57 protein-coding genes and 1 tRNA gene (2 of these 58 cut by a window edge) are annotated in these 54,426 nt (G+C 63.4%); 27 read left to right on the top strand and 31 right to left on the bottom strand.

Annotated features, from left to right (window positions below):
• Both grxC and JVX98_RS26110 read right to left on the bottom strand, forming a co-directional pair.
• Window positions 1-145 carry the 5' portion of a glutaredoxin 3 gene (gene grxC / locus JVX98_RS26115; RefSeq protein ID WP_043622990.1) on the bottom strand. It extends 113 nt beyond the left edge of the window, so 145 of the gene's 258 nt are visible here — the first part of the coding sequence; the start codon lies at window positions 143-145; its stop codon lies beyond the left edge, outside the window.
• Window positions 146-192: 47 nt separating this feature from the next.
• Entirely contained in the window at window positions 193-969 is a 777-nt protein-coding gene (locus tag JVX98_RS26110; protein ID WP_205237938.1) for a ComF family protein, read from the bottom strand.
• A gap of 56 nt (window positions 970-1,025) precedes the next feature.
• Here JVX98_RS26110 and JVX98_RS26105 point away from each other — a divergent pair, with 56 nt between their 5' ends.
• Window positions 1,026-1,904 (top strand): methyltransferase domain-containing protein, encoded by an 879-nt coding sequence (locus JVX98_RS26105; RefSeq protein ID WP_205237936.1) that lies wholly within the window; start codon window positions 1,026-1,028, stop codon window positions 1,902-1,904.
• A gap of 33 nt (window positions 1,905-1,937) precedes the next feature.
• Here the strand turns inward: JVX98_RS26105 and JVX98_RS26100 are convergent, their stop codons facing one another.
• From JVX98_RS26100 to JVX98_RS26075, 6 genes are all read right to left on the bottom strand, one after another.
• Complete coding sequence (locus JVX98_RS26100; protein WP_082006159.1) at window positions 1,938-2,105, bottom strand: Flp family type IVb pilin; 168 nt, start codon at window positions 2,103-2,105, stop codon at window positions 1,938-1,940.
• Between the two features lie 68 nt (window positions 2,106-2,173).
• Window positions 2,174-2,494, bottom strand: coding sequence for a hypothetical protein (locus JVX98_RS26095; protein ID WP_043622998.1), 321 nt, complete (start codon window positions 2,492-2,494; stop codon window positions 2,174-2,176).
• Window positions 2,495-2,673: 179 nt separating this feature from the next.
• Entirely contained in the window at window positions 2,674-3,087 is a 414-nt protein-coding gene (gene mutT, locus JVX98_RS26090; RefSeq protein WP_192450574.1) for an 8-oxo-dGTP diphosphatase MutT, read from the bottom strand.
• A 4-nt stretch (window positions 3,088-3,091) separates the two neighbouring features.
• Window positions 3,092-3,910 (bottom strand): GNAT family N-acetyltransferase, encoded by an 819-nt coding sequence (locus tag JVX98_RS26085; RefSeq protein ID WP_371826536.1) that lies wholly within the window; start codon window positions 3,908-3,910, stop codon window positions 3,092-3,094.
• Between the two features lie 58 nt (window positions 3,911-3,968).
• Window positions 3,969-5,210 carry a bifunctional glutamate N-acetyltransferase/amino-acid acetyltransferase ArgJ gene (gene argJ, locus JVX98_RS26080; RefSeq protein WP_205237934.1) on the bottom strand — a complete coding sequence of 414 codons (1,242 nt, stop codon included), beginning with the start codon at window positions 5,208-5,210 and terminating at the stop codon, window positions 3,969-3,971.
• A gap of 212 nt (window positions 5,211-5,422) precedes the next feature.
• Entirely contained in the window at window positions 5,423-6,289 is an 867-nt protein-coding gene (locus JVX98_RS26075) for a peptidylprolyl isomerase (protein WP_205237932.1), read from the bottom strand.
• A gap of 243 nt (window positions 6,290-6,532) precedes the next feature.
• Between JVX98_RS26075 and secA the strand changes: the two genes are divergently transcribed.
• Window positions 6,533-9,241, top strand: coding sequence for a preprotein translocase subunit SecA (secA, locus tag JVX98_RS26070; protein WP_192450577.1), 2,709 nt, complete (start codon window positions 6,533-6,535; stop codon window positions 9,239-9,241).
• Between the two features lie 89 nt (window positions 9,242-9,330).
• Here the strand turns inward: secA and JVX98_RS26065 are convergent, their stop codons facing one another.
• On the bottom strand, window positions 9,331-9,564 hold the full coding sequence (locus JVX98_RS26065) for a helix-hairpin-helix domain-containing protein (RefSeq protein WP_205237930.1): 234 nt from the start codon (window positions 9,562-9,564) through the stop codon (window positions 9,331-9,333).
• Window positions 9,565-9,691: 127 nt separating this feature from the next.
• Here JVX98_RS26065 and JVX98_RS26060 point away from each other — a divergent pair, with 127 nt between their 5' ends.
• Window positions 9,692-11,083 (top strand): oligosaccharide flippase family protein, encoded by a 1,392-nt coding sequence (locus JVX98_RS26060; RefSeq protein WP_205237929.1) that lies wholly within the window; start codon window positions 9,692-9,694, stop codon window positions 11,081-11,083.
• The gene (locus JVX98_RS26055; protein ID WP_205237928.1) at window positions 11,080-12,354 is read left to right on the top strand and encodes a GNAT family N-acetyltransferase; all 1,275 of its coding nucleotides are present in this window, start codon (window positions 11,080-11,082) and stop codon (window positions 12,352-12,354) included. Before JVX98_RS26060 ends, JVX98_RS26055 begins: the two co-directional genes overlap by 4 nt.
• 185 nt (window positions 12,355-12,539) lie before the next feature.
• Here the strand turns inward: JVX98_RS26055 and JVX98_RS26050 are convergent, their stop codons facing one another.
• Together JVX98_RS26050 and JVX98_RS26045 are read right to left on the bottom strand one after the other, a co-directional pair.
• A complete protein-coding gene (locus tag JVX98_RS26050) occupies window positions 12,540-14,201 on the bottom strand; it encodes an AMP-binding protein (RefSeq protein ID WP_205237927.1) in 1,662 nt (553 codons plus the stop codon).
• 118 nt (window positions 14,202-14,319) lie between these two features.
• Window positions 14,320-14,404, bottom strand: a tRNA-Leu gene (locus tag JVX98_RS26045).
• 212 nt (window positions 14,405-14,616) lie between these two features.
• Here JVX98_RS26045 and JVX98_RS26040 point away from each other — a divergent pair.
• Window positions 14,617-15,129, top strand: coding sequence for a disulfide bond formation protein B (locus tag JVX98_RS26040; RefSeq protein ID WP_205237926.1), 513 nt, complete (start codon window positions 14,617-14,619; stop codon window positions 15,127-15,129).
• A gap of 123 nt (window positions 15,130-15,252) precedes the next feature.
• Here JVX98_RS26040 and JVX98_RS26035 read toward each other — a convergent pair whose 3' ends face one another.
• Together JVX98_RS26035 and JVX98_RS26030 are read right to left on the bottom strand one after the other, a co-directional pair.
• Window positions 15,253-15,810, bottom strand: coding sequence for an HNH endonuclease (locus JVX98_RS26035; protein ID WP_043623031.1), 558 nt, complete (start codon window positions 15,808-15,810; stop codon window positions 15,253-15,255).
• Window positions 15,811-15,917: 107 nt separating this feature from the next.
• A complete protein-coding gene (locus JVX98_RS26030) occupies window positions 15,918-16,565 on the bottom strand; it encodes a DNA-3-methyladenine glycosylase (protein WP_043623033.1) in 648 nt (215 codons plus the stop codon).
• A gap of 45 nt (window positions 16,566-16,610) precedes the next feature.
• Between JVX98_RS26030 and gluQRS the strand changes: the two genes are divergently transcribed.
• Window positions 16,611-17,501 (top strand): tRNA glutamyl-Q(34) synthetase GluQRS, encoded by an 891-nt coding sequence (gene gluQRS, locus JVX98_RS26025; RefSeq protein ID WP_205237925.1) that lies wholly within the window; start codon window positions 16,611-16,613, stop codon window positions 17,499-17,501.
• Here gluQRS and JVX98_RS26020 read toward each other — a convergent pair.
• Entirely contained in the window at window positions 17,490-18,398 is a 909-nt protein-coding gene (locus JVX98_RS26020) for a YihY/virulence factor BrkB family protein (RefSeq protein ID WP_205237924.1), read from the bottom strand. The two genes, gluQRS and JVX98_RS26020, sit on opposite strands and share 12 nt — an antisense overlap.
• A gap of 174 nt (window positions 18,399-18,572) precedes the next feature.
• Here JVX98_RS26020 and JVX98_RS26015 point away from each other — a divergent pair, with 174 nt between their 5' ends.
• The 7 genes from JVX98_RS26015 (at window position 18,573) to JVX98_RS25985 (ending at window position 24,165) form a co-directional block, all read left to right on the top strand.
• Window positions 18,573-19,406 carry an SDR family oxidoreductase gene (locus JVX98_RS26015; RefSeq protein WP_192450635.1) on the top strand — a complete coding sequence of 278 codons (834 nt, stop codon included), beginning with the start codon at window positions 18,573-18,575 and terminating at the stop codon, window positions 19,404-19,406.
• Window positions 19,407-19,431: 25 nt separating this feature from the next.
• Window positions 19,432-19,635 carry a twin transmembrane helix small protein gene (locus JVX98_RS26010; protein ID WP_043623043.1) on the top strand — a complete coding sequence of 68 codons (204 nt, stop codon included), beginning with the start codon at window positions 19,432-19,434 and terminating at the stop codon, window positions 19,633-19,635.
• A 66-nt stretch (window positions 19,636-19,701) separates the two neighbouring features.
• Window positions 19,702-20,280 carry a cob(I)yrinic acid a,c-diamide adenosyltransferase gene (locus JVX98_RS26005; protein ID WP_205237923.1) on the top strand — a complete coding sequence of 193 codons (579 nt, stop codon included), beginning with the start codon at window positions 19,702-19,704 and terminating at the stop codon, window positions 20,278-20,280.
• A gap of 75 nt (window positions 20,281-20,355) precedes the next feature.
• Window positions 20,356-21,153 carry a rhomboid family intramembrane serine protease gene (locus JVX98_RS26000; RefSeq protein WP_205237922.1) on the top strand — a complete coding sequence of 266 codons (798 nt, stop codon included), beginning with the start codon at window positions 20,356-20,358 and terminating at the stop codon, window positions 21,151-21,153.
• 285 nt (window positions 21,154-21,438) lie between these two features.
• A complete protein-coding gene (locus JVX98_RS25995; protein WP_043623052.1) occupies window positions 21,439-22,188 on the top strand; it encodes an electron transfer flavoprotein subunit beta/FixA family protein in 750 nt (249 codons plus the stop codon).
• Between the two features lie 23 nt (window positions 22,189-22,211).
• Window positions 22,212-23,141 (top strand): electron transfer flavoprotein subunit alpha/FixB family protein, encoded by a 930-nt coding sequence (locus JVX98_RS25990; protein ID WP_205237920.1) that lies wholly within the window; start codon window positions 22,212-22,214, stop codon window positions 23,139-23,141.
• 151 nt (window positions 23,142-23,292) lie between these two features.
• Window positions 23,293-24,165 carry a 3-hydroxybutyryl-CoA dehydrogenase gene (locus JVX98_RS25985; RefSeq protein ID WP_034806743.1) on the top strand — a complete coding sequence of 291 codons (873 nt, stop codon included), beginning with the start codon at window positions 23,293-23,295 and terminating at the stop codon, window positions 24,163-24,165.
• Between the two features lie 69 nt (window positions 24,166-24,234).
• On the opposite strand, the gene JVX98_RS25980 is transcribed toward JVX98_RS25985, so the two are convergent.
• Window positions 24,235-24,906, bottom strand: a complete 672-nt coding sequence (locus JVX98_RS25980) for a TlpA disulfide reductase family protein (protein ID WP_205237918.1) — start codon at window positions 24,904-24,906, stop codon at window positions 24,235-24,237.
• A 26-nt stretch (window positions 24,907-24,932) separates the two neighbouring features.
• On the opposite strand from JVX98_RS25980, the gene argH reads away from it, so the two are divergent.
• The 4 genes from argH to JVX98_RS25960 all read left to right on the top strand — a co-directional run bounded on the left by argH (window position 24,933) and on the right by JVX98_RS25960 (window position 30,856).
• On the top strand, window positions 24,933-26,336 hold the full coding sequence (gene argH / locus JVX98_RS25975) for an argininosuccinate lyase (RefSeq protein ID WP_192450640.1): 1,404 nt from the start codon (window positions 24,933-24,935) through the stop codon (window positions 26,334-26,336).
• Between the two features lie 117 nt (window positions 26,337-26,453).
• The gene (locus JVX98_RS25970) at window positions 26,454-26,648 is read left to right on the top strand and encodes a lipoprotein (protein WP_034806616.1); all 195 of its coding nucleotides are present in this window, start codon (window positions 26,454-26,456) and stop codon (window positions 26,646-26,648) included.
• 72 nt (window positions 26,649-26,720) lie between these two features.
• Entirely contained in the window at window positions 26,721-27,989 is a 1,269-nt protein-coding gene (gene lysA, locus JVX98_RS25965) for a diaminopimelate decarboxylase (protein WP_192450641.1), read from the top strand.
• 206 nt (window positions 27,990-28,195) lie between these two features.
• Window positions 28,196-30,856: a TIGR02302 family protein gene (locus tag JVX98_RS25960; RefSeq protein ID WP_205237916.1), complete on the top strand. Its 2,661-nt coding sequence runs from the start codon at window positions 28,196-28,198 to the stop codon at window positions 30,854-30,856.
• Between the two features lie 129 nt (window positions 30,857-30,985).
• On the opposite strand, the gene JVX98_RS25955 is transcribed toward JVX98_RS25960, so the two are convergent.
• The 3 genes from JVX98_RS25955 to JVX98_RS25945 all read right to left on the bottom strand — a co-directional run bounded on the left by JVX98_RS25955 (window position 30,986) and on the right by JVX98_RS25945 (window position 32,845).
• Window positions 30,986-31,345: a response regulator gene (locus JVX98_RS25955; RefSeq protein WP_043623067.1), complete on the bottom strand. Its 360-nt coding sequence runs from the start codon at window positions 31,343-31,345 to the stop codon at window positions 30,986-30,988.
• A gap of 222 nt (window positions 31,346-31,567) precedes the next feature.
• Window positions 31,568-32,113, bottom strand: a complete 546-nt coding sequence (hpt, locus tag JVX98_RS25950; protein ID WP_034806612.1) for a hypoxanthine phosphoribosyltransferase — start codon at window positions 32,111-32,113, stop codon at window positions 31,568-31,570.
• A 63-nt stretch (window positions 32,114-32,176) separates the two neighbouring features.
• Complete coding sequence (locus JVX98_RS25945) at window positions 32,177-32,845, bottom strand: hypothetical protein (protein ID WP_205237915.1); 669 nt, start codon at window positions 32,843-32,845, stop codon at window positions 32,177-32,179.
• Window positions 32,846-33,152: 307 nt separating this feature from the next.
• Between JVX98_RS25945 and ftsE the strand changes: the two genes are divergently transcribed.
• The 4 genes from ftsE (at window position 33,153) to JVX98_RS25925 (ending at window position 36,545) form a co-directional block, all read left to right on the top strand.
• Complete coding sequence (ftsE, locus tag JVX98_RS25940) at window positions 33,153-33,812, top strand: cell division ATP-binding protein FtsE (protein WP_043623069.1); 660 nt, start codon at window positions 33,153-33,155, stop codon at window positions 33,810-33,812.
• Window positions 33,805-34,824, top strand: a complete 1,020-nt coding sequence (locus JVX98_RS25935) for an ABC transporter permease (protein WP_205237913.1) — start codon at window positions 33,805-33,807, stop codon at window positions 34,822-34,824. The genes ftsE and JVX98_RS25935 overlap by 8 nt, the downstream gene beginning before the upstream one ends.
• Window positions 34,825-34,921: 97 nt before the next feature.
• Window positions 34,922-35,620, top strand: coding sequence for a YdcF family protein (locus tag JVX98_RS25930; RefSeq protein WP_043623073.1), 699 nt, complete (start codon window positions 34,922-34,924; stop codon window positions 35,618-35,620).
• A 133-nt stretch (window positions 35,621-35,753) separates the two neighbouring features.
• Window positions 35,754-36,545 carry a 1-acyl-sn-glycerol-3-phosphate acyltransferase gene (locus tag JVX98_RS25925; protein ID WP_043623076.1) on the top strand — a complete coding sequence of 264 codons (792 nt, stop codon included), beginning with the start codon at window positions 35,754-35,756 and terminating at the stop codon, window positions 36,543-36,545.
• Between the two features lie 4 nt (window positions 36,546-36,549).
• On the opposite strand, the gene JVX98_RS25920 is transcribed toward JVX98_RS25925, so the two are convergent.
• Window positions 36,550-37,101: a gamma-glutamylcyclotransferase gene (locus JVX98_RS25920; protein WP_205237912.1), complete on the bottom strand. Its 552-nt coding sequence runs from the start codon at window positions 37,099-37,101 to the stop codon at window positions 36,550-36,552.
• Between the two features lie 201 nt (window positions 37,102-37,302).
• Between JVX98_RS25920 and JVX98_RS25915 the strand changes: the two genes are divergently transcribed.
• A complete protein-coding gene (locus tag JVX98_RS25915; protein ID WP_205237911.1) occupies window positions 37,303-38,313 on the top strand; it encodes a DUF2125 domain-containing protein in 1,011 nt (336 codons plus the stop codon).
• 63 nt (window positions 38,314-38,376) lie between these two features.
• Here JVX98_RS25915 and JVX98_RS25910 read toward each other — a convergent pair whose 3' ends face one another.
• From JVX98_RS25910 to JVX98_RS25900, 3 genes are all read right to left on the bottom strand, one after another.
• Window positions 38,377-39,300, bottom strand: a complete 924-nt coding sequence (locus JVX98_RS25910; RefSeq protein ID WP_043623081.1) for a prephenate/arogenate dehydrogenase family protein — start codon at window positions 39,298-39,300, stop codon at window positions 38,377-38,379.
• Window positions 39,300-40,406, bottom strand: a complete 1,107-nt coding sequence (gene hisC, locus JVX98_RS25905) for a histidinol-phosphate transaminase (RefSeq protein WP_043623083.1) — start codon at window positions 40,404-40,406, stop codon at window positions 39,300-39,302. The genes JVX98_RS25910 and hisC overlap by 1 nt, the downstream gene beginning before the upstream one ends.
• A gap of 143 nt (window positions 40,407-40,549) precedes the next feature.
• Window positions 40,550-41,314 (bottom strand): class I SAM-dependent methyltransferase, encoded by a 765-nt coding sequence (locus JVX98_RS25900; RefSeq protein ID WP_192450648.1) that lies wholly within the window; start codon window positions 41,312-41,314, stop codon window positions 40,550-40,552.
• 81 nt (window positions 41,315-41,395) lie between these two features.
• Between JVX98_RS25900 and gloB the strand changes: the two genes are divergently transcribed.
• The gene (gene gloB, locus JVX98_RS25895; RefSeq protein ID WP_205237910.1) at window positions 41,396-42,166 is read left to right on the top strand and encodes a hydroxyacylglutathione hydrolase; all 771 of its coding nucleotides are present in this window, start codon (window positions 41,396-41,398) and stop codon (window positions 42,164-42,166) included.
• On the top strand, window positions 42,166-42,603 hold the full coding sequence (locus JVX98_RS25890) for a cupin domain-containing protein (protein WP_192450650.1): 438 nt from the start codon (window positions 42,166-42,168) through the stop codon (window positions 42,601-42,603). Before gloB ends, JVX98_RS25890 begins: the two co-directional genes overlap by 1 nt.
• 12 nt (window positions 42,604-42,615) lie before the next feature.
• Here JVX98_RS25890 and JVX98_RS25885 read toward each other — a convergent pair whose 3' ends face one another.
• Window positions 42,616-43,506, bottom strand: a complete 891-nt coding sequence (locus JVX98_RS25885; protein ID WP_205237909.1) for a DMT family transporter — start codon at window positions 43,504-43,506, stop codon at window positions 42,616-42,618.
• 96 nt (window positions 43,507-43,602) lie between these two features.
• A complete protein-coding gene (locus tag JVX98_RS25880; RefSeq protein ID WP_205237908.1) occupies window positions 43,603-44,379 on the bottom strand; it encodes a DUF3108 domain-containing protein in 777 nt (258 codons plus the stop codon).
• Window positions 44,380-44,770: 391 nt separating this feature from the next.
• Here JVX98_RS25880 and rpmB point away from each other — a divergent pair, with 391 nt between their 5' ends.
• Complete coding sequence (rpmB, locus tag JVX98_RS25875; protein WP_034806568.1) at window positions 44,771-45,061, top strand: 50S ribosomal protein L28; 291 nt, start codon at window positions 44,771-44,773, stop codon at window positions 45,059-45,061.
• A 171-nt stretch (window positions 45,062-45,232) separates the two neighbouring features.
• On the top strand, window positions 45,233-45,874 hold the full coding sequence (locus tag JVX98_RS25870) for a VUT family protein (RefSeq protein ID WP_205237907.1): 642 nt from the start codon (window positions 45,233-45,235) through the stop codon (window positions 45,872-45,874).
• Window positions 45,875-45,977: 103 nt separating this feature from the next.
• Here JVX98_RS25870 and JVX98_RS25865 read toward each other — a convergent pair whose 3' ends face one another.
• The 5 genes from JVX98_RS25865 to JVX98_RS25845 all read right to left on the bottom strand — a co-directional run bounded on the left by JVX98_RS25865 (window position 45,978) and on the right by JVX98_RS25845 (window position 51,584).
• Window positions 45,978-46,430: a GNAT family N-acetyltransferase gene (locus JVX98_RS25865; RefSeq protein WP_205237906.1), complete on the bottom strand. Its 453-nt coding sequence runs from the start codon at window positions 46,428-46,430 to the stop codon at window positions 45,978-45,980.
• Window positions 46,431-46,687: 257 nt separating this feature from the next.
• Window positions 46,688-47,692 (bottom strand): esterase-like activity of phytase family protein, encoded by a 1,005-nt coding sequence (locus tag JVX98_RS25860; RefSeq protein ID WP_205239528.1) that lies wholly within the window; start codon window positions 47,690-47,692, stop codon window positions 46,688-46,690.
• Between the two features lie 185 nt (window positions 47,693-47,877).
• Window positions 47,878-49,773: a cobaltochelatase subunit CobT gene (gene cobT / locus JVX98_RS25855; protein WP_205237905.1), complete on the bottom strand. Its 1,896-nt coding sequence runs from the start codon at window positions 49,771-49,773 to the stop codon at window positions 47,878-47,880.
• Window positions 49,774-49,878: 105 nt separating this feature from the next.
• Window positions 49,879-50,874 carry a cobaltochelatase subunit CobS gene (gene cobS / locus JVX98_RS25850; RefSeq protein ID WP_043623109.1) on the bottom strand — a complete coding sequence of 332 codons (996 nt, stop codon included), beginning with the start codon at window positions 50,872-50,874 and terminating at the stop codon, window positions 49,879-49,881.
• Window positions 50,875-50,948: 74 nt separating this feature from the next.
• Window positions 50,949-51,584 (bottom strand): J domain-containing protein, encoded by a 636-nt coding sequence (locus JVX98_RS25845; protein WP_205237903.1) that lies wholly within the window; start codon window positions 51,582-51,584, stop codon window positions 50,949-50,951.
• A gap of 148 nt (window positions 51,585-51,732) precedes the next feature.
• On the opposite strand from JVX98_RS25845, the gene JVX98_RS25840 reads away from it, so the two are divergent.
• Window positions 51,733-52,014, top strand: coding sequence for a BolA family transcriptional regulator (locus JVX98_RS25840; RefSeq protein WP_192450655.1), 282 nt, complete (start codon window positions 51,733-51,735; stop codon window positions 52,012-52,014).
• 15 nt (window positions 52,015-52,029) lie between these two features.
• Here JVX98_RS25840 and JVX98_RS25835 read toward each other — a convergent pair whose 3' ends face one another.
• Together JVX98_RS25835 and aroB are read right to left on the bottom strand one after the other, a co-directional pair.
• The gene (locus JVX98_RS25835) at window positions 52,030-53,337 is read right to left on the bottom strand and encodes an HlyC/CorC family transporter (RefSeq protein ID WP_192450656.1); all 1,308 of its coding nucleotides are present in this window, start codon (window positions 53,335-53,337) and stop codon (window positions 52,030-52,032) included.
• Window positions 53,334-54,426, bottom strand: partial view of a 3-dehydroquinate synthase gene (gene aroB, locus JVX98_RS25830; protein WP_205237901.1) — the 3' portion only. Its footprint extends 41 nt past the window's final position; 1,093 of the gene's 1,134 nt are visible here — the last part of the coding sequence; the start codon falls outside the window, past its right edge; it ends in the stop codon at window positions 53,334-53,336. Before aroB ends, JVX98_RS25835 begins: the two co-directional genes overlap by 4 nt.

Genomic DNA, 54,426 nt, shown 5'->3' with positions numbered 1-54,426 from the left:
GCGACTTGTCGATCATCACCTTCCGAACACTCGGATCATAGGTGGCATCGTGCTCGAGGAAGGAAACGCCCTTGGTTTCCAGGAGTTTCTTTGCGGCCGAGCAATAGCCGCAGAACTGACGCGTATAAATGACCACCGAAGCCATGATCCTGAACCGCTCCTTTGCCGGCGACCGTGCCGGACATCTGATTGTCATATAAGACCGGATACGGCTCTTGCAAAGGTCAAAACCGTGACCGACCCCGCCCCCGCCCGCTTCAGCGCACGGGTCGCTGCGGCAACGGTTGCGCCGGTCGTATATACATCGTCGACGAGAACCACGCTTTTCCCACTGAGACCCGCCTTGCCGCTTTCCGAGACGGCGAAGGCGCCGCGCACGTTCTCCTCGCGGGCGCGCAGTCCCAAGCGAACCTGCGGGCTCGTGCGTCGGATGCGTTTCAAAAGATCAGGCTGATAGGGACGACCGGAGAGCTGCGCAATCGCCCGCGCCAGCTCCGCCGACTGGTTGAACCGCCGCTTCCACAGCCGGAAAGCATGCAGCGGCACGGGAATGATCGCATCGGCGGAAGCGACGGCACCGTCGCTCGCCCGGATCATCCATGCCGCCATCATCGGCGCGAGATCCGTGCGGTCGCGATACTTCAGCCCGTGGACCAGATCTCGGGCGACGCCTTCATGGATCGCCACCGACCTTAGCCGATCGAAGGCAGGCGGGTTGGCGATCGCCTCCGGTGACACCGATCCGGCGCCATGGTCGACCGAAAACGGGGTGCCGAGAATATCGCAATAGGGCCGTTCGATCAGCGGCAGCGTCGCCCAGCAGGAGGCGCAGACCGCACGATGATCGCCGACCAGCCGCCCGCAGCCGCAACAGACCGGCGGAAAAACGAGATCGACGAGCCCCAGGCCGAACCGTCTCAGTATGTCCGCACGCCACGCCTGCGGAATACGCAACCTCTCCCATGCCATGCGGTTGACTTTGTGCCTCCGAAGGTCTCTTTGCTGCCCATCGCGGAGAGACTATCGTGGAAAAAATCTTTGACCAGAGCCTCGTCGAGGCACACCGGGCAAGGGCGCTCAGAAACGCCGATCCAAAGGCCGGATTCCTTCTCGACATCGTGGCCGAGGAGCTCGCCGAGCGTGTCGGCGTCGTCGAGCGCCACTTCGACCGCGCACTCGAACTGCACGGCTACACCGGTGAAACGGCCCGCCAACTGATGGCGACCGGCAAGATCGACGCCATCGAGCGCGTCGAGACCGACGCCCGCTTCGGCTCGACCGAGGCGCCGGTGACGATCGCTTCGCTCGAAGAAGTTCCAGCCGAACCGGAAAGCGTCAACCTGATCGTCTCGCCGCTGTCCCTGCATCTGACCAATGATACGCCGGGCGCCTTCATCCAGGTGCGACGGGCGCTGAAGCCCGACGGGCTGTTCCTCGCCGCCATCCCCGGCAGCGGCACGTTGCAGGAACTGCGCGAAGCACTGCTGGCTGCGGAAGCCGAGCTGACGGGCGGCGCCAGCCCGCGCGTCATTCCCTTCGCCGATGTCCGTGACGTCGGCGCGCTCATGCAGCGCGCCGGTTTCGCCCTGCCGGTCACCGACACGGAAAACTACACGGTCCGCTACGATTCGCTGTTTGCGCTGATCCGCGACCTGCGCGCCATGGGCATGACCAGCCCGCTTTCGGCGCGCAGCCGCACGCCCGTTTCCAGGCGCTTTTTCCTCAGAGCTGCGGAAATCTATGCGGAGCGCTTCTCCGATCCGGACGGTCGCATTCGCGCAACCTTCTCGATCATCTACCTGTCCGGTTGGGCACCGCACGAGAGCCAGCAGAAGCCGTTGAAGCCGGGTTCGGCAAAACAGCGGCTTTCAACCGCTCTCGGTACGAAAGAGCAGCCGCTTTAGGGCGGCATCCACCCCCATATCCGGTTTTAATGTTTATGCGCTTGGGAACGCTGCGGCGAGCGAGTCGTAGACGTAGGTCAGGGCGCTGCCGATCTGGTTGGCTCCGAAGATCAGGCTGAGGGAGACGAGGGCGGCGATCAGCGCATACTCGATGGCGATGCCGCCATCCTTGCCGCGAAACAAGCGTCTAAGCGTTTCCATTCGTCCCCAGCCTGATTTCTGTTCAATCCGAAACGCAAGCCAGCACCAACGGGCCGATGGCGTTCGTTTCAGCAGCCGCTCTTGCGGCCGTCGGCATCGATAATGCAAACCGCTCCGGGCATTTCCTGAAGGACGCTGCGCCGAACCGTGTAGCGCTTGGTAGTCCCGTTCGAAGGGATGGAGCCGGTGGAAATGTTGTCGTAATCGACAGGCGTATTGGCCATGATGCGCTTGTCTGTCTTTGACGACAGCATGGGCGTCAGGATCAGCGTCAGTGCGATCACCGCTGTTCCGAACAACAGCGACAGATTGAGCACACCTGTCCGGCGGGACTGATTGTTCATCAGATCCTTTTCCTGAACCGTGTTCCAGAAATCGTCGTCCACCATCCCAGCCTCACAAACGCGCAAAATACGGCGAACGCAAGCGCCCTTCCCAAGCTTGGTTCTACCGCACTGCCTGAAATCGATACGCCGTTGCCAACGATACGTACCGAAACTGAATTGGAGCTATCTTTGCGCCAGGGAGATAAACGATCGATTAATAATCAATCAGATTTCGGGTAGGTTCAGAGCAAATCCATGAGAAACGGGATGAGCGGTTCGTCCGCCGGCGGCATCGGATAATCGCGCAGGGCCTTTGGCCGGACCCACTTGATCGCCTGGCCTTCCCGCCCGGTCGCAACCCCTTCGTAGCGGCGGCAGACATAGAGCGGCATCAAGAGATGGAACTCGTCATAGGTGTGGCTGGCGAAGGTGAGCGGCGCGAGGCACGCGACCTTGGTGCGGATGCCGAGCTCTTCCTCGAGCTCGCGGATCAGGGTTTCCTCCGGCGTCTCGCCGGCCTCAACCTTGCCGCCCGGAAACTCCCATAGGCCGGCAAGCGATTTTCCTTCCGGCCGCTGCGCAAGCAGGATGCGGCCATCGGAATCGACCAGCGCGCAGGCCGCGACAAGCACGATCTTCTTTCCGTTGGCGTCCATGGCCTCAAGCTCCCGGCGTTCTGTAGATGTAGCTGTAGACTTCGGAGAAACCGGCGCCGCGATAAAGCGCCATGGCCGCGCTGTTGTCCGCCTCCACCTGCAGCCAGGCCTTCTTGGCGCCGCGAAGGCGCGCCCAGCGCAGGCAGACGTCGAGCATTGCCTTGCCGACGCCCTGGCCACGGACACGCTCGTCGACGGCAAACTGCATGATGCCGGCAAGGTCGTTGTCCTGGACGACCAGCGCCACGGCCGTCGGCCCCGTTTCGGCATCCTCGAACAGGAAGAGGCCACTCTCCGGCTTGATCGCATTGATGATTTCCGCCAGCGCCGCCTTGCGCTTCGGATCGCCTTTCGCAATCCCGATGCAGGCGTCGACGAAGCGGCCGACATCCTTGATCGGCAGGTGATCGATGCCGTCGCCAAACTCGCGCTCGACGAGATCGACCGTCATCACCAAGCTGCGGCTGAACGCGGTCCAGCCCTCGGCGTCCATATGGGCGACAAGCTGCGGCGGTGTCAGCGGCGTCTGGCGCACGGTCAGCGGCCGGCCGTAGTCGGCAAAGCGCCGGGCGGCCTTTTCGAGACGGACCGGGATGTCGCGATAGTCGGACGGATCGAGCGGGTTGACGGAGTTCAGCCGCTTGGAATCATGGCCAGCATTGAGCCGGATCAGCCAGCTGCCATCATACTGCACGGACGCTGCCGGCCAGGCGCGGAAACCCACGGCCTCAAGACGGCGCACGTTCGGAAGATCCACCATTGCCACTTCCCCAGCTTCGGCCTGTGCCTTGCTCGCCACGGGCCGAATATCACTCGATGTCATCTTGCTACCTCTGTACGGCCTGGCACACCAGGCCGCTCACCATCCTGCAATCGGTGCCTCAGCTCCGGTAATCGCCGTTGATCTCGACATATTCCTTGGTCAGGTCGCAGGTATAGACGGTGGCGCGACCGGAACCGAGGCCGATCTCGACGCGGATCGGGATGTCCTCGGCCTTCATCACGGCGGTGGCCGCAGCTTCCGAATAGGTCGGATCACGCTCGCCCTCGACGGCGACGCGCACATCGCCGAACCAGATCGCCAGACGGTCGCGTTCGGCCAATTCGCCCGCCTTGCCGACAGCCATGACCACGCGGCCCCAGTTGGCGTCTTCGCCGGCAACGGCGGTCTTGACCAGCGGCGAATTGGCGATCGAAAGCGCAATGCGCTTGGCGGCGGCATCGCTTTCGGCGCCCTCGACGGTGACTTCGACCATCTTGCGCGCGCCTTCGCCGTCACGCACCACCTGGAGCGCCAGATCGCGCAGGAGATCGTTCAGTGCTGCGCGAAAGGCATCGAGCCGCGGGTCGGCCGCGTCGGTGATCGCCGGCTGGCCGTCAGCCGATGCAGCGCCCGTCGCAAAGAGCATCAGCGTGTCGGACGTCGAAGTGTCGCTGTCGACCGTGACCGAATTGAAGGTCGGGCCGACGCCGGCCGAAAGCAGGGCCTGCAGCGCGGCCGGCGCAATGTCGGCATCTGTGACCACGAAGGAGAGCATCGTCGCCATGTCGGGCGCGATCATGCCGGCGCCCTTGGCGATGCCGTTGATCGTCACCTTGACGCCGCCGATGTCGGCGCTGCGCGTCGCAACCTTCGGATAGGTATCCGTCGTCATGATCGCCTTGGCGGCTTCGAACCAGAAGTCCTCCTTGCCGGCAGCAGCCAGATCGTCGAGCACGCCGGCAAACTTTGTCGCGTCCAAGGGTTCGCCGATGACGCCGGTCGACGCCAGGAACACTTCGCTCTCCGCGCAGCCGACAGCCATTGCCGCCGACTTCGCCGTCAGTTCCGTCGCCTCGCGGCCCTTCTTGCCGGTGAAGGCATTGGCGTTGCCGGAGTTGACGACGACGGCGCGTGCGACACCGCCCGAAAGGTTCTTGCGGCAGAAGTCGACCGGGGCGGAGGGGCACTTGGAACGGGTGAAGACACCGGCCACGACAGCCGGCCGGTCGAACACCATCATCAGCACGTCGGTGCGGTTCTTGTACTTGATGCCGGCGGCTGCGGTCGCCATACGGACGCCGCGCACGGAGGGCATTTCGGCAAAGGTTTTCGGAGCGAGCGGGGAAACGGAGCCGGACATGGGAAACCTGCTGTGACGTGTTGAAACCAAAGCATCTCCAGGAAGAACCAGCGCGGCCTTCAGGAGTGCCTAAGAACAAAGATCCGGAGCGGTCTACAACCGAAACGGCTCCAGATCCATCTTGCGACAAATGCCCGAACGGTTTTCACCGCCGGGCATCGACAAAAAGCGGTGACGACAGGCCCCGCCGCTGGCAGGGCCCGCCGATCGAATTACTTGGCTTCTTGCGCTTCCTGCGCCTTGTTGGCCTCGTCATAGGCCTGCTTCAGCGCCGGGTCGGAAATTTCGACGCCTGCATCCTTCTTGGCAGCGGCAAGCAGCTCGACATACTTGTCACGCATGACAAGCTGGCGAACCTGCTGTTCGACCTGCTCGAGCGGCGGCGGCGCCTGCGGACGCTTGTCTTCGACCAGGATAACGTGGAAGCCGAACTGGGTCTTGACCGGGGTCTTGGTGTAGGTGCCCTTCTCGAGAGCGAAGGCAGCCGTTTCGAATTCCGGCACCATGCGGCCCTTGGTGAAGTAGCCGAGGTCGCCGCCGTCGTTCTTGTTCGGATCGGTGGACTTCGCCTTGGCAAGCTCGACGAAGCTCTTGCCGGCGTCGAGTTCCTTGATGATTTCCTTGGCTTCTTCTTCCGTCTTGACCAGGATATGGCGGGCCTTCACTTCTTCCTGAGCCGGAATGGCCGCGACTTCCTTGTCGTAGCGGGCCTTCACCTCGTCCTTGGTGATGGCGTCGACGACGTGCTTCTTGAAGTAGGCGTTGTGCAGTTCGCGCTCGGTGAGGTACGCGACGCGCTGCTTGAAGGTGGCGTCGTCCTGCAGGCCTTCCTTCTCGGCCGTGGCGGACAGAAGCTTGACGTCGATGATCGCCGACAGTGCTGCGGCGCGCTTCTGTTCTTCCGGCATCTGCTGCAGCTGCGGGTCGAGACCGCCCAGAGCAAGATTGAGTTCGGACTGGCGCACGTCCTCGCCGCCAACCTTGGCGACCACCGGATCGGCGTCTTCCGCCCGCGCGCCACCATGTACGGCCATCGCCGCAACCAGTGCCGCGGCGGCCAGGGTTTTCAACTTGGTCATGCTCACTAACCTTTCACATTGGCCTTCGGCGCAATTGCCTGCAGCTTGTAGCGGCTGCACAACACCAGAATGTGGCGGTTCTGTAGCCGTCCAGTAGTGCAATTGCGTTGACATAATTCGACCCCCCTCTTATCTGTCACGCAACCTCGCGTCCAGAACAGTTTCCGGGCGTTTCACGGCATTGCGCGGTTTTCGCGGCGCGGCCATGAGACCCAAGGCAACAAAAAAGAAAGGACCATTCATATGGTCAGTCTCGGCGGCCTAGCCCGCAAGTTGTTTGGCTCCTCCAACGATCGCCGCGTGCGCGGCTACAAAGCCCGGGTGGATGCCATCAACGCTCTCGAAGCCGACATGAAGGCCCTGTCGGACGAGGCGCTCGCCGGCAAGACGGTGGAATTCCGCAAGCAGCTGGAAGAAGGAAAGACGCTCGACGACCTGCTGGTTCCGGCCTTTGCAGTCGCCCGCGAGGCGGCCCGCCGCGTGCTGGGCCTGCGCCCGTTCGACGTCCAGCTCATCGGCGGCATGATCCTGCATGAGCGCGCCATCGCCGAAATGAAGACCGGTGAAGGCAAGACGCTCGTCGCGACGCTTCCGGTCTACCTGAACGCGCTTGCGGGCAAGGGCGTGCACGTCGTTACCGTCAACGACTACCTCGCCCAGCGCGACGCCGGCACCATGGACCGCATCTATAGCTTCCTCGGCATGACCACGGGCGTGATCGTCCACGGCCTGACCGACGAGCAGCGCAAAGCCGCCTATGCCTGCGACATCACCTACGCCACGAACAACGAGCTCGGCTTCGACTATCTGCGCGACAACATGAAGTACGAGCGCGGACAGATGGTCCAGCGCGGTCACTTCTTCGCCATCGTCGACGAAGTGGACTCGATCCTCGTCGACGAAGCGCGCACGCCGCTGATCATCTCCGGCCCGCTCGACGACCGTTCGGATCTCTACAACACGATCAACGAGTTCATTCCGCTGCTTTCGCCCGAAGATTACGAAATCGACGAAAAGCAGCGCTCGGCCAACTTCTCCGAAGAAGGCACCGAGAAGCTCGAAAACCTGTTGCGCGAAGCGGGCCTGCTCAAGGGTGAATCGCTCTACGACATCGAAAACGTCGCGATCGTCCACCACGTCAACAATGCGCTCAAGGCCCACAAGCTGTTCCAGCGCGACAAGGACTACATCGTTCGCAACGGCGAGATCGTCATCATCGACGAATTCACCGGCCGCATGATGCCGGGCCGCCGTTATTCGGAAGGCCAGCACCAGGCGCTCGAAGCCAAGGAAAAGGTGCAGATCCAGCCCGAGAACCAGACGCTCGCATCGATCACCTTTCAGAACTACTTCCGCATGTATTCCAAGCTCGGCGGCATGACCGGTACGGCGTCCACCGAAGCGGAAGAATTCGGCAACATCTACGGTCTGGAAGTCGTTGAAGTTCCGACCAACCTGCCGATCAAGCGTATCGACGAGGACGACGAGGTCTACCGGACCCAAGGCGAGAAGCTGAACGCCATCATCGAGGAGATCAAGTCGGCGCACGAGCGCGGCCAGCCGATGCTGGTCGGCACGACGTCGATCGAAAAGTCGGAACAGCTCGCCGACCTCCTGAAGAAGTCGGGCTTTGCCAACTTCCAGGTTCTGAACGCGCGCTACCACGAGCAGGAAGCCTTCATCGTCGCCCAGGCCGGCGTGCCGGGCGCCGTCACGATCGCCACCAACATGGCCGGTCGCGGTACCGACATCCAGCTCGGCGGCAACGTCGACATGCGCATTCAGCAGGAGCTCTCGGACGTCGAGCCCGGCCCCGAGCGCGAACAGCGCGAACAGGCGATCCGCGCCGAAGTGCAGCAGCTGAAGGAAAAGGCGCTGGCCGCCGGCGGGCTTTACGTTCTCGCAACCGAGCGCCACGAAAGCCGCCGCATCGACAACCAGCTGCGCGGCCGTTCCGGCCGTCAGGGCGACCCGGGTCGCTCCAAGTTCTACCTGTCGCTCCAGGACGACCTGATGCGCATCTTCGGCTCCGACCGCATGGACGGCATGCTGCAGAAGCTGGGCCTCAAGGAAGGCGAGTCGATCATCCATCCGTGGATCAACAAGGCGCTCGAACGCGCCCAGAAGAAGGTCGAAGCCCGCAACTTCGACATCCGCAAGAACCTTCTGAAGTACGACGACGTTCTCAACGATCAGCGCAAGGTGATCTTCGAGCAGCGCATCGAGCTGATGGATGCCGAAAGCGTCACCGAAACCGTGACCGACATGCGCACCGAAGTCGTCGAAGACATGGTCAGCAAGCGCATTCCCGAGAAGGCCTATGCCGAGCAGTGGGACGTCGCGGGCCTCAAGGCCGACGTGCAGCAATACCTCAACCTCGACCTGCCGATCACCGAATGGGCTGCCGAGGAAGGCATTGACGAGGCCGACATTCTCGAGCGCGTCATGGCCGCTGCCGAAAAGGAAGCCGCCGATCGTGCCGAACGCTTCGGTCCCGAGATCATGCAGTATGTCGAACGCTCGGTCGTGCTGCAGACGCTCGACCATCTGTGGCGCGAGCACATCGTCAACCTCGACCACCTGCGCTCGGTCATCGGCTTCCGCGGTTATGCCCAGCGCGACCCGCTGCAGGAATACAAGTCCGAAGCCTTCGAGCTGTTCCAGGCCCTGCTCGGCAACCTGCGCCAGGCCGTGACGGCACAACTCATGCGCGTCGAGCTGGTGCGCGAAGCGGCAGAAGCGCCGCAGCCGGTCCCGCCGGCCATGCACGGCCACCACATCGACCCGCTGACCGGCGAAGACGATTTCGGCGGCGAAACGCTTCTGGCAGCTCCGCCGGTACAGCGCGACGCGGCCAACCCACTGTCCTGGGGCAAGGTCTCGCGCAACGAGCTGTGCCCCTGCGGTTCGGGCAAGAAGTACAAGCACTGCCACGGCATCTACGAGGCATAAGCCGAATATGGAAAGCGGGTGCTGTCTGCACCCCTGCCCTTCAGAAATGCCGCCTCCGGGCGGCATTTTCGTTTCGCGGGGCCTGCTTGCTAGCGATCGGACGACCTGGCATGGGCAATCAGGCTTTCGAGTGCGCGAATGCCGGTGCGGTTGATGTGGCGGCGGCCCAGCGTGGCGTTGATGCGGAGTGCGAGGTCTTGCGCATCCGCCGTTTTGAGGTCGTCCAGCCGCTCGATGCCGATCTCCTGGAGATAGCCGACCATGCGCGGGCCGATCGATTTCGCCTGCATCATCCGCTGCCGCTCGCTGTCCTCAATCGGCATGGTTGCCCCCATTCCTTACAACCGCGCTGCACCCTTTGTTAACGCTGTTCTGGCAGTACTGAAACCCTGTATTGCGTAATCTCAGGGTGTTCTCGTGTTCATGGCGGTATGTCAAACGGCCGGACGAATGCTGCCGTCGGCACTGAGACACCGCCTGTCCGCAATATTCGCCGGGCTTCTCCCCATCCTCACCGGTTCGGACGCGAAGAACGCCGCGCGCCGCATGGCGCTCGTCGCCTTCGCGGTTCGTATCGTCAGCGCCGCCATCGCCTTCCTGTCGCAGATCATCCTTGCGCGGCTGATGGGCGAGTTCGAATACGGCATCTTCGTCTTCGTCTGGGTGCTGGTCATCCTGTTCGGCAGCCTCTCCTGCGTCGGCTTCCACTCGGTGGTCATCCGCTTCCTGCCGGAATACCAGGCATCGGCCGCCATGGACGAGATCCGCGGCGTGACGACGACGGTGCGCATCTTCGCACTTTCCTCCGCCACCACGGTCGCGGTCCTCGGCCTTGCCGGTCTCTGGTTCTTTTCCGGGCACATCGAGGCCTACTACCTCGTGCCCCTCTATCTCGGGCTCTTTACCCTGCCGATGATTTCGCTCGGCGACGTCATGGACGGAACGGCGCGTGCCCATGGCTGGCCGATTGCCGCCATGAGCCCCACCTTCATCATCCGGCCGCTGCTGGTGCTCGTTTTCATGGTGCTCGCCGTCACCGCCGGGGCGCCGCATACGGCGCAAACGGCCATGATGGCAGCCATGGCCGCGGCCTATGTCACCAGCGTCTCGCAGTTTCTCGCGCTCACCTATCGCCTTCGCTCGCGCTATGTTCCTGGACCGCGACGCATCGAGCTTCGCCGCTGGCTAAAGGTCTCGATCCCGGTCTTCCTGGTCGATGGCTTCGGCTTCCTCTTGACCAATTCCGATGTGGTGATCGTCGGCCTCTACCTTGAGCCGGACGACGTCGCGATCTACTTCGCCGCCGCCAAGACGATGGCGCTGGTGCATTTCGTGATGTTCGCGGTCAAGGCCGCTGCAGGCCCGCGCGTCTCCAACGCGATGGCGCGCGATCCCGGCCAGATCTCCGGCATCGCGATCGAAAGCGCCCGCTGGGCCTTCTGGCCGTCTCTTCTGGTCGGCGCGCTGGTGCTTCTGGCCGGACCGTTCCTGCTATCGCTTTTCGGGCCGGCCTTCGTCACCGGGCTGCCGCTGATGATGGTGCTTTTTGCAGGCATCCTCGCCAAGGCTTTCGTCGGCCCGGCCGAAACGCTGCTGACGATGGCAGGCCAGCAGACGCTATGCGTGGTCCTCTACGCCGGCGCGCTGGTGGTCAACATCGCACTCAACCTCAGCCTCATCCCTCTTTTCGGACTGAACGGTGCTGCTGTTGCAACCGCCGGTGCTATGTTCGTAGAGGCGATGCTGCTGCACATCGCCGTCCGGCGTACCTTCGGCTTCGCGCTCTTCGCCTTCGCAAGAGCACGGGCCGGCAATGATAACAACGGGGCTGTCCTTCCATGATCGGCAATACCAATCTTCCGAGCGATGCAAACAGCCGGGCCGCACGGGTTCTCGGCGGTCTGGCGCAGGCCGGCGACAGCGGGCCGACCGCAGAGCAGCTGATCGAGGTCGGTCGCCCCGGACGCCATCTTGCCATCTATCCGGCAAGGGCCGGCTACGAGTTGCAGCGCGAGCTCGACTTCCTGTCGAACCGGGCGCTGGAACCGAATGTCTTTTTCACCGGTCGCTTCCTTGCGCCGGCCATGCCGCGCCTCGAAGAGCGCGTCATCCGGCTTGCGATCATGCGCGACAACGATGAGCGCCGCAGCCGCCTGCGCTTCCTGATGCCATTCTCGATAGAAAAGCCGGGCTTCTCGATCGGCGCACCGATCATTCGCGCCTGGTCGAACCCATTCGGTCCGCTCGGCGTGCCGCTGCTCGACGCCGAGGATGCGGCCGAGACAATCGACAACTTGTTCGAAGCTTTTGCCGCGCCGGCAACCGGGCTGCCCTCGATCCTGGTGCTGCCCGACATGCGGCTCAACGGCAAGGTTGCCCGCCTCACCCGCGCGGTCGCGATCGGCCGCAACCTCCCTTTGACGGTGACCGACACCTTCAGCCGGCCGATGCTCGAAAGCCTGCTCGACGGCCCGACCTATCTGCGCCAGGCCATCAACCCGGCGCACTTCCGCGAATTGCGGCGGCAGTGGAGCAATCTCGAGAAGCAGGGCGAACTCGTTTACTCGGTCGCCCGCCAGCCGGCCGACGTCCGCCTGCGCATGGAGGAATTCCTGGCGCTGGAGGCCTCCGGCTGGAAGGGCAAGGCGCGCAGCGCCATGGTGCTCGACCGTTTCCGCGCCGCCTTTGCCCGCGAGGCGATCACCAATCTGGCGGACGGCGACAGCGTGCGCATCCACACGCTCGATCTCGACGGCAAGGCGATCGCCTCGATGGTCGTCTTCCTGATGTCGGGCGAGGCCTATACCTGGAAGACCGCCTATGACGAGCGCTATGCCAAGTTCTCGCCGGGCAAGCTGCTTCTCGCCGAACTGACGGAATGGCATCTCGACGACGCCAACATCGCGCGCTCGGATTCCTGTGCAGTGCCGGACCACCCGATCATGAGCCGCTTCTGGCAGGAGCGCGAAGACATGGGCACCATGGTGATCGGCCTGCAGCAGACCCGCGACCGCGAAGTGCGCCAGGTGGCAGCCCAGCTCCATCTCTATCGCAACACCCGCAACATGGCGCGGATCCTGCGCGACAAGATCAAGGCCCTTGCAGGACGTTAATGCACGTCGCGCAAAAGTGCGCAGCGGTTTTGCGGCAACGACATGTATCAAAACAAGAGCTTAAAGCCTGAGGTGTGAATCCTTTTTCACGCAACAGGCTTCAGAGCGGGACGAGAAACTGCGCGCTGTTTCCGCCCGTTTTCCCGCTCCAGCCTATCGGAATCGATCGCGCAACGGCCGCGGGACTACGAAGCTTCGGAAATCTCGATCGCCTCGTGCGCTTCCCCCGCCGCCTGCTCGCGCAGGAACCGTCTGATAACCTTGCCCGAGGTCGTCAGCGGTAGGCTGTCGACGAAGGCGATCTCGCGCGGATATTCGTGCATTGAAAGACGGGTCTTCACCCATTCGCGGATGGAGGTTGCCACACGCGCATCGCCAACGACGCCCGGTCGCAATACGACATAGGCCTTGACAATCTCGGTGCGCACCGGATCGGGCTTGCCGACCGCGGCGGCAAGCTGCACGTCCGGGTGACCGGCCAGGCAATCCTCGATCTCGCCCGGGCCGATGCGATAGCCCGACGAGGTGATGACATCGTCGTCACGCCCGAAGAAGGTGAAATAGCCCTCCTCGTCCATCACGCCTTGATCGCCTGTCGTCATCCAGTCGCCGATGAATTTTTTCTCGGTCGCCGCCTCATTCCCCCAATAGCCGAGGAACATCACCGGGTCCGGCCGCTTGACCGCCACCTGTCCGACGCTGCCGGCCGGCAGTTCGCGCCCCTCGCCGTCGATGATCGCCACCCGGTGACCGGGTGCGGCCTTGCCCATCGATCCCGGCTTGACGACGCCGAGATCGGCAGCCGACGATATGACGATGTTGCACTCGGTCTGGCCGTAGAACTCGCTGACTTCGAGGCCGAGCGCGGCCTTTGCCCACTCATAGGTTTCGCGACCAAGGGATTCACCGGCCGAGCCGATGGTTCTCAGATTAAGCCGATAGCGCTCGCGCGGGTTCTCGACCGCCTTCATCAGCCGAAGCGCCGTCGGCGGAATGAAGGCGTTACGCACGTCCATTTCTTCGAGGATGCGAAACGCCGTATGCGGATCGAATTTTTGGGCCGGCGACGACACGACCGGGACGCCATGCAGCAACGACGGCAACAGCGCGTTGAGCAATCCGCCCGCCCAGGCCCAGTCGGCCGGCGTCCACATCCGGTCGCCCGGCTGCGGCAGGAAATGGTGATGAAACTCGAAGCCGGGCAGATGGCCGAGCAGCACCCGGTGCCCGTGCAGCGCTCCCTTGGGCGGTCCTGTCGTGCCTGACGTGTAGATCATCAAGGCCGGGTCGTCCGGACCGGTATCGGCCGCAACAAAGCCCGAAGGATCACCCGACGCCAAGTCCGAGAAGGCAATCGTGCCCGCATGCGGCTGATCGTCCGCCAGCACCACAAGCCGCAAATCAGGCAGCCGCTCACGGATCGCCGCGATGCGTTCATAACCGAAGCTGTTGGTGACGACAGCCGCCACGCCGGCATCGCGCAGCCGGTACTCGAGCGCCTCGACGCCAAAGAGCAGCGCCAGCGGCAGAGCGATGGCACCGTGCTTATAGATCGCCGCGTGGGCGATCGCCGTTTCGAACCCCTGCGGCAGCAGGATCGCGACCCGCTCGCCGGGCACGATACCCTCCCCCGCAAGCCCCTTGGCGAAGGCCGAGGATTGCCGCGCGAATGCACCATAGGTGAGCGATCGATGGGCACCGCCGGGATCAAAATGCTGGAGACAGACCCGCTCCGGCGCCCGCGCAGCCCAGGCGTCGCTGACGGCAACGCCGATATTGAACTTTTCCGGGATCTGCCAGCGGAAGGCGCGGTAGAGGTCGTCGTAGGTCTCTATTCTCGGTAACATGACGCTGCCATGACAGTTTTCTTGCTGCAGCGCACCTAACACCTTCGCAAGCGACAGTTCAATGACCGCGGCGGCGTTCAGGCATGTCGGACGATGGATGTGAAGAAAGTGTATTTGGTGGTGCCCCATGCCGGGGTCGAACCAGCACTCCTTTCGGAACTCGATTTTGAGTCGAGCGCGTCTACCAATTCCGCCAATGGGGCTCAGGGAAGTGCGATATCAGCGGCTCGGGTTTACACTGAGGATTTCGCCGTGGTCAACCATCATTTTGAGGATGCACGACCAGCAATCACGAAAGCGTGCGGGCAGGTCGCGGCCGCTGCGATTTACAGCGCGTACGATCCTGCCTAAGAAGGCGCCATCCAGTTTGCACTGCGGCATGCGTCGGTTTCGAGCTGCCGCCCGCGAGGTATAGATGATCGACGCCGCCACCCAATCCCGCCAGCATCTGCTGATCGCAGTTATCGTAACGCTCGGCATGGCGGCGACCGTGGGCGGGGCGCTCGGCTTCGAGCATGTCGGCGGCTATATCCCCTGCGCGCTCTGCCTGTTGCAGCGCGATCCCTACTACTACGGCATCCCGGTCGGTGTTCTGGCAATCGCCACGAGCGTGTTCAGACTGCCGGCGTGGACGACACGCACGCTGCTTCTCATCGTCGGCATCCTGATGTTGGTCGGCGCCGGCATGGGCGTCTACCATTCGGGCGCGGAATGGGGCTTCTGGGAAGGCCCGTCCACCTGCGCCACGACCGCGCAAGGGATTTCGTCCAATGTCGGCGACCTGCTCGGCGACCTCGATTCCAAGCATGGCCCGTCCTGCACCGAAGCCTCCTTGCGGGTGCTTGGGCTCTCCTTTGCCGGATGGAACGTGATCGCCAGCCTCATCCTTGCAGCGATCGCCCTGCGCGGCGCGGCAAAGGCGCGCTGATCCAGATCACTCTCGAGAAACAGGCACGGCGTCGCGTGAACGCCCCGACAAGGGTTCGCGAGCGCACGTACCTCTCCTGATCCCGCTTTCGCGGCCTGATCCGGCAAGAAGGCACGAACAGCGTCAGGGCTGCAGTTCGACGTCCCAGTAGAGATAGTCCATCCAGCTTTCATGCAGATGGTTCGGCGGGAAGAGCCGGCCGTTGTTGTGCAGGTCCTGAACCGTCGGCTGATAGGGCCGCTGGTGCGGGAACATGCCGGCCTGCTTCGGCAGCTTGCTGCCCTTGCGCAGATTGCAGGGCGAGCAGGCTGCGACGACATTGTCCCAGGTCGTCTGGCCGCCGTGAGCGCGGGGCACCACGTGATCGAAGGTGAGATCGTCGGGCGAACCGCAATACTGGCATTCGAATTTGTCGCGCAGGAACACGTTGAACCGGGTGAAGGCCGGGTGGCGTGAGGGCTGCACGTAGCTCTTGAGGCAAACAACGCTCGGCAGTCGCATCGAGAAGCTCGGAGACGACACCGAATGTTCGTACTCGGCAAGGATATTTACACGGTCAAGGAAGACGGCCTTGATCGCGTCCTGCCAGGACCAAAGCGACAAGGGGTAGTAACTCAGCGGCCTATAGTCAGCGTTCAAGACGAGCGCCGGCAAGGCCTGTGGTGAGACTGCAATCGTCAAGCGTATTCTCCTGATCGATTCGGCATCTGCACCTTCTATATTAGGCCCGTTGCAACAGGATTGTGAAGCCGGAAACAAAAATGCGTGCGCTGGATTCGCTTTTTCCTTCAAGGTGTCACAGGAACAGCATCACGACGCATTTCCTGTGAGTAATAGGCCCAGAAGAGGCGTGCGGCGACGCTGCGCCAGGGCGACCAGGAAGCGGCGAGCGAATCAATTTCGCGTGCGCTCGGTCGCAGTTCGAGGCCCAGTCCGTGGCCGATCGCGTTTTGCAGCGCGACGTCGCCGGAGGGAAAGACATCCGGGTGGCCGGCGCAGAAGAGCAGATAGACTTCAGCCGTCCAGCGCCCCACCCCCTTGATCGCCGTCAACTCCCGGATCGCCTCCGATCCGTCGATGTTGCAGATCGCGTCGAGATCGATCTGACCACCGACGACCACCTCGGCCACGCGCCTCAGCGCCTCGGCCTTCGCCCGCGACAGCCCGATCGCCCGGCAATCCTCGTCGCTCAGCGAATTGACGCCTGCAGCCGTCACCTCACCGAGCTTCTCCTCCATGCGCCGCCAGATCGCAGCCGCACTGGCCTTCGAGACCATTTGCGAGACGATGATGCTGGCAAGGCCGCGATAGCCGGGATCGGTGCGGCGGAGCGGCACCGGGCCGGCTCTCGCAACGACGTGCCCGAGGCGCGCATCGAGCATCACCAGGCCTGACAGGCCGGCCTCGATATCCTCATGTGTCCGGATGATCCGCATGACGCCTCCACAAAGCGGGTGATTTTTATACCCCTTCCATGGCAAATGGAAACGATGCCTGACACGCCACCCGTTTTCCGCTTTGCCCCGAGCCCCAATGGGCTGCTCCATCTCGGCCACGCGCTTTCCGCGGTGCTGAACCATGACTTGGCGAAGGCCGCAAACGGACGTTTCCTGCTGCGCATCGAGGACATCGACCAGACCCGTTGCCGCCCGGAATTCGAGGCGGCGATCTACGAAGACCTTGCCTGGCTCGGCCTCGACTGGGAGCGTCCGGTGCGCCGGCAGTCGGAACATCTCGACGCCTATGCTTCGGCGCTTCAGCGGCTGGACATGCTCGGCGTCATCTACCCGTCCGCCATGACCCGCGGCGAGATCAAGACGGCCGTTGCCGAAGCGGAAGCCGGTGGCCAGGCCTGGCCACGCGATCCGGACGGCAGCCCGCTCTATCCCGGCCGCGAGCGCGAATTGCCCCCAGCCGAGCGCGCGGCCCTGACCGCGAGCGGCAAGGCCTATGCCTGGCGGCTGGACATGCGGAAGGCGGTCGCACTTTTAGGAGAAGATCACCTGACCTGGGCCGAGAGCGGCCATGGTCCCGAGGGCGAGACGGGCACCATCATCGCCGACCCCGCTGCCTGGGGTGACGTGATCCTGTCGCGCTCCGATGCGCCGTCGAGCTACCATCTCTCCGTCGTCGTCGACGACGCGCTGCAGGGCATCACCCATGTGGTGCGCGGCCGCGACCTCTATCACGCGACATCCGTTCACCGGCTGCTGCAGCGGCTTCTCGATCTGCCGGAGCCGCTCTATCACCATCATCGGCTGCTCCTTGGCCCGGACGGGCGCAAGCTGTCGAAGAGCAACCAGGATACCGGCATCGCGGCCTTCCGCGCTGCCGGGCGCACGCCTGAAGAAGTCCGTGCGCTAATCGGGTAGGTCCTGTTCCTCGCGAGCCGTGTCCCCACCATTGCGCAGCTGGAAGCTGCGCCGCACCATGCGCTTGACCCTGTATTTGAGGATCGCGGCATTGATCTCGGCGCCGATGATGAAGATCGCCGCGATCATGTAGAGAAACACCAGCACGATCATGATCGACGCCAGACCTGCATAGGTCGAGACATAGGTGGCGAAGGTTGCGAGGTAGGAAGCAAAAGCATAGGCGCCGATCGTCCAGCAGACGAGCGTCAGCACGATGCCCGGCAGCACGTCGATCACCTTGCGGTGGCCGTCCGGGAGCCAGAGATGCGACACCAGCAGACCGGTGGTCAGCACGACGAGAGCGAGCGGCAGGCTCCAATTGTCGACGGTTGCAAGCACGCCGCCAAGCCAGGGGAGCCACTGTCCGGCATACCGCACCGCCAAGGGCACCGCGACGAGCAGGATGCTGAGTGCGGCGAGGATCAGGACGCCGGCCAGCACGAAACCGAGGCTCGCAAGCCGGGTGACGTACCAGTAGCGGCTCTCGGTGACGCGATAGGCGCGGTTGAGCGAGACGCGCAGCGCCTCGACGCCGTTGGAGGCGAAATAGGCGGCGGCCAGCACCGAAACGGTCAAAAGCCCGCCGCGCGGGATCGTCAGCACCCGCACGATTTCGTCGGCGATGGGCTTGGCGATCGATTCCGGCCAGGCGTCGAAAATCAGGTGTACGGCCGTTTCGGCAAACTGGTCGGCACCGAGAAAGCTGCCGAGCGCGGTGCCGAAGATCAAGAATGGAAAGACCGCGAGCAGCGAGGACAGCGCCACGTGGCTCGCCATCGCCCAACCGTCATCGAGGCTGAAATGCCAGAGCGCATCGAAGATGACTTTCCAGGTGATGCGTATGAATGCTGGCATTCCATTCCAATCCTAAAACCCGCCCGACACTGGCGGTCCGCTCACATAGGTATCGCCCGGGCCCGGCACAATTCCTGATGTCGCAACGCAGGCTGGTTCCAGTCCGCGCAATTCAATTGTATCCCGCGGATGAATATGGGAAACCGAGGCAGGATTTCTACAGGATTCGACCGGATGACGGATCGCCCCACAATCATTGTCACCGGATGTTCGTCCGGCATCGGCGCCTATTGCGCCCGTGCGCTTCACGCCGATGGCTGGCGGGTCTTCGCCACCGTGCGCCGGGAAGAGGACCGGCAATCGCTTGAAAGCGAGGGCATCGAGACCTTCCTGATGGACTACACCAAGCCGGAGAGCATCGCGGCCTTCGCCGATACAGTGCTGGCGCTTTCCAGCGGGCGCATCGACGCGCTCTTCAACAACGGCGCCTATGGCCAGGCAGGCGCGGTCGAGGATCTGCCGACCGAGGCGCTGAGGCTTCAGCTCGAGACCAACGTCATTGGCTGGCACGACCTGACGCGACGGGTGATCCCGGCGATGCGGGCGCGCGGAAGCGGCCGCATCGTGCAGTGCTCCTCCATTCTCGGCATCGTGCCCTATCGCTGGCGCGGCGCCTACAACGCCTCCAAGTTTGCGATCGAGGGCCTGTCGCTGACCCTCAAGATGGAACTGGCCGGCAGCGGTATCGAGGTAAGCCTGATCGAGCCCGGGCCGATCACCTCGAAATTCACCGCCAATGCCGTCACCTATATCGAGCGCTTCATCGACCTCAAGAATTCGGTGCATCGCGTCGAATACGAACGGCAGATGCGACGCTTGAAAGGCGAGAGCAAACCCGCAGCCGGAAAGCTTGGCCCGGAGGCGGTTTATGCGGTTTTGAAGCACGCGCTGACAGCAAAGAAACCGAAACCGCACTATATTGTAACAAGGCCCGCCAGACAGGGCGCGCTTCTGAAGAAGCTTCTGCCGGCGGCACTGTTTTATCGCATCATCGGCCGACTTGGCTGAAGCAAGAATTGCAAGGAAGAGTTCGATGTCCAGCTTCTTTACCGGCCTGACCCTGTTCGTCATGGGCCTGGTCGTGATCGTCTTGATCCGCGGCCTCGTGAACATGGCAAAGGGCGGCAGTGGCAACACGTCCAACAAGCTGATGCAGGCGCGCGTTCTGCTGCAGGCGATCGCGATCGCCCTGATCATGCTCACGCTCTGGATCACCGGCGGCGGCCGCCCGACCTGACGCAATCTTGAACGGACAGCCGTTCCACACCGTTCCTGATATTGCGCGAGAGGACTGCGTCCACCCATGGTGAAGCTCAACAAGATCTATACCCGGACGGGTGACAACGGCACCACTGGGCTCGTCGCCGGACCGCGCCGGCTGAAAAGCGACCTGCGTGTCGATGCCTATGGCGCGGTGGACGAAACCAACGCCTTTGTTGGCCTGGCGCGGCAGCATACGGCCGGCAACGTCGATCTCGACGCCGCGCTGATGCGGATCCAGAACGATCTCTTCGATCTCGGCGCGGATCTCGCGACACCCGACACCGGCGAGCCGCCGCAATACGAACCGCTGCGCATCGTCGCAGCACAGGTGACCTGGCTCGAAACCGAGATCGACCGGCTGAATGCCGAGCTCGATCCCTTGCGCTCCTTCGTGCTTCCGGCCGGGAGCCCCGCCTCTGCAGCCCTCCATGTCGCCCGCACGGTCGCACGCCGCGCGGAACGCCAGGTGGTGGCGCTTGCCCAGATCGAAGGCGAAATCGTCAGCACCGAAGCCATCGCCTATATCAACCGCCTGTCGGATTTCCTGTTCGTCGCGGCGCGCTTTGCAAATGACAAAGGTCAAGCCGACGTTCTTTGGATTCCCGGGAAAAACAGATAACGTCCGCTTGCGCATCGTCGCCCGATCGAGATTCGGCGGGAGAAACGGGCCGTAACCTGTGCTTCGGGAGACCGCATGTTCATACCGCTTCACGATACGAACACCCTGAAGCACATCAAGGTCCAGTACGTCACGATCAGCCTGATTGTGATCAACGTCGTCGTCTGGCTGATCACCGGTCCGATTGCCTCCGAGCAATTCGCCAACGCAGCACTGCTCGGCTTCGGCTATATCCCGGCGCTCATTTTCGACTACGCCCAGCTTGATCCCTCGCTGGTCGTCGTCCCCGACGGCTTCACCTTCGTCACCTATTCCTTCCTGCATGGCGATTTCATGCATCTCGCCATGAACATGCTGTTCCTCTGGGTGTTCGGCGACAATGTCGAGGATGCACTCGGGCACTTCCGCTACCTCGTCTTCTACCTTCTCTGCGCCGCTGCAGGCGCGCTGGCGCATGGGCTGCTCGACCCGGCCTCCGAGGCCCCGCTGATCGGAGCATCGGGGGCGATCTCCGGCATTGTTGCCGCCTATTTCCTCCTGCACCCGAAGGTGCGCGTCTGGGTGCTGGTGTTTTTCCGCATCCCGCTGCCGCTGCCCGCCGTCATCCCGCTCGCCTTCTGGATCGGCCAGCAGTTCTTCATGCTGGTCGTCGATCCCGGCAGCGGCGTTTCCTGGAGCGCCCATGTCGGCGGCATCATCGCGGGGCTGGTTCTGGTGGTCATTTTGCGACGCCGCGATGTGCCGCTGTTCGACCGCACGATCGTCACGCCCCGCGCCGTCCGGCACAAGGCCGCGCCGGTCACCGCAAGCCAACAGCCCTCGTCAGATGCGACACGACCGCCCGTTCCCTGGGGACGCCAGACCGGATCCTGACACCGGCAATCGCCAGCCTTCAACGAGGATTATCCATTATTTCAATGGCTTGCCTGGACGCTTCCCGGCCCTCCCGGGACAGGGCTTCATCAGGCCCCGAGCCACTTGCCATCGATTATTCTTACGTGTACGTAAACGTAATTCCAATTCTCGGGATTATATCGATTTAGCGTCATGCACAGCGATTGTAATTGGAGAAAAAACGCGTATCGATGTCGCCAACCGACAATCAGGCGGCTCCGTTAAGGCGCATTTTCCTGCGAAAGCTCTTGGAGGGAAGAATCCATGAAAATACTTGTGACGGTGAAGCGGGTCGTTGACTACAACGTCAAGATCCGCGTGAAGGCAGACGGTTCGGGCGTCGAACTTGCGAACGTGAAGATGTCGATGAACCCCTTCGACGAAATCTCGGTCGAGGAAGCGCTGCGGCTGAAGGAAGCCGGCAAGGCTGAGGAAGTCGTCGTCGTATCCGTCGGTCCGGCCAAGGCCGAAGAGACGCTGCGCACCGCGCTCGCCATGGGCGCCGACCGCGCCATCCTGGTTGAAACCGAAGACCAGGTCGAACCGCTCGCCGTTGCCAAGATCGTCAAGGGCGTTGCAGACGCCGAACAGCCGGGCCTGATCATCGTCGGCAAGCAGGCGATTGATGATGACAGCAACCAGACCGGCCAGATGCTGTCGGCTCTCTTGGGCTGGGCACAGGGCACCTTTGCCTCCAAGGTCGAAATCGGCGACGGCAAGGCGACCGTGACGCGCGAAGTCGACGGCGGTCTGCAGACCATCGACATCAAGCTGCCGGCAGTCGTCACCACCGACCTGCGTTTGAACGAGCCGCGCTACGCATCGCTGCCGAACATCATGAAGGCGAAGAAGAAGCCGCTCGACAAGAAGTCGCCTGCCGACTTCGGCGTCGACACGTCAGCCCGCCTCAAGGTGCTGAAGACCGAGGAGCCGTCGGGCCGCAAGGCCGGCATCAAGGTCAAGTCGGTCGCCGAGCTCGTCGAAAAGCTCAAGACCGAAGCCGGCGTACTTTAAGTTCAGGAAAGGGAGACATCATCATGGCCATTCTTCTTCTGGCTGATCACGACAGCAACCACCTTTCCGACCAGACCGCCAAGGCGCTGAGCGCGGCCTCCAAGATCGGCGGCGACGTGCACATCCTCGTTGCCGGCGCCGGCGCCAAGGCTGCGGCCGAACAGGCGGCCAAGCTTGCGGGCGTAGCCAAGGTGCTCGTCGCCGACGACGCCTCGCTGGCCAACAACCTCGCCGAGCCGCTGGCCGCCCTCATCGTCTCGCTCGCCGGCAACTACGACACGATCGTTGCGGCCGCGACCTCGGTCGGCAAGAACGTCATGCCGCGCGTCGCAGCCCTGCTCGACGTCAGCCAGGTCTCCGAAATCATCGAAGTTGTCTCTTCCGACACCTTCAAGCGCCCGATCTATGCCGGCAACGCCATCCAGACCGTGCAGACGACGGAAGCCAAGCGCGTCATCACCGTGCGCACCGCCTCCTTCGCCTCGGCCGCTGAAGGCGGTTCGGCTGCGATCGAGAGCGTTTCGGCTGCCGCCAACCCCGGCGTTTCCTCCTTCGTCGCCGACGCGCTGTCGTCGTCCGATCGTCCGGAGCTCACCTCTGCCAAGATCATCATCTCCGGCGGCCGTGCGCTCGGCTCGTCCGAGAAGTTCCAGGAAGTGATACTGCCGGTTGCCGACAAGCTCGGTGCTGCCGTCGGCGCTTCGCGCGCTGCGGTCGACGCTGGTTACGCGCCCAACGACTGGCAGGTCGGCCAGACCGGCAAGGTCGTCGCGCCTGATCTCTACATCGCCTGCGGCATTTCCGGTGCCATCCAGCACCTCGCCGGCATGAAGGACAGCAAGGTCATCGTCGCGATCAACAAGGACGAAGAGGCGCCGATCTTCCAGGTCGCAGACTACGGCCTGGTTGCTGATCTTTTCGACGCTCTGCCGGAGTTGCAGAAGGCACTGTAAGCCCAAATCGATGCCACCCGCCGCACCCGTGAAAAGGGCTGGCAAAAGCGGGGACTTGGCATTAACAATCTACCGGGCCGGCCAAACCGGCCCGGTTTGCATGTCTGACGGCGGCCTCACCGCCAAGCTTTGAAGATGGATGTTCGCTGCGATGATCAAGACGGTCGGAATTATTGGTGCCGGGCAAATGGGCTGTGGCATCGCACATGTTTCGGCAATCGCCGGATACAAGGTACAGATCTATGATCTGGCCGCCGAGCGGATCGAAGCAGGCCTTGCCACCGTCAACGGCAACCTTGCCCGTCAGGTCTCCTCCGGCAAGATGACCGACGAGGCCCGCAAGGCGGCACTTGCCCTGATCAAGGGCTCTTCCGACATCAACGACCTGTCGCAGGCCGATCTGGTGATCGAAGCCGTCACCGAAGACGAGACGATCAAGCGCAAGATCTATGGCCAGGTTTGTCCGATCCTGAAGCCGGAAGCGATTCTCGCGACGAATACCTCGTCGCTGTCGATCACCCGCCTCGCCTCCGCCACCGATCGCCCCGAGCACTTCATGGGCATCCACTTCATGAACCCGGTTCCGGTCATGAAGCTGGTCGAGCTCGTGCGCGGCATCGCCACCGACGAGCAGACCTTCAAGACCGCCAAGGAATTCGTCGCGACGCTCGACAAGACCGTGACGGTCGCCGAAGACTTCCCGGCCTTCATCGTCAACCGCATCCTTTTGCCGATGATCAACGAGGCGATCTACACGCTGTACGAAGGCGTCGGCAGCGTCGAGGCGATCGACACCGCCATGAAGCTCGGCGCCAACCATCCGATGGGCCCGCTCCAGCTTGCCGACTTCATCGGCCTCGACACCTGCCTCTCGATCATGCAGGTGCTCTATGATGGCCTGGCAGATTCGAAGTACCGCCCCTGCCCGCTGCTGGTAAAATATGTCGAAGCAGGCTGGCTCGGCCGCAAGTCCGGGCGCGGCTTCTACGACTATCGCGGCGAAGTGCCGGTTCCCACCCGCTAATTCCGTCAGCATCTGACAAGAAAAACCCGGCGATCCGCCGGGTTTTTCTTTGTCTAGATCCAGGCCCCTTCAGCTTCCCGCAGCCGGGGCAAGCGCAGCGCTGATCAGCGCCTTGGCATCGTCGCTGTCCCAGGCGGCCGGGCCATTCATCGAGCCGATCAGGCAGCCCTTGTCGTCGAGCAACAGGGTTGCCGGCAGGCCGAAAGCCAGCCCTTCCTTCTTCATGTTGTTGAACACGCCCATCGAAGCGTCGCGGTAATAGCCAAGCGCGTGCACGGCGGTCTCGTCGAGGAAAGCCTTCGGCTTCTCGTCGTCGCCGACATCGATATTGATCGCCACCACTTCGAACTTGTCGCTGCCGAGCGACTTCTGCAGGGCGTTCAAGGCGGGCATTTCTTCGCGGCAGGGAACACACCAGGTGGCCCAGAGATTGACGAGCAGCGTTTTGCCGGCAAAGGCCGAGACATTGGTCGGCTTGCCGTCCGGGCCATTGAAGTCTAGCGCGATCGGCCGCGGTGCCGACGCCGGCGACATCGCGGCGACCTGCCCCTTCATGAAGGGCGTCAGCGAGGCGACCTTGGCCGAGGTCAGCGGGCAGCTGGCTGCAGCCGTTTCGGCCGTCTCGCCATTGCCAGACCCGGTCTCCTTCACGTATACCGCTGCCGCACCGACGATCACGCCGAACAGGGCGGCGAGCGCGAACAGTTTCACGGCCGGGGGGGATTTCTTCTGGTCGGGCATTTCATTCTCCAAGGCGGGCATTCTTCATGGCTGACGGCAATTCCGAGACGAAATCCTCCAACCAGATGTGGGGCGGTCGCTTTGCCTCGGGTCCGGACGCGATCATGGAGGAAATAAATGCCTCGATCGGCTTCGACAAGAAGCTCTATGCCCAGGACATCCGCGGCTCAATAGCGCATGCGACGATGCTGGCGCATCAAGGCATCATTTCGGCTGACGACAAAGACAAGATCGTTCACGGCCTGAACACGATCCTGTCAGAGATCGAAAGCGGTGCGTTCGAGTTTTCGCGCCGTCTCGAAGACATTCACATGAATATCGAAGCCCGGCTCGCAACCCTCATCGGTCCCGCGGCCGGCCGCCTGCACACCGCCCGCTCGCGCAACGACCAGGTGGCGCTCGACTTCCGCCTCTGGGTCAAGGAAGAGTTGCAGCGGACGGAGAAGGCGCTGACGGCGCTGATCGCCGCCTTTCTCGACCGCGCCGAGGAACATGCCGATACCGTCATGCCCGGTTTCACCCACCTGCAGACCGCACAGCCCGTTACCTTCGGCCACCATTGCATGGCCTATGTCGAGATGTTTGGCCGCGACCGCTCGCGCGTGCGCCACGCCATCGAGCACATGGACGAAAGCCCGATCGGCGCCGCAGCCCTTGCCGGCACCGGCTTCCCGATCGACCGCCACATGACCGCCAAGGCGCTCGGCTTTGCCGGCCCGACCCGCAACTCGATCGACACGGTATCGGACCGCGACTTCGCGCTCGAATTCCTGTCGATGGCCTCGATCACTGCCACGCACCTGTCGCGCCTTGCCGAAGAGATCGTCATCTGGTCGACGCCGCAGTTCGGCTTCATCCGCCTGTCGGATGCGTTCTCGACCGGCTCCTCGATCATGCCGCAGAAGAAGAACCCGGATGCTGCAGAACTGGTGCGCGCCAAGACCGGCCGCATCAACGGCTCGTTGGTCGCGCTGCTCACGGTCATGAAGGGCCTGCCGCTCGCCTATTCCAAGGACATGCAGGAAGATAAGGAACAGGTCTTCGACGCCGCCGAAAGCCTCGAACTGGCGATCGCCGCCATGACCGGCATGGTGCGTGACGTAACCATCCGCACCGACCGCATGAAGGCGGCCGCCGGCTCCGGCTATTCGACCGCGACCGACCTTGCCGACTGGCTGGTGCGTGAGGCGGGCCTCCCCTTCCGCGACGCCCACCATGTCACCGGCCGCGCCGTGGCGCTTGCCGAACAGAAGAGCTGCGATCTCGCTGACCTTTCGCTTGCCGACCTGCAGTCGATCCATGCCGACATCACCGACAAGGTCTTCGATGTCCTGACGGTCGAAGCCTCCGTGGCCAGCCGTACCTCCTTCGGTGGCACCGCGCCGAACGAGGTCCGCAAGCAGATCGCCTGGTGGCGCGCCCGCAACTAGGGCATCCGCGCCAAGCCCGCTGCGGGCGGTTCCTCGCCCGCAGAAACAGGGTGCACAAGTGCCTGAAAAATCGGTAAGACATCGCACCTGCATCAGTTCCCGCGAAGGAAAATTACGATGACATTCACGAAGGCGGCCCGGCTTGCACTTCTGCTGGCGATCCCCGGGCTGGTTCTTGTCGGTTGCGGACGCAAAGGCGACCTCGATCGCCCCGGCTCGACCGCGCCGATCAACACCAAGGCGCCGGCAGGAACTGTCGAGCAGAAGGAAAAAGCGGACGAGCGTTCGTTCCTGCTCGATCCCCTCCTCTAGTAGAAATTATGCAATTCCGAACGGAAGCCGCTTCGCACTTTCCTGGAATTGCTCAAAGCCGAGCTGCCTGACGTGAACCATTTTCAGTACCGCGACGGAATTCTCTACGCCGAAGATGTGCCGGTGACCGATATCGCCCGCGCCGTCGGCACGCCCTTCTACTGCTATTCGACCGCCACACTCGAGCGCCACTACACGGTGTTCTCCAAGGCTTTTGCCGATGTGGATGCGATGGTCTGCTATGCGATGAAGGCCAACTCGAACCAGGCAGTGCTGAAGACGCTCGGCCGCCTCGGCGCTGGCGTCGACGTCGTCTCGGGCGGCGAACTGCGCCGCGCGCTTGCAGCCGGCATCCCGGCAAGCCGCATCATGTTCTCCGGCGTCGGCAAGACGCCGCAGGAAATGGATCTGGCACTGGAGGCCGGCATCTACTGCTTCAACGTCGAGTCCGAGCCGGAACTCGAAGTGCTCAACCAGCGCGCCGTGCGTGCCGGCAAGCGCGCCCATGTATCCTTCCGCATCAATCCGGATGTGGACGCCGGCACGCATGCGAAGATCTCGACCGGCAAGAAGGAAAACAAGTTCGGCATTTCGTGGGAGCGCGCCCGCGCCGTCTACGCCCATGCCGCAACCCTGCCCGGCATTCAGGTGACCGGCATCGACATGCATATCGGCAGCCAGATCACCGAGCTGCAGCCCTTCGACGCCGCCTTCAAGCTGCTGCGCGAACTGGTCGACACGCTCCGCTCCGACGGCCATTCGATCGATCACGTCGACATCGGCGGGGGCCTCGGCATTCCCTACAAGGACGACAACAATCCGCCGCCGCTGCCGGACGCCTATGCGGAAATCGTCAAGAGCCAGCTGCAGTCGCTCGGTTGCAAGATCGTCACCGAGCCGGGGCGGCTGATCGTCGGCAATGCCGGCATTCTGGTGACAGAAGTCATCTATGTGAAGGACGGCGGCGACAAGACCTTCGTCATCGTCGACGGTGCGATGAACGATCTCATCCGCCCGACCCTCTATGAGGCCTATCACGAGATCCGCCCGGTCCGCATTTCCGCCGCCAACGCGCCGCGCATCCGCGCCGACGTCGTGGGCCCGGTCTGCGAAACCGGCGACTATCTGGCGCTCGACCGCGAGATGGCGATGCCGAAGCCCGGCGATCTCTTCGCCATCAGCTCGGCCGGTGCCTACGGCGCCGTGCAGGCCAGCACCTACAATTCCCGGCTGCTTATCCCGGAAGTTTTGGTCAAGGGCGACCGTTTCCACGTCATCCGTCCGCGCCAGGACTATGATGCGCTGATCGGTCTTGATTCGGTGCCGGACTGGCTCGACTGAGCCGTCCTGCCGCAGAAACGGCAATCTGTGGATCGGCCGTGCAGACGATCACGATTGTGTATGCGCCCTCGTCTTCGCCACAAACGATGGTATCCTGAACGCAAGCGGAATAGGCGAAGCTGCGTGCTCTTTTGAGCGCGGCCGTCGCCTCACTATATTGGGTCAGCCACAAGCGTTGATGGGCGACCGAAAGGAAACTTGGGCGGATGACGCAATTCCGGCAGGATGAAACGCCACAACCGAAGCCGTTTTCGAGAACTCTGGCGCTGAAGAGATGGCTGGCGCGCGCCGTGCTGGTCGCCGAGCAGGTCCTTCCGCGCATCCTTCTGCCCGGCTCCGTCGCCCTTCTGTTTCTTGCCTTCGCCTGGTTCGGTTTCTTTCGCGCAGCGCCTTTCTGGCTGCATGCGGCGGCCCTCTTTGCTTTCGCCCTAGCCTTCCTCGCGTCCCTCGTTCCGCTCAGCCGGGTCCGCCTGCCCGCGAACGCCGATGCCGATCGCATGCTGGAAGAGCGCAACGCTCTGCCGCATCAGGCGATCCGCGTCCAGGACGATCGCCCCGCGACCGACAATCCCCTGGGTGAGGCGCTCTGGCGCGAACACCAGGCGCGCATGGCGCGGATGATCGGCGCGCTCGATACCGGCCTGCCGCGGCCCGATATCGCCAGGCACGATCCCTTCGCGCTCAGGGCCGTGCCGGTGCTTCTCGCCTGCGTCGCCTTTGCCTATTCCTATTCCAACCGCGCCGGACTGCTGAGCGATGCCTTCCGGCTGCCGCAGACGTCAATCGAGGCTGCCAATATCCGCGTCGATGCCTGGGTGACGCCGCCGCCCTATACCGGGCGGGCGCCGATCTTCCTGACGGGCAAGCCCGAAGCGACCGCGGTCGTGAATGAGGATGCCGGGACGATCACCATTCCCCAGTTCAGCGACATCACCGTCCGGATCACCGGTGCCGGCGCAGACGCGTCCGTGCGTTATGCGGAAACCCGTGCCAGCGAACCGATCGTCATTCCGGTGGCCGGCGAGAAGGCCGAGCAAAAACAGACCGAGCAGCAAGTGGGCGAAGCCGGGCCGAAGGTCGCCGAAGTGGCTGCAACCGAGCCGGCACGCAACGCGACCGCCGTCCGCAACCACGTCTACAAGGTCGTCAAGGACGGCGAACTCATCGTCGGCAGCCAGCGCTGGGCGTTCAAGATCACCCCGGACAGCGTGCCTCAAATCGCCTTTGACGGGATCCCTCATTCGACCGTCAACGCGGCGCTCGAAATCACGTTCACGGCCAACGACGACTACGGCATCGCCCAGGCCTGGGCTGAGATCAAGCCGCTCGAGGAACCGGCAGAAGGCGCCCGCGCGCTCTATCCACTGCCGGAGTACCGGCTCGATCTGCCGCGCCGCAATGCGCGCGAGGCAAAGGGCACGACCAGCCGGAACCTCAGCGAGCATCCGCTTGCCGGCAAGCGGGTAGAGGTGACGCTCGTCGCCCGGGATGCTGCCGGACAGGAGGGCCGCAGCCCGCCGCACGAGATGATCCTGCCTGCCCGCCAGTTCTCGCAGCCGCTTGCCGGTGCCGTCGCCGAGCAGCGTCAGGTCTTCGCGCTCAATGCCAACGACCTGCCGCGCGCCATCGATCTCAACGACGCCGTAACCTCGCTTGCCGAGGACTGGATCCCGAACCTCACCCATTTCCTGCTGTTGAAATCGGCGCGCGCCCGCATGGCGCTCGCCTATAACGACGACATGTTGCGCGATGCCGCCGGATACCTGTGGGAGATCGCGCTCGGGATCGAGGATGGCGACCTGTCGCTCGCCGAGCGCCGTCTGCGCGAAGCCCAGCAGGCGCTGTCGGATGCGCTGGAGCGCAACGCTTCGGACCAGGAAATCGCCAAGCTGATGCAGGAACTGCGCCAGGCGATGCAGCAATACATGCAGGCGCTCGCCGAGCAGGCGATGAAAAATCCGCGCATGACCGGCAAGCTCGACCCGAACAACATCCTGCGCCAGCAGGACCTCGAGAAGATGATGAACCAGATCGAGAACCTGGCGCGGTCGGGTGCGCGCGATCAGGCACAGCAGATGCTCTCGGAACTGCAGCGCATGATGAACAACCTGCAGGCTGGCCGCGGACAGCAGCAGATGGGCGAGCAGAACGACGCCATGCGCCAGCAGATGGACAAGCTCGGCAAGCTGATGCAGCAGCAGCAGCAACTGATGGACGAGACCTTCAAGTTCGATCAGGCCCTGCGCGACCGGATGCAGCGGGGCGACCCGCTGCAGGGCGAGGACAACGAACTCTTCGGTCAGGAAATGCCGCAGGATCCGGGGCAGCAGGGCGATCCGAACGGTCAGCCCAATCCGCTCGACGACATGACGGCCGAACAGCTGAAGGATGCGCTGAAGCAGCTGAAAGAGCAGCAGGACGCTATTGGAAAGCAGCTCGGCGAGCTGAACAAGGGCCTGGAAAGCATGGGCATCAAGCCCGGCAAGGGCTTTGGTGAAGCCAAGCGCGAAATGGACGGCGCTTCCGGCGCGCTCGGCAAGGGCCAGGGTGAACAGGCCGTTGGCAATCAGGGCCGCGCGCTACAGGCGCTGCGCCAGGGCGCCCAGGACATGATGAACCAGATGCAGGGCCAAGGTCAGGGCGGCCCTGGCATGGGCGTGCCGCAATACGGTCAAAACGGCCGCGATCCCCTCGGACGGCGGCAACAGAATCTCGGCCCGAATTTCGGCGACCAGGTCAAGGTTCCAGACGAGATCGATTCCCAGCGCGCGCGGCAGATCCTGGATGAGATTCGCCGCAGGCTCGGCGACAGCCTGTCGCCGGAGCAGGAGCGGCAGTACCTCGAACGCCTGCTCGACATGCGCTAAGCCGAGCATCCGCCCGGTTTCGGCCGCTTGCCCGATCACGGCAGAACATGACAACGCCCCCCGTCGCATCGAAATCGCTGCGACGGGGGGCGTTCTTGTTGCTGTAATGCAGGTCGGTGGGTCTGCCCGTCAGGCGGCCAGCGCCAGGGCGACTGCCTTGCGGATATCGGGAAGGGAAAAGGGCTTGGAGATGACGTCGACGATCTTGTCGGTGAGATCGTCCGCCCGCTCGCGCTGCTCGGCATAGCCGGTCATCAGCAGGATCTTCATGGCCGGAAAGGCGGCCGACGCTTGGTGCGTCAGCTCGATGCCATCCATCACGGGCATGCGGATATCGGAAAGCAGAAGGTCGAAGGCCTGGGCCTCCAGGCAAGCAAGGCCATCGGCCCCATCGCCCGCTTCGACCGTCTCGTGGCCGTCGAGCCTCAGGGCCCGCGCGACGAAGGAACGCAATGCATCCTCGTCCTCGGTAATCAGGATCTTCGCCATCATGGCCTCCGCGTTCGCTTCCGAGTCCGGCGTTCACGCCGGCACCCGCACCTGATCCAAAGGTACAGCGAGCGTGGATCATCGGGAGACACACTGGCGCTGCAGCGCCGCCGATCCTCGTCGAGAATCACTGCGGCACGCACCAAAACAACCAGTTTTTCGTTTGTGTTCGGTAAACGCCGAACGACTGGATTTCAGGGCGCATGCCCCAAAACGGGACGTTTACTCGGCGTCGCCGGTGACAACGCCGACAAACGGCAGCTCGCGGAAGGCATAGGCGACGTCCATGCCATAGCCGACGACGAAGTGATCGGGGCATTCGAAGCCGACATAATCCGCCTCGAGCTCGACCTTGCGCTTGACCCGCTTGTCGAGCAGCACCGCGATCGTCACGTTGCGGGCGCCGCGCTCGTACATCAGTTCCTTGGCAAAGCGCAGCGTGCGGCCGGATTCCAGAATGTCGTCGATCAGCAGAACGTCGCGCCCGTGCACGTCGCTGTCGATGTCCTTGGTGATCTTGACGCCCTGCGAAACGGTGCCGGTGCCGTAGCTCGACAGCGTGATGAACTCGACTTCCGGAGCGAGACCGGCCGTATGCATCGAGCGGATCAGATCGGCCGCGAAGATGAACGATCCTTTGAGCACCGCGATCACCAGCAGATCCTTGTGCGGGCCGTTGACGATCATTCCGGCAAGCTCGCTGTTGCGGGCAGCGATCGTTTCAGCCGTATAGAGAGGTTCGATATTCTTACCGCGAACAACGGGCATCAGGGCTTCTCCAGCGTTTCATGCGGAAGACCTCGGCCTTCCCGTTGCCGCCGCTTAGCACAATCAGCGGGCCGAAACACCGTTTTCGGCGAAGGAAACCGCGACTTCCGGCATTTTTCCACCTGCATAGGGCAGTCTCGTCATGAAATGACGGCTCTCACCGGGCGCGATGGCAGCCCCCTCGGGCATCACCCGCGTCGTCGTGACCTTGCGGCCGTTGGCGGTGATCTCCAGCACGACCTGCGGCAAACGCTGCTCGACATCGGAGCGATTGTCGATCGAGCCATAGACGGACAGCACGCGCATGCCACCGGAATAGTCGAGCCCGCTCTTGATGCCGGAAATCGCCAGCGGCTGGACGTCGGCCTGTCCGTCGCCGGCAAAGCCGACGATCGCCAGGAAGGACGCGAGCGCAACCCCCGCCACCATGCCCGCAAAGCGGCGTGCCGGCATGTCGCGAAGCCGCGTTTCGGCAAGACGAAGAAATCGGCCGCCGAGCGTCGGCTCCCGCTCCACGACCGTCAGCGTCGGCCGCCGCCGGCTGCCGGTCTTCGCATTTTCGTTGAACACCGGATATGGCGTGCGACGCGACGAGGCGGAAATCACCTCGAACTCCGCATCGACGAAGTCGGCGCGCCGCGGCGCTGTAGCCCCGTCGCGTCCGCCGCGCTCCGGCGGCAGGAAGTCGGTATAGGCGCTGCTGCTGGCGGACTTGGTCCGGAATGCCTGCATGATCATTTCCTCCTGTCCCGCAAGAGAACACGGCCGCAGGCGGCCGGCTTGGCTGCGAAACCCTCGGGCAATGGCGAGCCCCTTGCGGTGCAAGAACTAGGCATTGCGTCAAATCTTTCCGACACGTAAACCGGAATGGTTAATGTTTCGGAAAGACGTCGCGAAAGCGGCGCGTTTTCATGAAAAATTAACCGTCACTTAACCATGATTCCGCTGGCGGTTTTGCCTTTCCTGGCTGGTCGTCCTATGCGCGGAGGACCGGAACCGGCCATCGGTTGCAGGGCCGTAAGAGAGACTGGGCTGCCGCTTGATTCACTTTGAGAACGTCGGACTGCGCTATGGCATGGGACCGGAAATCCTCCGGGACCTGACCTTCGACATTCCACGCCGTTCGTTCCAGTTCCTGACGGGCCCGTCGGGTGCCGGCAAGACGACACTGCTGCGGCTTCTTTTCCTCTCGCTGCAGCCGACACGCGGCCTGATCCGGATGTTCGACCGGAACATTTCGTCGATCCCGCGCGAGGAATTCCCGATGCTGCGCCGGCGCGTCGGCATCGTCTTCCAGGATTTTCGCCTGCTCGAACATCTCACAACCTACGAGAACGTTGCGTTGCCTTTGCGCGTGCGTGGCAAGGAAGAGGCGAGCTACCGGGCCGACGTGATAGAACTCTTGAAATGGGTGGGACTTGGCGAACGCATCAATGTGCTGCCGCCGGTGCTTTCCGGTGGCGAAAAACAGCGCGCGGCCATCGCTCGGGCACTGATCGACCGGCCGGAGATCCTGCTTGCCGACGAGCCGACTGGCAACGTCGACCCACCGATGGCAAGGCGCCTGCTCAATCTCTTCCTCGAGCTCAACCGGCTCGGCACGGCGGTCGTTATCGCCACCCACGATCTGTCGTTGATGGACCAGGTGGAGGCGCGGCGCATGATCCTTTCGCAAGGGCGGCTCGACATCTATGAGTGACAGCCACACGAAACGCCAAAAGGACGTGCCCGAACAGGCACCGGAGCAACAGCGCCGGACCGAAATGCGCGTGCGCCCGACCGGCCCGATCGTGCCGTCGAGCAATGTGTCCGGCAATGCGCTGATGTGCGTCATCGCCATCATGTCGTTCCTCGCCTGCCTGACGCTCGGCGGCGTCAGCATGGTGCGAGCCACGGCCCAGAGCTGGCAATCGCAGATCTCCCGCGAGATCACCATCCAGATCAAGCCCGACGACAACCTCGACATGGAAAAGGCGCTCGCGGATGCGCGCGACCTGGCGCTGACCTTCAGCGGTACGACGGACGGCAAGATCGTCGACCGGGCCGCAACCGCCCGCCTGCTCGAACCCTGGCTCGGCGAGGGCCTCGATCTCGACGAGTTGCCCGTCCCGCGCCTCGTCATCATCACCATCGACGAAAACAACCCGCCCGACTTTGCGGCCATGCGCAAGGCGCTGACCGAAATCATCCCGCAGGCTTTCCTCGACGACCACCGCACCTGGGTCGACCGGCTGGTCGCCATGGCCAACACCACGGCGATGATCGGCACCGGCATCTTGGCGCTGGTCTTCTCCGCCATGGTGCTGACGGTGGTCTTCGCCACACGCGGCGCGCTGTCAGGCAACCGCCACATCGTCGAGGTGCTGCATTTCGTCGGTGCCGAAGCCGGCTTCGTCGCGTCGGAATTCCAGAAGCATTTCTTGAGGATCAGCCTCAAGGGCGCCGGCGCCGGCGGCCTGCTCGCGGCACTTTTCTTTGCGCTGGCGGGGTTCTGGCAGTCGCGGACCCTGGCGACCCCCGAGACGGATCAGGCCACCGCCCTCTTCGGAACCTTCACCATCGGTTACGGCGGCTATCTCGGCATCGCCGCGATCATCGTCGTCATCGCCATCCTGACGACGGTTACGGCGCGGCTGACGGTGACCCGCACGATCTACGAAATCGACCTCATCCGTTCGGACCCCGGCCGTACCGACCTCTACCAAAGCTGAGCCGCCTGATGTTTCGCCGCCACTCGATCTATTCCTTGCCGCAATCTGCGGCTATGTGAAGAGAATCATGATGGCGCGAGAACTACGCGGGAACGGAATGGCCGGAGGAGACAAATGGCACGGGAAAGCCGACGATCGCCGGCGGTCCCGCAGTCTCCTGCGCAAAATCCTCCGCCGAACCTTCTTCGTCCTGCTCCTGCCGCTGGCAATCCTGATCGCCGCCTTCCTGAATTTTGCCGACACGGTGGCGTCGCTGCAGCCGCCCGGCCATCCCAAGGCCGATGCGATCGTGGTCCTCACCGGCGGCTTCCAGCGCATCGACCAGGCGGTCGATCTATTGAAAGGCGGCGCCGGCAAGCGCCTGCTGATCTCCGGGGTTCACCCGACGACGACAGGCAGCCAGATCCGCCGCAACACCCAGAGTTCGGCCGATCTTTTCAAGTGCTGCGTCGACATCGGCCATGAGGCGATCGACACCATCGGCAATGCGACCGAAGCGGCGCAGTGGATCCGCGATCGTGGCTACGCGACCGTGCTCGTCGTCACCAACAATTATCACATGCCGCGAAGCCTGCTGGAGCTTCGCCGCGCCCGGCCGGAAACGGAGTTCATCCCCTACCCGGTCGTCAACTCCGATCTGAAGACGACAAACTGGCTGCGCAATCCGATGGTGCTGAAGTCGATCCTTCTGGAATTCGGCAAGTATACGGTGGCGTCGATACGCGACCTCGCCGGCGCCCGCCCGACCAGCGGCCTGCGCACCGATGCCTCGCGCGCGACACCCGCCGAAGAATAGGCCGTCAGGAACGCCCTTCCCCGCTGCAAAGTGAAACAGAGCAGTTTTCCTTCAGCACTTAATCGTGTAGGCAGCGATCAACCGGCTCAAAGACGCCGGTCCCCTTGAGACCTCGCCTACGAGAGCGTGCCTGATGATCGTCTTGCGTTCGATCCTTTTCAACGTGGTGTTCTACGCCAATCTGATCGTGCAGATGATCGTGCTGACCCCGATCTACTTCCTGCTGCCGCGCAAGAAGGCGTGGTTCGTGCCGAAGAACTGGGTTCGCAGCAACCACTGGCTCCTGGAAAAGATGGTCGGCACGACTTTCGAAATCGAAGGCCTGGAGAACATTCCGAACGGCCCCTACATCTTCGCGCCCAAGCACCAGTCCTTCTGGGACGCCTACGCGCTGCTGCCGTGGCTGAACGACCCCTTCTACATCCTGAAGCGCGAACTGACCTGGATCCCGCTCTTCGGCTGGTACATCCTCAAGCAGCGCATGGTGCCGGTGAACCGCGCGGCGCGCGGCAAGGCGATGACCAGCGTCATGGATCGCACCAAGCAGGAAATGGCGACGGGCCGCGAGCTCATCATCTACCCGGAAGGCACCCGCCGTCCGCCGGGCGCGCCGCCGGAATACAAGTACGGCATCGCCCGCCTCTATCGCGATCTGAACGTGCCGGTCGTACCGGTCGCCATGCATCCGGGCCTGTTCTGGCCGCGCCGCAAGTTCCTGCGCTTTCCGGGCCACTTCAAGGTCCGCATCCTGCCGCCGGTCGAGGCCGGCATGGACCCGGACGCTTTCCTCAAGAAGCTTGTCGAGGTAACGGAAAAGGCCAGTGACGAGCTGCTTGTGGAAACGGTGAAGGCCAATCCGCACGTACCGCTGCCGCCGACCGCCGAACAGCGGATGAAGGAACTGAAGGCCGAAGGCCGGGCCTGATCCTTCAGGGCCCTGCCGGATGCGGCGCCTGCCGCAGCAATCCGACCACCTCTTCCAGCCAATGATCGCGGATGCCCATTTCCTTGAGATGGGCGAGCGTATTGAACACGTATTCGCTGTTCGGCCCGGATTTTCCGGTCGAAACCGAGACGATGCCGGCCGCCTCCGCAGTCGTCAGCGCGCCCGCATACTGGACATGGCCGCGATCGATGACATAGGCGAGCGCCGGCACGCGGCGGCCGTCGGCGAGCAGCACCGGCATGGTGCGCTCCTTGTAGACGTGGGTCACCAGTTCGCGCTCGCGCAGATAGTCGACGACATCGGCCTGCTGTCCGCGTTGGACGCGAAATGCCGTCCCGATGCAGGAGCCGCCACGGTCGAGCCCGAGCACCAGCCCCGGCCGCTGCTCGGTGCCGCGGTGAACCCAGGAACGCACGCAGAGCGAGCGGCGAAATCCGAAGGCGCGCGCCGTCAGCTTCTCCTCGAACGCAAAGCCCGGGTTCCACATCAGCGAGCCGTAGCCAAAGACCCAAAATTCGTCCATATCCACTGTCATTCAACCCGCGCTGCTGTTCTCACTGCCGAATCACGATCGGTCGCGTGGGACGGTGAGCCATTTCGGTTTCTACGGCACAGCATCCCGGCACGAAAGAGACAAGCTCGTCCTCCTGCGGCCGAAGGAAAGAATAGTTTTGCGGATCGACGGCGCCACCCGAAAGGCAGCCTCCATCCTGTTTTGAGTGAGGTACCCGCGCCCATGTCGGCCACCGCAGTCTCCAACCCATCGCCGGTCAGCCGGAAATTCCGCTGGCTCATGGCAGGCATCGTGCTTGTCACCGGCGTTTATTCAGCCGGCTGGTTCTTTGCCGCCGACCAGATCGAGAAGCGGCTAACGACCCGCCTCGCCGAAGGACAGGCGGCCGGCCTCGGCGGCGAATGCACCAACATGGACGTGCGTGGCTTCCCGTTCCGCATCGGCCTCTTCTGCGACAAGGTGCATCTCGACGACACCCGCAACGGCACCTCGGCTTCCTTTGGAGCACTGAGGACCGCCGCCCAGGTCTACCAGCCCGGCCATGCGGTGATCGAGCTCGATGGCCCGGCCGAGATCCGGGCTTCCCCTGGCCTCAACGTGTTTGCCGACTGGACGCTGCTGCATGCGAGCGTGCGCGCGACCCTGTCCGGTGTCGACCAAACGTCGCTCACCTACGACAACCTCACCGGCCGCTTGCGCCTTCCGCTCTCCGGCGACGGCCTCGGCTTCGGCGCCAGCCACGGCGAAGTGCACCTGCGCCAGAACGGCGCGGACCTCGACGCCGCCTTGAGCGTCGACAAGCTCGACGTTCGGCCCGAAGAAGGCCCGAGCCTCGCGCCGCCGGCGACCGTCGCCGCCGACCTGACCTTCACCGACCGGGCCGGGTGGATGACGGCCCCGCCGACGCCGGAGATGTTTCGCGGCAGCAAGGGCGAACTGCGCCAGCTTACCCTCGACCTCGGCTCCGGCATGAACGCCAAACTTTCCGGGCCGTTCTCGGTCAACAATCAGGGGCTGATTTCCGGCGAGTTCTCGCTGACGATGACCAACATCGAAGCCTGGCGCGCCAATCTGGTCACCCTGATCCCGGATGACGCCAATCTCGTCGACAACACCGCCAACATGCTGAAGGCGCTCGCCAACGGCAAGAACGAGGCGAACGTGAAGCTCAACGTGCGCGACGGCACGGCGTTCCTCGCCTTCATCCCGATCGGCGTCCTGCCGACCCTCTAGGCCACGGGTATAAACCGCACAGGAAGGAAGACCGCTCCACGGTCTTCCCCGGCCTGCTCAAGGCTATTTCTGGTCCATGGCATGGCGGCCGAAGTCCGGCATCGCCGTGTCCTGGCCTGCCTGGATGATCGAGCGGCGAATGGCCCGGGTGCGGGTAAAGAGATCGAACAGCTTGTCGCCGTCGCCCCAGCGGATCGCCCGCTGCAGATAGGCAAGATCTTCCGAAAACCGCGCCAGCATCTCCAGGATCGCATCCTTGTTGTGCAGGCAGACGTCGCGCCACATGGTGGGGTCGGATGCCGCCAGGCGCGTGAAGTCTCGGAAGCCCGAGGCGGAGTATTTGATGACTTCGGATTCGGTAACGGTCTCGAGATCGTCCGCCGTGCCGACGATGTTGTAGGCGATGATGTGCGGCAGGTGCGAAACGATCGCCAGCACCTTGTCGTGGTGTTCGGCGTCCATCTCCTCGACCATCGAGCCGAGCGTTTCCCAGAAAAGCCTGAGCCGCGCCACCGCTTCGCCGTCAGCGCCTTCCGGCGGCGTCAGGATGCACCAGCGGCCGCGGAAGAGCCCGACGAAGCCCGCATCCGGACCGGAATGCTCGGTACCGGCGATCGGGTGCCCCGGCACGAAATGCACATTCTCGGGCAAATGCGGCGCCATCTGCGCGATCACAGAGCCCTTGGTCGAGCCGACGTCGGTGACGATGGCGCCCGGCTTCAGATGCGCTGCGATCTCGGCGGCAACCGCGCCGGACGCGCCGACCGGGACCGACACGATGACGAGGTCCGCATCGCGAACGGCATCGGCGGCCGACAGCGTATAGCGATCGCCGAGCCCGAGTTCCTGCGTCCGCTTCAGCGTCGCCTCGCTGCGCGTCGAGACGACGAGCGTGCCGGCAAGCTGCTTCTCGCGGATTTCGCGCGCGATCGACGAACCGATGAGACCAATGCCGATAAGGGCGATCGTTTCAAACTGCTGAGCCATTATTTCCGTCCCATGAATTCGGTCAGCGCCGCGATGACGCCTTCGTTGGCTTCTTCAGAGCCGATGGTCATGCGCAAGGCATTGGGAAAGCCGTAGCTGCGGACCGCCCTCAGGATAAAGCCGCGGTGGGTCAGGAACGCGTCGGCCTCCTCCGCCCGCTTGCCGGGCTCGTCGGGAAAATGGATCAGGACGAAATTCGTGACCGAGGGCGTGATGCGAAGACCGATCGCGGCGAGCGCTTCGGCAACGCGGGCAAGCCAGGTGAGGTTGTGATCAACCGCCGTTGCGACAAAGGCCTGGTCACGGATCGCCGCAGCACCCGCCGCGATGGAGGGCGCGCTGAGATTGAAGGGGCCCCGGACCCGGTTGACGGCGTCGATCACCTCCGCCGGCGCATACATCCAGCCGATCCTGAGGCCCGCGAGACCATAGATCTTCGAGAAGGTGCGGGTCATCACCACGTTGCGGCTGGCCGAAACCAGCTCCAGCCCGGCGGCATAGTCGTTGCGGCGCACATATTCGGCATAGGCCGCATCGAGAACCAGGAGCACGCCGTCCGGCAGGCCCGCATGCAGCCGGCGCACTTCGTCGACGGGGATATAGGTGCCGGTCGGATTGGCGGGATTGGCGAGAAAGACCATCTTGGTCCGCTCGGTCACGGCCGCCAGAATGGCATCGACGTCGACGCGCGCATCCCTTTCCTTGACGGTCACGGGCGTCGCGCCCGACGCCAGGATCTCGATCTTGTAGACCAGGAACCCGTGCTCCGTGATGATGCCCTCGTCACCGGGACCAAGATAGGTGCGGCAGACAAGAGCGAGCAATTCGTCGGAACCGTTGCCGCACATGATGTTTGCCGGGTTGAGCCCGTGAACCGCGCCGATCGCTTCACGCAGCGCCTTGGCCTGACCATCCGGATAACGCTCCAGATTGAAGGCCGCCGCCTGGAAGGCTTCGATCGCCTTCGGGCTGGCACCGAGCGGTGTCTCGTTCGACGACAGCTTATGCACCTTGGCGACACCCGGCGCATGCTCCTTGCCCGGTACATAGGCGTCGATATCGAGGATGCCGGAACGCGGCTCAGGGCTCTTCGAAGCAAGGCTCATCGGGTCAGCTTTCTATGGCCATCAAGGTGCACAGCGACCTTTCTCGCGCCTTGGGAGGCGCGGGGCGCTATGGCAGGAAAAGAGGTCAAGCCATTACCGGCGCAAGCGGCTTTTGTCGAGGGTCCGCCGCCTGGACGTAAGCCTTATCGGGTGAGGCGTGGCTGTTCGCGCGTGCTCGGCACGCCCTGTGGCGCCAGCACCGGCACGAAGACGCGGCGGGACGCGCGGGCTGCGACCGGCAGCCCCTGGTAAAGCCGCTTCTGCGCCTCGACGACGATGACGCCGGAAAAGACCGGCCAGAGCCAGCGGCCGAGCCGCTCGAAGCCCCGCCGCAGCCGCAGGATCGCCCGGAGCTTCGACGGCGGGAAGAACAGCGCGTCGGCCGTAGCCCCCGGCGTGAAGTTTGTCTCGCGCAACAGCGCCGTCAGCTGCCCGCGCGAATAGGGCCGGCCGGAACCGAAGGGCGTATGCTCCATGCGTGCCCAGACGCCGCGCCGGTTGGGCACGACGATCACGAGCCGCCCGCCCGGCGCCAGCACCCGCCAGATCTCCTTCATCGTCTCGCGCGGACTTTCGGCGAATTCCAGCGAATGCACCATCAGCACCCGGTCGATCGACGCGTCCGGCAGCGGCAACTCCTCGTCGAACACCAGCGCCGTCGAGGAAAGCTCGGCGACCGGCCAGTTCACCGCACCCTGACCCGCGGGCATGAAGGCGAAGGTGCGCTCCGTGTCCTTGCGGAACCGTTCGAGATAGGGAACGGCATAACCGAGGCCGACCAGCCGCTCGTCCGGCAGGCGCGCCCAGACGGACGAAAGCGCCATGGTGACGGATTGCTCCGCCATCCGGCCAAGCTCGGAGTGATAGAATTCGCGAAGATCGACAATATCGGTATGCATTCGCAACATGTTAGCTTCGAAGCGGTAGACTTCAAGGTAAGGCTCGCTACATTCGGCAGCATCTCCCCTTTCGCGACCGGAGGACCTGCCATGGCCGCGCTCGAACTCGATCTTTTCCTCTGCCGCACCGACAATTTCGGCGTGCTGATCCACGACCCCGAAAGCGGCCTGACCGCCTCGATCGATGCGCCCGAGGAGGCGCCGATCCTGGAGGCGCTGGAACGCCGCGGCTGGACGCTCACCCATATCTTCACGACGCATCATCATGGCGACCACGTCGCGGCCAATGACGCATTGAAAGCCCGCTTCGGCGCAACCATCGTGGGTCCGTTCAGCGAGGCCGCAAAAATTCCGGGCCTCGACAAGACCGTGCGCCATGGCGACCGCTTCGACTTTGCAGGCCGCGCCATCGAGGTGATCGAGACGCCGGGCCATACCGCCGGCCATATCTGTTTCCATTTCCCAGAGGACAAGCTTCTCTTTGCCGCCGACACGCTGTTTGCGCTCGGCTGCGGTCGACTGTTTGAGGGGACGCCGTCGACCATGTGGCAGTCTCTGAGCCGGCTGATGGCGTTGCCGGACGACACGACCGTCTATTTCGGACACGAATACACGCTCTCCAATGCCCGCTTCGCGGTCACGGTCGACCCTGAGAATGCCGAACTCAAGGCGCGCGCTGCCGAGATCGAGGAAATCCGCTGCGACGGCGGCTTCACCGCACCGACGACGATCGGCCTGGAAAAACGCACAAACCCGTTCCTGCGCGCCGCCGATCCCGGCATTCGCGCCCATCTCGGCATGCGAGACGCCGACGATGCCGCCGTCTTTGCGGAAATCCGCAAGCGGAAGGATAATTTCTGATGGCTGCGGCGCAGACGGCTGCAGAGGTCATCGCGGCGCTCGGTCTGGCGCGCCATCCGGAGGGCGGCTGGTACATCGAAACCTTCCGCGATAAGGCCGGCGGCCCGCGGAGCCATTCGACGGCGATCTATTATCTGCTCGAGCGTGGCGACCGTTCACACTGGCACCGCGTCCGCGATGCTGTCGAGATCTGGCACTACTACGCCGGCGCGCCGCTCGAACTCAGCATCGCCGAGGACGGGAAACCCGCCGCGACGCTGCGGCTTGGGCCTGATATCCGGGAGGGCGAGCAGCCGCAGGGGATCGTCCCGGCCAACTGGTGGCAGTCGGCCGCGTCATTGGGTGATTGGACGCTGGTCGGCTGCACGGTCGCGCCGGGCTTCGATTTTGCCGCGTTCGAGATGGCAACCCCCGACTGGCAGCCGCCAACCCGATAGCCGTCTTTCGGGCTACTCCGCCGGCTGGGTGGCTGCGGCATCCTTGCGCAAGATCAGATCCTGGGCGGCGAGCACCGCGCCGCCGGTGACGAACAGGCAGGCGAGCGCAATGCGCCAGGACGGCTCGGCAAAGCCGAAGAGGATCAGGATCAGCGTCGAGAGCACCGGTGCCGCATAGCTCGAAACGCCGAGAAGCTGGATGTTGCCGTTCTTCACCCCGAAGTCCCAGGCATAGAAGGCCGCCCCGACCGGCAGGAGGCCGAGGCCAGCGACTGCCAGCCATTCGAAGGTCGTTTCCGGCCAGACCGTCGTTTCGAGCGCCAGGTGACAGACGAAGGAGAGGATCGAGGTCGCAAGGCAGAAACCGGTGACCACATCGGTGGAGACCGCCTCGAAGCGGCGGGTGATCAGCGAATAGCCGGACCAGGTAAAGGCGCAGAGGAAGGCCGCGCCATAGCCGATGAGATAGGCATCGTCGAAGGCCACACCATTGCGCGCGACGATCAGGATCGTGCCGGCAAGGCCCGCCAGCGCACCGGTGATGTGATACCAGCGCAGCCGCTCACCCGGCAGCAGTGCCGAACCGACGACGATCAAGAGCGGCCAAAGATAGGCGATCAGACCTGCTTCCACGGCCGGCGCATTGCGCAGCGCCGTGAAGTAGAGGAAGTGATAGCCGAACAGGCCGGCAATGCCGGTGATCCAGACCTTCGCCGGTTGCTTGAGCAGCGCCAGGCGCTCCGGTTTCGCTGCCAGCACCGCAAGACCGGGCAGGCTGCCGATCAGGAAACAGATCGCCGAAAGCTGAAATGGCGGCATCTTGCCCGATGCGGCCGTGAACAGCGCAAGCAGCGACCACATCAGGATGGCCGAAAAACCGATTAGAGTTGCCTTGAGTTTCATTGTCGTCCCCTGGCGCGATTTCTCTAACGGAAACCTGCGCCGTCAAAATCACGGTGCTTGGTGGTATTTAACCTTTTAGTTGCACGCGATCGCGCGTCAACCACCAAATCGCGTCGCCGAGACCGTGACCGGTCCGAGCTTGGTGGGGATGCGGACATAGACGGGAGCATAGACGTTCACGGTCGGCGCCTTGGCGAACCAGATCTCCATCGTCTGCAGACGCCGCAGATACTCGACGTCTTCGCGGCCCTTCTTGTAGCCGGCCTTCGGCACGAAGCGGATGCCGCAGACGATCACCTCGCCTTCGAAGCCTTTCGTCTTGAAAGGCCTGGTGCCCTTCGGCGAAAGCTTGATGTCGAGCCGCGACTCGCCGTCGAAGATCGGCAGCGTGTTGGGGCAGACGCGCGCCTCCGCGGGAATGATCAGGCCCGAGAGCGGATCGAGCACGTTGCGCATGTCGCGCGAGGTGACCGGCACCCAGTTCTTCGGCAAGGGCGTTCGCTTCGGCGTCATGCTCGCATGCACAACATTGCCGTTGCGGTAGGTAACGCTGATCGCCCGGCTCTTGGAACCGCTGCGATAGGACATGGAATACTGCGAGGCGCGCAGGTAATCCTTGTCGACGACGCCGGAAACCTGCGTCTGGCCGGACGTGCGGCTGAGGATATCGAGCAGGCCCGCCGATTTCAGCGTCCCCGATATCGTGTAACGATTCTTCTGAACCTCGGTGTGGAATGAGGCGCGCGCCACCGGCAGACCGGCCAGCGAGATGCTGTAATCCGTCAGATGTTCGACATCGGCGGCCGATGATGCTGTGGAAAACAAGACCGCGGAAAGCAGCATTGCCCCGCGAAAACCATTTCGCAACTTCATGCCCGAAGAAATCCATCACTTGAATATTGCCGCAATACCCTGAAATGCAGGGTGTTTACGGCTTTTCTGCGCCCATTTCGCTGCCGCCGGCTACGCGGTCGGTCCGATTACTGAACCAAACCTCCGTGTGTCCTCGATTAAGAAATAGCGCATAGCAAAACCGCTTGGAATGGGTCTCGTGAGGCATTATTCTTGCCCAGACAGCGCTTCGGATGTGAAGAACTGCCGGGAAAATCCGCGGTTTTCCGAGAATGCAAGAGGTTTGGCTTGACGGACGAGCCGTCTCTGACTATAGAACCGCGACTTTCCAATAATGGCCAATAGGAACGCGGCCTGGGCTCTGGGCCCGCTACCGCATTGTCCGCCGGCGATAAAAGAGAATAGGTGTACTATGTCCCGTAGTTGCGAATTGACCGGCAAAGGCGTCCAGTCGGGCAACAATGTAAGCCACGCCAACAACAAGACCAAGCGCCGGTTCCTCCCGAACCTGTGCAACGTCACGCTGATTTCCGATGCTCTCGGCCAGCGCTACCGCTTGCGCGTTTCCGCAGCAGCTCTCCGCTCGGTTGAACACCGTGGCGGCCTCGACGCCTTCCTGCTGAAGTCGGACGAGAACGAGCTGAGCATGCGCGCTCGCCTGCTGCGTCGCCAGATCGTCAAGAAGGTTGCTGAAGCCGCCTAATCGGCGCCAGCGCACCGTCTTTGACACGCGTTTAAAAGGCTTGCGGGTTTATCCGGCAAGCCTTTTTCTCGTGCGCGCGTTTCTTAACCGATACGCGCTTTTGCCTTCATCGGCCGGGTGCACTACCCTGCTTTCATCCCTCTAGCTGGTGGCATACCCCAGGATAAAAAAATGCTGATCAACCGCACGTTCTTCGTCTATGTCGCGCTGATGACCCTCGTGGTCGTCGCCTCGAATATCCTCGTTCAGTTTCCGCTGCCAGGCTCGATTGCCGGCATGCAGCTCGGCGATCTCCTGACCTGGGGCGCCTTCAGCTACCCCTTCGCCTTCCTGGTGACCGACCTTACCAACCGCCAGTTCGGGCCGCGCATCGCGCGCCGTGTGGTGGTCGCAGGCTTCGTCGTCGCCATCCTGCTCTCCTTCGTCGCCGCCACGCCGCGCATCGCGATCGCCTCAGGCTCGGCCTTCCTGTTCGGTCAGCTGCTGGACATCTCGGTGTTCAACAAGCTCCGCCGTCAGAGCTGGTGGCATGCGCCGCTGGCAGGCTCGCTGATCGGCTCGGCGCTCGATACCGCAATGTTCTTCTCCTTTGCGTTCGCACCGTTCTTCGCGTTCTTCGGCCCGAACGACAGCTTTGCGCTGGAAACCGCGCCGCTGCTCGGCGTGCTCGCGGCTGAAGCACCGCGCTGGATCTCCTGGGCGATCGGCGACCTGAGCGTGAAGATCCTCTGCGGCCTCGTCATGCTGCTCCCCTATGGCGCGCTGATGAGCATCGTGAAGCCCATGCCCGCAGCGGAAAAGCAGGCGGCCTGAAGGCCGCTTGGCGGCAAGCCTCGGCCCGCGCCCAAGGGGTGACCGGGCATCGATTGCCGGGCGCGGGGAAGAGCGGCAGCCGCCCTTCCCCGCGCCGCGCCTGCTAGCGCTGCCTCAGGAGCATCTGCGCGTTTTCGAATGGCAGCCCCTCGTCGTCTTCCGGCCGCCGGGTCTGTTCTTCAAAGCCGAGCTTCTCGTAGAAGGCATAGGCCTGTGCGTTGGCCGTGTAGACCTCCAGGCGGAGCTGCCCCTTCAACCGCAGGGCATGCGAAACCAGCAAGCGGCCGATGCCGGCACCCTGGTGTCGCGGCGACACGAACAGCCCGCCGATGAAATCGTCGAGCAAACTGACGAACCCGGCCGGTTCGCCGCCGCGGGTGGCGACCCATGTCTCTGCGTTCGGCAGATAGACGGTCTCGATCAGTACGCGCTGTTCGCGCAACCGCGCTTCGCCGACAAATGCGTGCGCCGTGATCGAGGCCTCGAACCAGATGGCCGACAGTTCTTCCATATCCGCAGCCCGGTAGGCGCGGATCATTACATCCATATTTTTCATGGTTTTTCCGTTCAATAGATATGCGTCAAGAGGGACGCCTGCTGGGCGCCTTGAACAACCGCAAATGCGGGTAAATTTTCAGCCTCTGCGCATAAATCTCCTTCAACGGACAATCGGCCAATAGGCCTTTGCCGAGACGCGGTCAAGCATCGTGCCGGCCGATCCGCGGCTTAGCCACGCGAGACGGCCCGATCGTCCGCCGGTTCTTGACCGGATCTCCGCACGACCGGGCGGAGATCCGCCTTTCAGGCGTTGGCTTACTGCGTCAGCGCGGTGTTGAGCCGGAACTCCAGCATCAGGTTGCGCTCCAGGATCGAATGGTTGTCGTCGGAAACGACGATGACCCGCACTTCGCCGTCGGGGCGCACGACGACGTCGAGGCCCTCCATGTTGTCGATCTGGTAGCGCATGTCCGCCTCCAAGACGACGTCGCCGTCGACGACCGCACCGGGCTTGATCCTGTCGCCAGGGATCCGGCGGATCTGCATGCCGAGCCCCGAACCGAAGGAGAAACGCCGCTCCAGGAGAAGCAGGTCGCCGTTCGGCAGGAAGGCGCCATCGGTCGCCGCATAGGGATCCTTGCGCACGACGCTGAATGCGCCGCGTTGCGGTCCGTCCAGGATGCCGGCAAGAAGATTGTCCGCCTTGTCGACACTGCGCTCGGCAATGGCGATCATCGCGCCTGCAAGCGGGCTGTCTTTCGGCGAGACGGCAATCGTTTCGATGCCGGCATTGCTGCGCAGCTCGCTGATCGGGAACGGCAATGCCAGGCTTCCGATCGGCTTCGAGCCGGCAAAGCCCGGATCCGGGTAGATGTCGATGCGATGGGCCTGCTCGTAACTGACGATCGCCTGGCCGTCACGAAGAGCAAGCCCTTCCGAATCCACCTTCCATTTCGCAAGGCCCACATCGCCGTTGCGATCCGCCATCGGTGTGGCGGTCAGGTTGGTGATCCCAGAAAGCCTCCCCTGCTCGTCACGGGTCACGGCCCCTTCCAGCCAGTGGCCAGTGTCCATGACGGCGACGAAAGAGCTGCCGTCATGACGAAAACGGATCGCCGAGACGGCGCCGAACAAAGGATTTGACGAGGTCATCTCCAGACCGCCGAGAAACTCCAGGGCGCCGAACCGGGTGGCGCTGGAGCCGACCTCGAAAGAGCTGATCTGACGGCTGCGGATCGGCAAGTCTTCACTATCGGAAGCGGACCATGCCGGGTAGGCCGAGGCCAAGAGGAAAAGGGCAAGGAGACCGCGGCCAAGCATCAAGAGAAGTACCTTCAGGGGAGCATCGGGAATGAAGCGGCGTGCGAACATAGCAACGCCACCAGGCATTGTCGCTTGGTAGACTGTAAAACTATGTCCGTAAATTGACTTCGGCCACCAGCGATGCGTGCAGGCGCTGATTGGCAGCTCGGAGGCGATGTTCCACCGCCCCCAAGCGGGAAGGATCACCCGGCGCGGCGAAGACGCGAGGGACCACGGCGCTGGCTTTCGTCCTCGAAGAGTGCGGCCAGCTGCTCGGTCATCGCGCCGGCGAGCTCGTCGGCATCGACGATGGTGACGGCGCGGCGATAGTAGCGCGTCACGTCGTGACCGATACCGATCGCCAGGAGCTCCACCGGCGAGCGCGTTTCGATCTGCTCGATGACCGCGCGCAGGTGCCGCTCAAGATAATTCCCGGGATTGACCGACAGCGTCGAGTCGTCGACCGGCGCACCGTCGGAAATCATCATCAGGATGCGGCGCTGTTCGCGCCGCGCCATCAGCCGCTCATGCGCCCAAATCAGCGCCTCGCCGTCGATGTTTTCCTTGAGCAGGCCTTCCCGCATCATCAGGCCGAGATTGCGGCGTGCCCGGCGCCACGGAGCGTCGGCAGACTTGTAGACGATGTGGCGCAGGTCGTTGAGGCGACCCGGAGCCTGTGGCTTGCCGCTGGCGAGCCACTTCTCGCGTGACTGCCCGCCCTTCCAGGCTTTGGTGGTGAAGCCGAGGATCTCGACCTTGACGCCGCAACGCTCGAGCGTGCGCGCCAGGATATCGGCGCAGGTGGCGGCAACCGTGATCGGCCGGCCGCGCATCGAACCGGAATTGTCGATCAGCAGCGTCACCACCGTATCGCGGAAGTTGGTGTCCTTCTCGCGCTTGAAGGAGAGCGGCTGCATCGGATCGATGATGATGCGCTGAAGCCGTGCGCTGTCGAGGTAGCCCTCTTCGAGATCGAACTCCCAGGAACGGTTCTGCTGCGCCATCAGGCGCCGCTGCAGCCGGTTGGCGAGCCGGCCGACCGCACCCTGCAAGTGGGCGAGCTGCTTGTCGAGGAAGGCGCGCAGCCGGTCGAGTTCGGCTTCGTCGCATAGTTCTTCGGACGCGATGGTCTCGTCGAACTCACGGGTGAAGACGGCGTAGTCGACCTTCTCGTTGAAGTCGGCAAACGGCTGGTTCGGACGCTTGACCTCGCCGGGCGTTTCGCTGTCTTCGTCACCCTCGTCCTGGAGATCGTCGTCGGAGATCTCCGCGCCGTCCATCTCGCCTTCTTCCATCTGCTCTTCGGCAGCCTGGTTTTCATCGGCAGGGGCAGCGTCGTCGCCGGCTTCCTCGTCGCTGGCGTTCTCGTCCTGCTCCTGACTGCGCGGCTGGTCTTCGTCGGTTTCGCTTTCCTGCTCGTCCGGCTCGTTGTCGTCGTCACCGTATTTCTCGGCGACGTCCATCGAGGTCAGTATGTCGCGAACGACACGGGCGAAAGCCTGCTGGTCGTTGATCGTCGAGGACAGGTTCTGGATATCGCCGGACGCCTTGCCTTCGATGAACTCGCGCCACAGGTCGAGCACCTTGCCGGCGGATGCCGGCGGCTTCTGGCCGGTCAGCTTCTCGCGCACCAGCAGCGCCACGGCCTCGCCGAGCGGGGCGTCGGCCTGCCGCTCGATCGTTGCGAAATTCGCCTTGGCGTATTTCTCTTCGAGCATGACGTTGAGGTTCTTGGCGACACCCGCCATGCGCAGCGAACCGATCGCCTCGACACGCGCCTGCTCCACCGCATCAAAGATCGCGCGGGCGTCTGCCCCTTGCGGCGACATGGTCGCGTGGATGCGCGCATCGTGACAGGCCTTGCGCAGCGCCATGCTGTCGCCGAGGCCCCGCGTAACGCTGAGTTCCTGCAGGGTCGGGCGCTTGGAAAGTTCCGGCAGACGGATGCGTTCGCCGGTCATGCCCGGCCGCTCGTTGGCGAAGGCGACTTCCACCTCGGCATCGCCCGCGATCGATCGGATGCAGCCGGAAAGCGCCCGCTTGAACGGTTCCGCAGCATTCTCGCGCGTGGTTGGCTTTGCCTTCGAATTCGAGCTCACGACAGTTCCTTCTTCAACCAGAAGCGATAACGCCCCAGCGGGGCATTATCCGGTTTGCCACAGCGTCATGGCCCGCCCTCGCCAAAGGGACGGCAGGCCGTGGGATCAGGCGGTGGCTTCGAGCACGATGTTGGCAGCGCTTTCCTTCAGCTCGATGCCGAAGGCGCGCTGGTAGTGCTCGGCGACCAACGCCCGCTCCAGCTCGTCGCACTTGTTGAGGAAGGTCACGCGGAAGGCGAAGGCGATGTCGCCGAAGATGTGGGCGTTCTCGGCCCAGGTGATGACCGTACGCGGGCTCATGACGGTCGACAGATCGCCATTGATGAAGGCAGCGCGCGTGAGGTCGGCGACGCGCACCATCTTCGAGACGGTCTCGCGGCCCTTGTCGGCGGTGAAGCCCTTGACCTTGGCGGCAACGATGTCGACTTCCTTGTCGTGCGGCAGGTAGTTCAGCGTGGTAACGATCGACCAGCGGTCCATCTGCGCCTGGTTGATCTGCTGCGTGCCGTGATAGAGGCCGGTCGTGTCGCCGAGGCCGACAGTGTTGGCGGTCGCGAACAGGCGGAAGGCCGGGTGCGGACGGATGACACGGCTCTGGTCGAGCAGCGTCAGGCGGCCGGAGGATTCCAGCACGCGCTGGATGACGAACATGACGTCCGGGCGGCCGGCATCGTATTCGTCGAAGACGAGCGCGACATTGTGCTGGTAGGCCCAGGGAAGAATGCCGTCCTTGAATTCGGTGACCTGCATGCCGTCCTTGACGACGATCGCGTCCTTGCCGACGAGGTCGATACGGCTGACATGGCTGTCGAGGTTGACGCGCACGCACGGCCAGTTGAGGCGGGCGGCGACCTGTTCGATATGGGTCGACTTGCCGGTGCCGTGATAGCCCGAGACCATCACGCGTCGGTTGTGGGCGAAGCCTGCGAGAATGGCGAGCGTCGTTTCGCGGTCGAAGAGGTAGTCCGGATCCAGGTCCGGGACATAGGCGTCACCCTTCGAATAGGCAGGAACGCGCAAATCCGTATCAATGCCGAAAACCTCCCGGACGGAAATCGTGGTGTCGGGGAGGTTGGAAATGTCGAGGTCAATCTTGCTCATCATGTCTCCAGAGCGGCCACCGGACGGCACCCGCGCATTCGCCTGCAAAAGTGCTTCTGTAATAATCCGCGTTGTTAGCAGAAGCCAGCCTGTTTTAACAATTGGTAGGCTTGAATAACCGCGCGAAAACGCTCTTCCGACCCTCTATCTCCGCCATTGGCATCAGGGTGATGCTTTTTGACGAGATCCTTGTAGGCCGCCTTGATGTCGGCAGTCGTCGCCGAGGCTCCGAGACCGAGCGTTTCAAAGGCCTTCGCCTCGAGCGTCTTCAGCTTGCGCTGACGCGGCTCGGGACGACCGGACCGCGCCCGCGCCTCGCTGACAAAGCCGAAGGGATCGCGCATGCGGGCCTGCGCGCCGGCGGAACCGGACCGCGTCTGCGACTGGGTCGGGCCGTTCTTGGCGTTCTTGTTGACGCCGACGGTCCAGGTGGGCCGATGACCGGTAATCGCTTCCTTCTGGTAGCGGGCGACCTCGCCGTCGGAGAGGCCGGAGAAGAAGTTGTAGCCCTTGTTGTATTCCTTCACGTGCTCGAAGCAGAACATGAAGTACTGCCCCTCGGCGTTGCGGCCGACCGGCGCCCGGTGCACACCCTTCTGGTCGCAGCCGTCCCACTGACAGACAGGAGCCGCCGGCTCCGCCTGCGGCTCGACCTTGCGCCGGGTTCGAATGCGATCGAAGTATTTTGAATCGAGTCTCATGGCGCTCATTATGGGGTTTGGCGGGAGTCACAACAAGAATTGACAAAGCGGAATGTTGCTGGCTTTGTGCGGGCATTTTGCGCCGCCGTGCCAGCAATTGCCGGGTTCTTAGGAGCTGCGAGGGGGCGACAAGCAAACAGCAAAATTGGACGGAAGAATGTCGCTCACCGAGACCATCGAAAAGAAGCTGACCGAGGCCTTCCACCCTGAACGGCTCGAGGTCATCAACGAGAGCCATCAGCATGCCGGCCATCAGCCGGGCTTCGATGGCAGCGGCGAGTCCCATATGCGCGTGCGCATCGTTTCAAGTGCCTTTACAGGCATGAGCCGTGTCGCCCGCCACCGCGCCATCAACGATCTCCTGAAGCCCGAACTCGACGCCGGTCTGCACGCGCTCGCGGTCGAGCCAGCCGCCCCCGGCGAGCCGACCCGCTGGTAAAGGCAATCGCGGTGATCAGGTCGGCGGAGCGCCCTCTTCCGCCGGGCGGATGCGCAGCTTGGTGATGCGGTTCTTCACCCGCTTCATCACGATGAAGCGCTTGCCGTGGAAGGTGAAGGCCTGGCGCTCCTCGGGAATGCTCTTGGATTCGTGGATGACCAGACCGGCAACCGTCGTCGCCTCCTCGTCCGGCAGCGACCAGTCGAGCGCGCGGTTGAGATCGCGGATCGGCACCGAGCCGTCGACGACGATCGAGCCGTCAGCCTCCTGGCGCACGCCCTGGATATCGAGGTCGTGCTCATCGGCGATATCGCCGACGATCTCCTCCAGAATGTCCTCCAGAGTCACCAGGCCCTGAACCTGGCCATATTCGTCGACGACGATGGCCAGATGCAGCTTGCGGCGCAGGAACGCGTTGAGCTGGTCCTTGAGGTTGGTCGTATCCGGCACGAACCAGGGCTTCTGCGCGATCCTGACGATATCCAGGTTCTCAGGCTCGACATTGGGTTCGGCCAGCGCCCGCAGCAGATCCTTGGAATGCACGACGCCGATGATGTTGTCGGTCGAGCCGCGCCAGACTGGCAGCCGGGTGAACGGGCTCTCGAGGATGTCGCGAACGCACACCTCGGGCGGCTCATCGGCATTGATCGCCCGCATGCTGGTGCGGTGGATCATGATGTCGGAGATTTCGAGCTCGCCGAGGTCGAGAACGCCGCCGAGCCGATCGCGGTCGGCCTTGATCACCGAACCCTCGCGGTGCAGCAGATCCACCGCGCCACGCAGTTCCTCATGCGCCGAAAGCATCGACATGTCGGCGGCGAGATTGACACCGAAGAGGTTCAGAATCCGACGCACGATGCCGTTGACGAGGCTGGAGAGAGGTCCAACGACCGCAACGAAGGGGCGAACGAGGGGCGCCACGGCGATCGCGAAACGATCCGGCGAGGCAATCGCCCAGCTCTTCGGCAGCACTTCCGAGAAGATGACGAGCAGCACGGTCATCGCAAGTGTGGCGATCGCCACACCGCTGTCGCCGAGCAGGCCAATCAGCAGGCTCGTCGTCAGCGACGACGCCAGAATGTTGACCAGGTTGTTGCCGATCAAAAGCGTACCGATCAGCCGGTCGCGCCGTTCGATCAACCGGTTGACGATGCCGGCCCGCTCCTCGCCGTTGTTTTCGAGCGTATGCATGCGCGAGCGCGAGGCGGCAGTCAGCGCTGTTTCCGAGCCCGAAAAGAAAGCCGACAGCAACAGCAGGCAGAAGACCGACAGGATCGACAGCCAATACTCCGCCAGGAAGGCAATGAAGGCTTCGCCGGTCATTGCGGGTGTTTTTCCCTCAGGAAGTTCAGGACCTCGGACGACGGAACGTCATCGGCGACGAAGGACTGGCCGACGCCCCTGGTCAGGATGAAGGTGAGCTTGCCGCCCTTGACCTTCTTGTCCTGGGCGATCGCATCCATCAGCCGTTCGGCCGGCGGCAGCGTGCCCGGGATTTCCGCCATGCGCGTCGGCAGGCCGACCGCCCTCAGATGCGCCTCGACACGGGACGCATCGTCGGGGCTTGCAAGGTTCATGCGCGCCGAAAACTGATGCGCCAGCACCATGCCGATCGAAACGCCTTCGCCATGTACCAGCCGGGCGCTGTCATATTCGGTTGCCGCCTCCAGCGCATGGCCGAAGGTGTGGCCGAGGTTGAGCAATGCCCGCAGGCCGTTCTCGCGCTCGTCTGCGGCGACGACATCGGCCTTGGCCTGGCAACTGACCGCGATCGCCTCGATACGGGCAGCGCCGCCGGCAAAGACCGCCTGCCAGTTGTTCTCGAGCCAGGCAAAGAAGTCCGGCTTGTCGATCAGCCCGTATTTCGCCACTTCAGCATAGCCGGCGCGGAACTCGCGCTCACTCAGCGTGTCGAGCACGTCGGTATCGGCCAGCACCAGGTCCGGCTGGTGGAAGACGCCGATGAGGTTCTTGCCATGCGGCGAATTGATGCCGGTCTTGCCGCCGACGGAGGAATCCACCTGCGCCAACAGCGAAGTCGGGATCTGGATGAAGCGCGAGCCGCGGCGCACGATGCCGGCGGCAAAGCCGGTGAGGTCGCCAATGACGCCGCCGCCAAGCGCGATCACCGCATCGTTGCGCTCGATCCGGGCGCCGAGAACGGTTTCGCAGACGGGGATCAGATGTTCGAAGCTCTTGGTCTTCTCGCCAGCGGGAAGCACCAGCGACACGGCGTCGATATCGCGCTCCTTCAAGCTCGCCATCAGTGGCTCGAGGTAGCGCGGCGCGACGTTCTCATCGGTGATGACCGCCATCTTGCGCCCCTTGAGGCGAGCCGCGATCTCATGGCCGGCGGCGGCGATCAGCCCGGGACCGATCAGGATATCGTAGGAACGGTCACCGAGGTCGACA

It is taken from the genome of Ensifer sp. PDNC004 (assembly GCF_016919405.1).
In the GTDB taxonomy this organism is placed as follows: domain Bacteria; phylum Pseudomonadota; class Alphaproteobacteria; order Rhizobiales; family Rhizobiaceae; genus Ensifer.
The sequence above is the reverse complement of the archived record's forward strand: the minus strand, read 5'-3'. Positions and strand labels throughout refer to the sequence as shown.

What these genes read in the sequence shown, in the direction of transcription:
- JVX98_RS26110 (WP_205237938.1), bottom strand. Translation starts at nt 969, where the DNA reads ATGGCATGGGAGAGGTTGCGTATTCCGCAGGCGTGGCGTGCGGACATA.
- JVX98_RS26100 (WP_082006159.1), bottom strand. Translation starts at nt 2,105, where the DNA reads ATGGAAACGCTTAGACGCTTGTTTCGCGGCAAGGATGGCGGCATCGCC.
- JVX98_RS26095 (WP_043622998.1), bottom strand. Translation starts at nt 2,494, where the DNA reads ATGGTGGACGACGATTTCTGGAACACGGTTCAGGAAAAGGATCTGATG.
- mutT (WP_192450574.1), bottom strand. Translation starts at nt 3,087, where the DNA reads ATGGACGCCAACGGAAAGAAGATCGTGCTTGTCGCGGCCTGCGCGCTG.
- JVX98_RS26085 (WP_371826536.1), bottom strand. Translation starts at nt 3,910, where the DNA reads ATGACATCGAGTGATATTCGGCCCGTGGCGAGCAAGGCACAGGCCGAA.
- argJ (WP_205237934.1), bottom strand. Translation starts at nt 5,210, where the DNA reads ATGTCCGGCTCCGTTTCCCCGCTCGCTCCGAAAACCTTTGCCGAAATG.
- JVX98_RS26075 (WP_205237932.1), bottom strand. Translation starts at nt 6,289, where the DNA reads ATGACCAAGTTGAAAACCCTGGCCGCCGCGGCACTGGTTGCGGCGATG.
- secA (WP_192450577.1), top strand. Translation starts at nt 6,533, where the DNA reads ATGGTCAGTCTCGGCGGCCTAGCCCGCAAGTTGTTTGGCTCCTCCAAC.
- JVX98_RS26065 (WP_205237930.1), bottom strand. Translation starts at nt 9,564, where the DNA reads ATGCCGATTGAGGACAGCGAGCGGCAGCGGATGATGCAGGCGAAATCG.
- JVX98_RS26060 (WP_205237929.1), top strand. Translation starts at nt 9,692, where the DNA reads ATGCTGCCGTCGGCACTGAGACACCGCCTGTCCGCAATATTCGCCGGG.
- JVX98_RS26055 (WP_205237928.1), top strand. Translation starts at nt 11,080, where the DNA reads ATGATCGGCAATACCAATCTTCCGAGCGATGCAAACAGCCGGGCCGCA.
- JVX98_RS26050 (WP_205237927.1), bottom strand. Translation starts at nt 14,201, where the DNA reads ATGTTACCGAGAATAGAGACCTACGACGACCTCTACCGCGCCTTCCGC.
- JVX98_RS26040 (WP_205237926.1), top strand. Translation starts at nt 14,617, where the DNA reads ATGATCGACGCCGCCACCCAATCCCGCCAGCATCTGCTGATCGCAGTT.
- JVX98_RS26030 (WP_043623033.1), bottom strand. Translation starts at nt 16,565, where the DNA reads ATGCGGATCATCCGGACACATGAGGATATCGAGGCCGGCCTGTCAGGC.
- gluQRS (WP_205237925.1), top strand. Translation starts at nt 16,611, where the DNA reads ATGGAAACGATGCCTGACACGCCACCCGTTTTCCGCTTTGCCCCGAGC.
- JVX98_RS26020 (WP_205237924.1), bottom strand. Translation starts at nt 18,398, where the DNA reads ATGCCAGCATTCATACGCATCACCTGGAAAGTCATCTTCGATGCGCTC.
- JVX98_RS26015 (WP_192450635.1), top strand. Translation starts at nt 18,573, where the DNA reads ATGACGGATCGCCCCACAATCATTGTCACCGGATGTTCGTCCGGCATC.
- JVX98_RS26010 (WP_043623043.1), top strand. Translation starts at nt 19,432, where the DNA reads ATGTCCAGCTTCTTTACCGGCCTGACCCTGTTCGTCATGGGCCTGGTC.
- JVX98_RS26005 (WP_205237923.1), top strand. Translation starts at nt 19,702, where the DNA reads ATGGTGAAGCTCAACAAGATCTATACCCGGACGGGTGACAACGGCACC.
- JVX98_RS26000 (WP_205237922.1), top strand. Translation starts at nt 20,356, where the DNA reads ATGTTCATACCGCTTCACGATACGAACACCCTGAAGCACATCAAGGTC.
- JVX98_RS25995 (WP_043623052.1), top strand. Translation starts at nt 21,439, where the DNA reads ATGAAAATACTTGTGACGGTGAAGCGGGTCGTTGACTACAACGTCAAG.
- JVX98_RS25990 (WP_205237920.1), top strand. Translation starts at nt 22,212, where the DNA reads ATGGCCATTCTTCTTCTGGCTGATCACGACAGCAACCACCTTTCCGAC.
- JVX98_RS25985 (WP_034806743.1), top strand. Translation starts at nt 23,293, where the DNA reads ATGATCAAGACGGTCGGAATTATTGGTGCCGGGCAAATGGGCTGTGGC.
- JVX98_RS25980 (WP_205237918.1), bottom strand. Translation starts at nt 24,906, where the DNA reads ATGCCCGACCAGAAGAAATCCCCCCCGGCCGTGAAACTGTTCGCGCTC.
- argH (WP_192450640.1), top strand. Translation starts at nt 24,933, where the DNA reads ATGGCTGACGGCAATTCCGAGACGAAATCCTCCAACCAGATGTGGGGC.
- JVX98_RS25970 (WP_034806616.1), top strand. Translation starts at nt 26,454, where the DNA reads ATGACATTCACGAAGGCGGCCCGGCTTGCACTTCTGCTGGCGATCCCC.
- JVX98_RS25960 (WP_205237916.1), top strand. Translation starts at nt 28,196, where the DNA reads ATGACGCAATTCCGGCAGGATGAAACGCCACAACCGAAGCCGTTTTCG.
- JVX98_RS25955 (WP_043623067.1), bottom strand. Translation starts at nt 31,345, where the DNA reads ATGGCGAAGATCCTGATTACCGAGGACGAGGATGCATTGCGTTCCTTC.
- hpt (WP_034806612.1), bottom strand. Translation starts at nt 32,113, where the DNA reads ATGCCCGTTGTTCGCGGTAAGAATATCGAACCTCTCTATACGGCTGAA.
- JVX98_RS25945 (WP_205237915.1), bottom strand. Translation starts at nt 32,845, where the DNA reads ATGCAGGCATTCCGGACCAAGTCCGCCAGCAGCAGCGCCTATACCGAC.
- JVX98_RS25935 (WP_205237913.1), top strand. Translation starts at nt 33,805, where the DNA reads ATGAGTGACAGCCACACGAAACGCCAAAAGGACGTGCCCGAACAGGCA.
- JVX98_RS25930 (WP_043623073.1), top strand. Translation starts at nt 34,922, where the DNA reads ATGGCCGGAGGAGACAAATGGCACGGGAAAGCCGACGATCGCCGGCGG.
- JVX98_RS25925 (WP_043623076.1), top strand. Translation starts at nt 35,754, where the DNA reads ATGATCGTCTTGCGTTCGATCCTTTTCAACGTGGTGTTCTACGCCAAT.
- JVX98_RS25920 (WP_205237912.1), bottom strand. Translation starts at nt 37,101, where the DNA reads ATGACAGTGGATATGGACGAATTTTGGGTCTTTGGCTACGGCTCGCTG.
- JVX98_RS25915 (WP_205237911.1), top strand. Translation starts at nt 37,303, where the DNA reads ATGTCGGCCACCGCAGTCTCCAACCCATCGCCGGTCAGCCGGAAATTC.
- JVX98_RS25910 (WP_043623081.1), bottom strand. Translation starts at nt 39,300, where the DNA reads ATGGCTCAGCAGTTTGAAACGATCGCCCTTATCGGCATTGGTCTCATC.
- hisC (WP_043623083.1), bottom strand. Translation starts at nt 40,406, where the DNA reads ATGAGCCTTGCTTCGAAGAGCCCTGAGCCGCGTTCCGGCATCCTCGAT.
- JVX98_RS25900 (WP_192450648.1), bottom strand. Translation starts at nt 41,314, where the DNA reads ATGTTGCGAATGCATACCGATATTGTCGATCTTCGCGAATTCTATCAC.
- gloB (WP_205237910.1), top strand. Translation starts at nt 41,396, where the DNA reads ATGGCCGCGCTCGAACTCGATCTTTTCCTCTGCCGCACCGACAATTTC.
- JVX98_RS25890 (WP_192450650.1), top strand. Translation starts at nt 42,166, where the DNA reads ATGGCTGCGGCGCAGACGGCTGCAGAGGTCATCGCGGCGCTCGGTCTG.
- JVX98_RS25885 (WP_205237909.1), bottom strand. Translation starts at nt 43,506, where the DNA reads ATGAAACTCAAGGCAACTCTAATCGGTTTTTCGGCCATCCTGATGTGG.
- JVX98_RS25880 (WP_205237908.1), bottom strand. Translation starts at nt 44,379, where the DNA reads ATGAAGTTGCGAAATGGTTTTCGCGGGGCAATGCTGCTTTCCGCGGTC.
- rpmB (WP_034806568.1), top strand. Translation starts at nt 44,771, where the DNA reads ATGTCCCGTAGTTGCGAATTGACCGGCAAAGGCGTCCAGTCGGGCAAC.
- JVX98_RS25870 (WP_205237907.1), top strand. Translation starts at nt 45,233, where the DNA reads ATGCTGATCAACCGCACGTTCTTCGTCTATGTCGCGCTGATGACCCTC.
- JVX98_RS25865 (WP_205237906.1), bottom strand. Translation starts at nt 46,430, where the DNA reads ATGAAAAATATGGATGTAATGATCCGCGCCTACCGGGCTGCGGATATG.
- JVX98_RS25860 (WP_205239528.1), bottom strand. Translation starts at nt 47,692, where the DNA reads ATGCTTGGCCGCGGTCTCCTTGCCCTTTTCCTCTTGGCCTCGGCCTAC.
- cobS (WP_043623109.1), bottom strand. Translation starts at nt 50,874, where the DNA reads ATGAGCAAGATTGACCTCGACATTTCCAACCTCCCCGACACCACGATT.
- JVX98_RS25845 (WP_205237903.1), bottom strand. Translation starts at nt 51,584, where the DNA reads ATGAGCGCCATGAGACTCGATTCAAAATACTTCGATCGCATTCGAACC.
- JVX98_RS25840 (WP_192450655.1), top strand. Translation starts at nt 51,733, where the DNA reads ATGTCGCTCACCGAGACCATCGAAAAGAAGCTGACCGAGGCCTTCCAC.
- JVX98_RS25835 (WP_192450656.1), bottom strand. Translation starts at nt 53,337, where the DNA reads ATGACCGGCGAAGCCTTCATTGCCTTCCTGGCGGAGTATTGGCTGTCG.